The organism is Oleispirillum naphthae, assembly GCA_027864655.1.
Classification (GTDB): domain Bacteria; phylum Pseudomonadota; class Alphaproteobacteria; order Rhodospirillales; family Rhodospirillaceae; genus Oleispirillum; species Oleispirillum naphthae.
Genome location: JAQAZG010000006.1, coordinates 110,864 through 166,672, shown reverse-complemented (window position 1 = coordinate 166,672; position 55,809 = coordinate 110,864). Strand labels below are relative to the sequence as shown.

Below are 55,809 nucleotides of genomic sequence, written 5' to 3'. Positions count from 1 at the left end.
GCGGCGCGAAGAACGCCGCGCTGCCGCTGATGGCGGCGAGCCTGCTTACCGCCGAGACTCTGACTCTCGAGAACCTGCCGCACCTGGTGGACATCACCACCATGGCCAACCTGTTGACGGCGCATGGCGTCTCCCTGCACATGAACGGCGCGGGCAGGCGCTGCGGCGGCCGCTCGCTGGCGATGACCACGCCGGCGATCACCAGCACCACGGCGCATTACGACCTGGTGCGCAAGATGCGCGCCTCGATCCTGGTGCTCGGGCCGCTTCTGGCGCGCGAGGGCCGCGCCCGGGTGTCGCTGCCCGGCGGCTGCGCCATCGGCGCGCGGCCGGTGGATTTGCACTTGAAGGCGCTCGCGCAGATGGGCGCGGCGATCTCCATCGACGGCGGCTATGTGGATGCGCGGGTGGACGGCAGGCTCAAGGGGGCGCACCTGGTGTTCCCGCAGGTCACCGTCACCGGCACCGAGAACCTGCTGATGGCCGCGGCGCTCGCCGACGGCGAGACGATCATCGACAACGCGGCGCGCGAGCCGGAGGTCACCGACCTCGCCCAGTGCCTGATCGCCATGGGCGCGGAGATCGAGGGCCTGGGCACCCAGCGCCTGGTGGTGCGGGGCAGGGAGAGCCTGCACGGCGCGACGCATGCGGTGCTGCCCGACCGCATCGAGGCGGGTTCCTACGCCGTGGCCGCGGCGATCACCCGCGGCGAGGTGCTGTTGCAGTATGCGGATGCGGCGCAGATGGCGTCGCTTCTCAAGGTGCTCTCCGCCGCGGGGGCCGCGGTTTCGGTGGAAGAGGGCGGCGTGCGCGTTTCCGCGGCCGATGCGCCGCTCAAGGGCGTGGACGTGATGACCGAGCCGCACCCCGGCTTCCCCACCGACATGCAGGCGCAGGTGATGGCGCTGTTCGCCACCGCCGAGGGCGCGGCGATGGTCACCGAGACGATCTTCGAAAACCGCTTCATGCACGTGCCGGAGTTGAAACGCATGGGGGCGGACATCAACATTCACAACGGCTCGGCGATCGTGCGCGGCGTGCGCAGGCTCTCCGGCGCGCCGGTGATGGCCACCGACCTGCGCGCCTCGATGTCGCTGGTGCTGGCGGGCCTGGCGGCGGAGGGGGAGACCATGGTCAACCGCGTCTACCACCTCGACCGCGGCTACGAGCGCCTGGAACAGAAGCTCGCCGCCTGCGGCGCGGATATCGAACGGGTGCGCGGTTGAGCGCGCGGAAAGCAAAGAGGACTTCGCGATGAGCGCGAGCGAGAGGACGATTCTGGCGCTGCCCAAGGGCCGCATCCTGGACGAGGCGATGCCCCTGGTGCGCGCCGCGGGGATCGAGCCGGAGCCGGACTTCGACGACCCGAAATCGCGCAAGCTGCGCTTTTCCACCAACCTGCCGCACCTGGAGATCATCCGCGTGCGCAGCTTCGACGTCGCCACCTTCGTCGCCTTCGGCGCGGCGCACATCGGCATCTGCGGCAACGACGTCTTGATGGAGTTCGACTACCCGGATATCTATGCGCCCTTGGACCTCGACATCGGCCACTGCCACCTCGCGGTGGCGGCCCCGGTGGATACGCTGGCGGAGGATCACCCCTCGCGCTGGAGCCATATCCGCGTCGCCACCAAGTATCCGTCCCTGACCCAGAAGCACTTCGCCGCGCGCGGCGTGCAAGCCGAATGCGTCAAGCTCAACGGCGCGATGGAGCTTGCGCCCAACCTCGGCCTGTGCCGCCGCATCGTCGATCTCGTCTCCACCGGCTCCACCCTCAAGGCCAACGGCCTGGTGGAGGTGGAGCGGGTGTGCGACGTCACCTCGCGCCTGATCTTCCACCGCCCGTCGTTCAAGACGCGCTCGGCGGAGATGCAGGGCTGGCTCACCCGATTCAAGGAGGCGACCGATGCCCGTGCGTCTTGACGCCGCCGCCGCCGGTTTTCCCCAGGCGTTCGAGCGCCTGCTCGCCGCGAAGCGGGAGACCGCCGCCGACGTCGCCGATGCGGTGGCCGCGATCATCGCCGAAGTGCGGGAGACCGGCGACGCCGCGCTGATCCGCCTCACCGCGAAGTTCGACCGCCTGGAGCTGACGCCCGCGACCCTGCGCGTCACGCCCGCCGAGATCGACGCCGCGGAGGCCGCGTGCAAGCCCGAGGTGCTGGCCGCGCTCGACCTCGCCGCGGCGCGCATCCGCGCCTTCCACGTGCGCCAGGTGCCGGAAGACACCTGCTTCACCGATGCCGTCGGCGCGCGCCTCGGCCTGCGCTGGACGCCGGTGGACGCCGCCGGGCTCTACGTGCCGGGCGGCACCGCGGCCTATCCCTCCTCGGTGCTGATGAACGCCATCCCCGCCAAAGTGGCGGGGGTGAAGCGCCTGGTGATGACCGTGCCCACCCCCGACGGCGTGCTCAACCCGCTGGTGCTGGCGGCGGCGAAGCGCGCCGGGGTGGACGAGGTCTACCGCGTCGGCGGCGCGCAGGCGGTGGCGGCGCTCGCCTTCGGCACCGCAAGCATCGCCCGGGTGGACAAGGTCGTCGGCCCCGGCAACGCCTACGTGGCGGCGGCGAAGCGCCAGGTGTTCGGCGCCGTCGGCATCGACATGATCGCCGGGCCTTCGGAGATTCTCGTCGTCGCCGATGCGGACAACGACCCGGACTGGATCGCCGTGGACCTGCTTTCCCAGGCGGAGCACGACGCCGCGGCGCAGGCGGTCCTGATCACCGATTCCGCCTCCTTCGCCGATGCGGTGCAGGCGGCGGTGGAAAAGCGGCTCGAAACCCTGCCGCGCGCCAATATCGCCGCGGCGAGCTGGCGCGACCACGGCGCGGTGATCGTGGTGCCGGAACTGCTGGCCGCGGTGGGCCTGGTCAACCGCGTCGCGCCCGAGCACCTGGAACTGGCGGTGGCGGACCCGGACGGGCTCGCCGCCATGGTGCGCCACGCCGGGGCGATCTTCCTCGGCCGGATGACGCCGGAGGCGCTGGGCGACTATGTGGGCGGCCCCAACCACGTGCTGCCCACGGCGCGCAGCGCGCGCTTCTCCAGCGGCCTTGGGGTGCTCGACTTCCTCAAGCGCACCACGCTGTTCGGCGCGTCCGCCGCCACCGTGGCGGCGATCGGCCCGGCGGCGGTGACGCTGGCGGAGACCGAGGGCCTTTCCGCGCACGCGCTGTCCGTGGCGCTGCGCCTGCCGCCCGGATAAGGCATGGACAAGCCCCACAGCATCGCCGAAGTGACGCTGGACGAGCGCACCCTCCACCCCCGTCCGGAGGTGGAGCACGAGCGTGCCGTGGCGATCTTCGACCTGTTGGAGGAAAACGCCTTCCGCCCGCTGGACTGGGACGACGAGGGCCCCTACGCGCTGCACCTCGCGCTTTCGGAGAACCGCCTCGTCCTCGACGTGCGCCACGCCGGCGCGCCCGCGGATTCGCCCGAGGGGCTGCGCATGATCCTGCCGCTCAGTTCGTTCCGCTCCACCGTGCGGGACTACTTCCTGGTCTGCGAGAGCTATTACGATGCGATCAAGACCGCGACGCCCTCGCAGATCGAGGCGATCGACATGGGCCGCCGCGGCCTGCACAACGAGGGCTCGGAGATGATGCGCGAGCGCCTCGCCGACAAGGTGGAGATCGACCACCAGACGGCGCGCCGCCTGTTCACCCTGCTCTGCGTTCTCTACCTGAAGACCTGAGGCCACCCGAGATGTCCCGCGTTCCGTCCGCCGTGCTCTTCGCCTGCAACGCCAACGTGGTGCGCTCCCCCATGGCGGCGGCGCTGTTCCGTTCGGTCTACGGCAAGCGCGCCTACGTGGATTCGGTGGGGGTGACGAGCGGCGAGCCGGACCCCTTCGTCGCCGCGGTGCTGGCGGAGCGCGGCATCGCCGGCTCCGAGACGCACCAGCCCAAGACCTTCGACGACCTGCTGGACACCAACTTCGAGGTGATCGTGGCGCTGACGCGGGAGGCCTACGAGCGGGCGCTGGAGATCACCCGCACGCTGTCGTGCGACGTGCTCTACTGGCCCACCGACGATCCGGCGCTGACCGAGGGCAACCGCGAGGCGCGGCTCGACGCCTACCGCCGGGTGCGCGACGACCTGGCGGTGCGGCTGTGCCGCGAATGGCCGCTGCCCGGGGTGTGCGCGCCGGAGCCCGGCATGCCCGAGGACGCCGCCGCGCCGCTTGCGCCCAAGCGCACCGGCCGGGGGCTGGCGGCGCGCAAGCGCGGACGCGATCTGTGGAGCCGCATGCGCATGGGCCTGCGCCGTCTGCGGCGTTAGCTTTGCCCCTCCGGTGGAAAACGCTTGATTCGTTTGCATATCCGGAGCAGTAAATGGTACGCCCGAATGGGGCGGGTTCGCCCGGATGGCCGGGCGCGTGATGAGGACCTATGGCAAAAGAAGACCTGATTGAATTTTCCGGGACGGTGACCGAGTTGCTGCCCAACGCGATGTTCCGCGTGAAGCTGGACAACGAACACGAAATCCTGGCGCATACCTCCGGCAAGATGCGCAAGAACCGCATCCGGGTGCTCGCCGGCGACCGCGTGCAGGTCGAGATGACCCCCTATGACCTGACCAAGGGTCGCATCACCTTCCGCTTCAAGTAGGGGCCGGGCGACGCCATGGCCGCGGACAAGCCGTCCCTGATTCTCGCTTCCGGCTCGCCGCGCCGCCGTGACCTGCTCGCGCAGATCGGCATCGAACCGGATGCCGTGCTTCCTTCCGAAATCGACGAAACCCCCGGGCGGGACGAAGCCCCCGGGGCGCTGGCGTTGCGCCTGGCCGAGGCGAAGGCGCGCGCCGTCGCCGCGGCCAACCCCGGCGCGGTGGTGCTTGCCGCCGACACCGTGGTCGCCTGCGGGCGGCGCATCCTGCCCAAGGCGGAAGACGAGGAAACGGCGCGCCGCTGCCTCACCCTGCTGTCCGGGCGGCGGCACCGCGTCTACGGCGGCATCTGCGTGATTGCGCCCAACGCCGCCGCGCCGCGGCTGCGCCGCGTCGTCACCATGGTGCGCTTCAAGCGCCTGTCGGGCGCGGAGATGCGCCTCTACCTCGCCTCCGGCGAGTGGCATGGCAAGGCGGGCGGCTATGCCATCCAGGGCCTTGCCGGGCGCTTCGTTTCGGCGCTCAACGGCTCCTACGGCAACGTCGTGGGCCTCTCCCTGCCGGAGACGGCGCACCTTCTCGCCGCGGCGGGCATCCGGCATCCGCTGGAGGGCTGACCCATGCGCCTTTCCGTCGCGGCCACCCGCCACCCGGGCGAGACCCGCGCCATCCTCAAGGACGAGAACGATACGGTGCTGGAGGTGCGCCTGTTCCGCGGCACGCCGGAAAGCGCCGAGGGCGCGCTGCTGCGCGGCCGGGTGGTCGGCACCCTGGCGGCGGCGCGCGCGGTTCTGGTGGACGTGGGCGGCGCCGCGCCGGGGCTTCTGCCCCTTGCCGAGTGGCCGGGCGCGCCGGAGGAGCTGACCGAGGGCCGCGCCGTGGCGGTGGGCATCGAGCGCCCGGCGCGCGCCGAAAAGGGGCCGCGCCTCACCGGCCGCATCCGCCTCGCCACGCCGCGCTTGATCTTTTCCCCCTTCCGCGCCGGGGTTTCCGTTTCGCACCGCCTTGCGGCGGAGGATGTGCGGCGGCTTTCCGCCTGGGCGCAGAGCGGCGCGGCGGAAGGCGAGGGCTGGGTGGCGCGCGGCGCGGCTGCGGCCTTCCCCGCCGCGGTGCTGGACCGCGACCGCGAACGCCTGCGCCATCGCTGGGCGGAGGCACGGGCCGCTGCGGCGGCGGGCGGGCCTCCCGCCTGCCTGGTGCCCGCGCCCGACCCGTTTGCCGAATGGCTGGCGGAAATGGCGGCGGAGGTGGCCTCGGTGGCGGTCTCCGGCGGGGTGCTCAATCACGCCGCGCGCGGCGTTCTGGTGGAACGGGTGCCGCTTCTCGCCTCCCTCGGCGATCCCTTCGCCGAGGAAGGGGGCGAGGAGGCGCTGGAAGAGGCGCTCTCGCCGCTCGTCGCGCTGCCCGGTGGGGGGCGCATCAGCCTGGAGCCGACGCGCGCCTTCCTCGCCGTGGACGTGGACAGCGGCGGCGACACCGCCCCGGAGGCGGCGCGCGCGGTCAACGACGCGGCGGTGGACCGCCTGGTGCGGGAGCTGCGGCTGCGCAACGTCGGCGGCGCGGTGGTGGTGGACGCCATCCCCGAGGCGCGCAAGGGCCCCACCGAGGCGCAGCGCAAGCGCCTGCCGGAGCGGCTGCGCGCCGCCGCGGCGGGCGATCCGCGCATCCAGGTGAACGGCATGACCCAGCTCGGCCATCTGGAACTGGTGCGCGCACGGCGCGGCCTGTCGCTCCATGACGTGGTGCTCGGCGACACCCTGGGCGAGGGAGCGGCGGCGGCGGAGACCACCGCCCTCGCCATGCTGCGCGACTGGGTGGCGGATGCGCGCCTCGGCACGCCCGCGCACCCGCAGGTGAACCCCGCGGTGGCGGGCTGGCTCTCCGGGCCGGGCCGCGGCGCGGCGGCGGAAGCCGAAACCATGGCCGGGCAGAAGCTCTCCTGGCGCATCGCAGGAGACCGCGCATGACCGCAACGCCCCCCGAGGACTGGAAGCCCCGGCCCTGTCCGACCTGCGGCAAGCCCGCAGCCTATGCCGAGCGTCCCTTCTGCTCGCGGCGTTGCCGCCTTCTCGACCTCGGCCGCTGGTTCGACGGCGGCTACGCCATCCCGGCGGTGGAGGACGACGACGACGCGGACCGGGAAACCCTCCCCGACGGCGACGAGGACGCGTAGGGATTCTCTGTCTCCGCCCGGTCGAAACTTGAAAATCCATGGTGTCGATGTCACTTTACGGGAGAAGCGGGGAGCCGTTTTCCGAAACGATGGAATGAAAACAACCTGCATATAAGACCGGAAAACCCGCCCCCCCCCCCGGAGGACGACATGAAGATCGCCGTCGATGAGACATGCGAATTCTTGGAGGGGTGCAGGTTCTTCAACAGTCCCCTCGTCCGGAACCAACAGAACCTCGTGGATATCATGGACTTGTTCTGCCGCGGCACGGAGAGCATGGAGTGCTGCCGCAAGCGCTTCCTCCAGGTGACGGGCAAGACCCCGCCCGACGGCATGCTCCCCAACGGGCAGATGCTGCCGCCGCCGGATGCGGCGGAAACCGACTGATCCATCTCCCCCGGCGCGGCGCGGCGGTGTATGGTGTCGGCCGGTTTTTCCCATCGCGGAAGGCTCGATGACCAATCCCCGGGGTATCTTCGCCGCCTTGGCCGCGGCGGTTCTTTTCGGCGCGGGCACGCCGTTCGCCAAGCTGCTGCTGGGCGATGTCGGCCCGTGGCTGCTGGCCGGTCTCCTCTACCTCGGCTCCGGCATCGGGTTGAGCGCCGTGCGGCTGTTCGCGCGGGGCGATCGCGCGCGGCTGGGCAAGGGCGAGTGGCCCTGGCTTCTCGCCGCGGTGCTCGCCGGGGGCGTGGCCGGGCCGGTGCTGCTGATGTACGGCCTGGCGCAGACCACCGCCTCCACCTCGTCGCTGCTGCTCAATGCCGAGGGGGTGTTCACCGCGGTGCTCGCCTGGGTGGCGTTCAAGGAGAACGCCGGCCGCCGCATTGTGCTCGGCATGGCCGCCATCGTCTGCGGCGCGGCGGTGCTGTCGTGGCCGGGGGGAGAGGTTTCCGCCTCGTGGCCCGCGCTCGCGGTGCTGGGGGCCTGCCTGTGCTGGGCCATCGACAACAACCTGACGCGCAAGGTGTCGCTCTCCGACCCGTTGCAGGTGGCCGCGGTCAAGGGCCTCGCCGCCGGGGCGACCAACCTGGCGCTGGCCCTCGCCCTGGGGGCTTCGCTGCCGCCGCCGGGCAGCGTGGCCGCCGCCGCGGCGGTGGGGTTCTTCGGCTACGGCCTCAGCCTCGCCGCCTTCGTCGTCGCCCTGCGGGAACTGGGGGCGGCGCGCACCGGGGCCTACTTCTCCACCGCGCCGTTCGTCGGGGCAATGGTCTCGGTGCTGCTGCTGGGGGAGGCGGTGACGCCCCGCCTGCTCGCCGCGGCGGCGCTGATGGGGGCCGGGGTGTGGCTGCACCTCACCGAGCGCCACGAGCACCTGCACGCCCACGAGGCCCTGGAGCACGAACACGCGCACACCCACGACGAACATCACCGCCACCACGGCGACGACGCGCCGGAGGGCACGCACGTGCATCGGCACCGCCACGAAGCGCTGACCCACCGCCACCCCCATTACCCGGACGCGCATCACCAGCACCGCCACGACTGAACGCGGCGTCGGCTGGTCGATCGGCGGTGTTTGGAAAGGGAATGGTGCCCAGGGGCGGATTTGAACCACCGACACACGGATTTTCAGTCCGTTGCTCTACCAACTGAGCTACCTGGGCACACGCGGCGGGATGGGATGGCTCCCATCGCGGCGAGGACGAGTGTATAAAAAAGTTTCGGCCTTCTGTCCAGCGGGCAATGCGATTTTTTCCGCGCTTGGAAGATTTTTCTCCTGCCGCCGCCCGTTCGGGTGGTCTTCTCTGGAATTTTTTCATGCAGACGAAATTGCCATTACAAATTATGGGCTTATAATTCGGGCCAGCATCCATGGAAGCCTTGGCGCACCCCGGCGCCGCGTGTCCGGGCGCCTTTGGGGGAGGAGAAAAATGCCTGATTTCTGTAATCCTTTCAGTGTGTTGAAACACGACCGCAAGCTTACCCACGAGGAGCTTGTGCGGGCGATCCGGTTTATGGTCGCCGCGGAGTACGAAGCCATTCAGCTCTACGAGCAACTGGCGGACTCCACCGACAACGTCCTCGCGCAGAACGTCCTCAGGGACATCGCCGGCGAGGAGAAGGTGCATGCGGGTGAATTTCTGCGTTTGCTCAAGGAGTTGCAGCCAGACGAGGCGGACTTCTACCGCGCGGGCGCGGCCGAGGTGGAAGAAGAATTTCTGGGGCAGGGGGCGCCCGGCGCTTCCGCCGGAGCCGCCGGGGGCGGCCTGGGAATCGGCAGCCTGAAGAACATCGACGTGAGGAAAGGAGAGTGACCATGGACTTCCTGAGGAGGGAACTCGCTCCGATCAGCCGCCAGGGCTGGGAGGAGATCGACGCGATCGCGCGTCAGACCCTGAGCACCAACCTTTCCGGCCGCCGCATCGTCGATATCGACGGCCCGCACGGCATCGCGCGCGCCTGCGTGCCGCTCGGCCGCCTCACCGTGCCGAAGAAGCAGCCGGGCAAGGTGAACTTCGGCATCCACCAGACCATGCCGCTGGTGGAGACCCGCGTCGATTTCACCCTGCAGACCTGGGAGCTGGACAACCTGGAGCGCGGCGCCAAGGACATCGACCTCGCCCCGGTGGCCGAGGCCTGCCGCGAGAGCGCGGCGTTCGAGGAGGCGGCGATCTTCGACGGCTTCGAGGCGGGCGGCATGGCCGGTCTGCACCAGGCGGTGAAGGGCAAGGAGCTGCGCCTGCCGCTGGAGGTCAACGCGGTGGTGGACGCCGTGGCCGAGGCGCGCGGCCGCCTGCTCGCCGAGGGCGTGGAAGGCCCGGCCAGCCTGGTGGTCTCGCCGGAGTTGTGCAAGTTCCTCTCCCACGGCACCCAGGGCGGCACCCTGCGCGGCATCATCGAGCGCCACATGGGCGTGCCGGTGATCTATTCCGCCGCGGTGAAGGACGCCCTGATGGTGGCCGGGCGCGGCGGCGACCTGGAGCTTACCGTCGGCCAGGACTTCGCCGTCGGCTATCACAGCCACACCGCGAGCGAGATCCGCCTGTTCGTGGTCGAATCCTTCGCCTTCCGGGTGATCGCGCCGGAAGCCCTGGTGGGCTTCAAGCTGGTCTGATCCGGCGCGCCGCGCGAGTCCGCCGAGGAGTCGCGCGGCGCTGCCGTCTCACCGGTTCGGAGCCGCCCATTCGGGTTGGCCCGATGAAAACATTTCAGCCCCTCTGCACAGTAAATAAGCATGAATCCCCTACGCAATACTGCGCATGGGGTCATTAACCATAATTATGCCATGAATTGCCACAATCTAGACACGATTTAAATCGCGCAATTTCTTTATGGAAAATATAGAGAATCTCGTGTCAGGCTATCGTCATCCTTTGAACGTTTCCTATGTTTTAGGTCTGCCTTTTCAAACTCAAAGGGAGGACACCAGAAATGGCAAGGAGCCTTCGGCTTAGTGCGTTGCGTACCCTGACCCTTGGCCTCGCCGCCGTGGCGGGCCTTTCCCTCGGGCCGAGGCCGGCCGCGGCAGAACAGTTCATCAACGTCGTGACCGGCGGCACCAGCGGCGTCTACTACCCGTTGGGCGTGGCTCTGACCAAGCTTTACGTCGATGCGATCCCCGGCGTGCGCACCAGCGTGCAGGCGACCAAGGCGTCGGCCGAAAACCTCAACCTGCTGCAGAAGGGCCGTGCCGAACTGGCGTTCACCCTGGGCGACGCGCTGACCGACGCCTGGACGGGCAACGCCGAGGCGGGGTTCCCCGCGCCGCTCGGCAATCTGCGTGGATTGGCGGCGATCTATTCCAATTACGTGCACTTCGTGGCGCGCGCCGATTCCGGCATCAAGACGCTGGCCGACCTCAAGGGCAAGCGGGTTTCCGTCGGCGCGCCGAAGTCCGGCACCGAGCTCAACGCCCGCGCGCTGCTCTCCGCCAACGGCATCAAGTATGCCGACTTCTCCAAGACCGAATACCTGCCCTATGCGGAATCCGCCCAGCTGATCCAGAACAACCAGCTGGACGCGACCCTGCTTTCCTCCGGTCTCGGCGTCGCCACCATCCGCGAGCTTGCGGCGAGCACCCCGGTGGTGATCGTGCCGATCACCCCCGAGCAGATCGCCAAGATCGGCATTCCGGTCTATCAGCCGGGGATGATTCCGGCCAACACCTACCACGGCCAGACCACCGACGTGCAGACCATGACCATCGGCAACTTCCTGGTCACCCAGAAGAACGTGCCCGACGACGTCGTCTACAGGATGACCAAGGCGATGTACACGCACCTCGACGCCCTGGTCGCGGCGCACTCCGCCGCCAAGGCGATCGACCCGCAGAAGGCCCTGCGCGGCATGCCGCTGCCGGTGCATCCGGGCGCCGAGAAGTACTACAAGGAAGTCGGCCTGATGAAGTAACGGCGGGCTCCGCTTCCCGACACGCCTGATTTGCCCGTCCGGGGCGGTTTTTCCCGGGCGGGCGCGTGAACTCCGCTCAAGAGGTGCACATGTCCACCCCCGCCGAAGCCGTCGCCCCGAACCTCTCCGACATCGCCCAGGATAGCAGCCACCACAACCCCATGCCGGACCGCAAGACCGGGATCGGCAAGGCGATGTTCGCCATCGCGTTGACCTTCTCCTGCTGGCAGGTCTACATCGCCGCCTATGCGCCGCTCTCCTCCGTGGTGCTGCGCGCCATCCACGTCGGCTTCCTGCTGCTGATGGTCTTCGGTTTCTCTTCGGCCAAATCGGGGCGCCGGTGGTGGCGGCGCACCGCCGACTGGGCTTTCGGCGTCGCCGCCTTCGCCACCGGGCTCTACCAGTGGGTGTTCGAGGGCGACCTCATCCTGCGCGCCGGCGATCCCTCCCTCGCCGACATCGTCATCGGTTCGATCGCGCTGTTTCTGGTGTTCGAGGGGTCGCGCCGCATCATGGGCCTCGCGTTGCCCTCGATCTGCATGGCCTTCTTCCTCTATTGCCTGCTCGGCCAGCACCTGCCCGGCGCATTGGGCCACCGCGGCTTCGGCTTCGACCAGGTGGTCGATCAGTTCGCCATGGGCATGGAGGGCATCTACGGCACGCCCACCTATGTGTCGGCCACCTACATCTTCCTGTTCATCGTGTTTTCGAGCTTCCTCGAGCGCGCCGGCATCATCAAGCTGTTCGCCGACGTGGCGATCGGCATGTTCGGCCATACCCGCGGCGGCCCGGCCAAGGTGGCGGTGGTCTCCTCGGCGCTGATGGGCACGGTCAACGGCTCCGGCGTCGCCAACGTGGTGACCACCGGCCCGGTGACCATCCCGATCATGAAGAAGATCGGCTTCACCCCGGCGTTTTCCGGCGGCGTCGTCGCCACCGCCAGCATGGGCGGCCAGATCATGCCGCCGGTGATGGGCGCGGTCGCCTTCATCATGGCGGAGACGCTGGGCGTTTCCTATGCCGAGATCGTCAAGGCGGCGGCGATTCCCGCCTTTCTCTATTTCGCCGCGGCCTTCTGGATGGTGCATCTCGAGGCCTGGCGGCTCGGCCTCAAGGGCCTGCCCTACGAAGACCTGCCCGACTGGCGGCGCGCCCTGCGCAAGGGCTGGTACCTGGTGCTGCCGCTCGCCATCCTGATCTACCTGCTGTTCCGGGGCTATACGCCGCTCTTCTCCGGCACCATGGCGCTGACCATGACCGGCGCGCTGCTGATGGGCCTGCCCCTGGCCGCGCGGATCGGGCCGTTCGCCTTCCGCGTCGCCTTCTGGCTGCTGCTGGGCGCCGCCGGAGGGTCGTTCTTCCGCTACGGCGTGGACATCATCTTCGCCATCCTCGCCGTGCTCGCCGTCGCCCTGATGATCCTGCGCGACGGCAAGAAGACCCTGTGGGTGATCATCGACGCCCTGGTGGAAGGCGCGCGCAACGCGGTGCCGGTGGGCATGGCCTGCGCCCTCGTCGGCATCATCGTCGGCACCATGACGCTGACCGGCGTAGCCACCAACTTCGCCCGCGCCATCGTCACGGTGGGCGAGCACAGCCTCTTCCTCAGCCTGCTGCTCACCATGATCACCTGCCTGATCCTCGGCATGGGCGTGCCCACCATCCCCAACTACATCATCACCAGTTCGCTGGTCGGCCCGGCGCTTCTCGGCCTCGGCGTGCCGCTGATCGTCAGCCACATGTTCGTCTTCTACTTCGGCATCATGGCGGACCTGACGCCGCCGGTGGCGCTCGCCGCCTTCGCCGCCGCGCCGATCGCGCGCGCTTCGGGGCTGGCCATCGGCGGCCAATGCATGCGCATCGCCATCGCCGGGTTCATCACCCCCTATATGGCGGTCTATGCCCCGGCCCTGATGCTGCAGGACGGCGGGCCGCTGGCCCAGGCGATCGGTTACGTTCCCGCAGTGGGCTACGTGTTCGTCAAGGCCCTGGTGGCGATCGGCCTGTGGGGCGTCGCCAGCGTCGGCTTCTGGGATGCGCGCCTCGCCTGGTGGGAGCGCCTGTGGGCGACCGCCGCGGCGTTCTGCCTGGTCGCGGCGCTGCCGCTGACCGACCAGCTCGGTTTCGGCCTCAGCATCGCCTTCGGCGTGCACCTGTGGCTGCGCCGCAAGCGGCTGGGGCCGGTGGCGGAGTAGGGGGGTGGTTCCGGCATTGCTGTGCGTGGCGGCGGGGAGCTTCTCCGTCGCCATCTACGCGCCGCGCTTCACGCTTTCCTGGGAACATTCCATCGAGCATGTGGAGTGGCGCGAGACCTGGCGCGTCCACACCAAGACGATGCGCATCGTCGAGGCGCGGATCAAGGGCACCGGCGCGGGCATGGAGCCGCCGAAGGACGCGGTGCTGAAGGACGGCTGGTTCGTCTATGTGCCGAAGGTGCGGCCGCAGACCCGCCTGGTGATGCCGGACAGCGCCTATGCCAAACCGATGCGGCTGTGCCTGCCGGGCGACAAATGCCGCCCGATCCGCGCCTTCCTGCCGCGCGAGGCGCCGAGGGACGCCCCGGTGATTCTCACCCTCGAAGACGAAAAAGGGTGCCGTCCGCAGCCGGACGGCACCCCGCGTTAGGTCAGGCCGCCCGCCCTATTCGGAGAGCGCCAGCCGCACGTCGGCGACGATCGCCTTTTCGGCGTTGACCAGAACCGGGTTGAAGTCCGCCTCGACGATTTCCGGGAAGTCCATCGCCATCTGCGACATCGCGACCAGGATATCCTCGAGCGCCTGAAGGTTCACCGGCTTCTCGCCGCGCGCCCCGGCGAGCAGCTTGTAGGACTTGATCTCGCCGATCATCGCCCGCGCCTCCGCGCGCGTCACCGGCGCGAGGCGGAAGGAGATGTCCTTGAGGATCTCCACGTAGATGCCGCCTAGGCCGAACATCAGCAGCGGCCCGAACCGCGGGTCGCGCTTGAAGCCGATGATCAGCTCCTTGCAGCCCTTGGGGGCCATCTCCTGCACCAGGCAGCCGGCGATCTTGGCGTCGGGGCGCATCCGCGCCGCCTGCGCGGTGATCGCGGTGAAGGCGGCCGCCACTTCGTCCGCGCTGGCGAGGCCGACCTTGACGCCGCCGACGTCGGACTTGTGCGAGATCTGCGGCGAGGCGATCTTCAGCACCACCGGGAAGCCGATCTTGGTGGCCGCCGCCGCCGCCTCCTTGGCGGTGGTGGTGAGCGCGGTCTGCGGCGTCGGCAGGCCGTAGGCGGAGAGCACCGACTGCGCCTGGAACTCGACGATCTCGGTGGCGCCGGTGGAGCGGGCCTCGGCGATCACCTTGCGCGCCGCCGCCTGGTTGCGCGCCACGTCCGGATAGGCCGCGGGCGCGGCGGTGGTCCACAGGTAGTGGCCGTACATCGCCTCGGCGCAGGCGATCAGCGGTTCGAGGTAGACCGAGAAGGGAATCCCCGCCTCGCGCAGCAGGACCTGGCCGGTCTTGATGCGCAGGCCGCCCATGAAGTTGACGAAGAACGGCTTGTCGCTCGTCCTCGCGACGTCGATCACCGCCTTGGCGGTCTCGTCGATCTCCGCCGAGGCGGTGGGCGACAGCAGCACCAGGACGATGTGCACGTTGGGGTCGGCGGCGACGATCTCCAGGGTCTTGCGGTAGCGTTCCGCCGGGGCGTCGCCGATGATGTCGATCGGGTTGGCCACCGAGGCGAAGGCGGGCAGCACCGCCTTCAGCTTCGCCGCGGTCTCCGGCATTACCTGCGCCACTTCGAGGCTGGACTTCTCGGTGGCGTCGGCGGCCATGGCGCCCGGCCCGCCGGAGTTGGTGATGATCGCGAGCCCCGGCCCCTTGGGCAGCGGCTGGGTGGAGAACGCCTGGGCGTAGTCGAAGAGTTCCGCCATGTTCTCGGCGCGGACCACCCCGGTCTTGCGGAAGGCGGCGGTGTAGGCGGCGTCGTCGCCCGCGATCGCCCCGGTGTGGGAGGAGGCGGCCTTGGCGCCCGCGGCGGTGGTGCCGGACTTGATGATGATCACCGGCTTCTTGCGCGTCACCTCGGGGGCCTTCTTCATGAAGTGCGGGCCGTCCTCGACGTTCTCCAGGTAGCCGACGATCACCGAGGTCTCCGGATCGTCGGAGAGGGAATCGAGCATGTCGGCTTCGTTGATCACCGCCTTGTTGCCGAGCGAGACGAACTTCGAGAAGCCGACGTTTTCGCCCTGCGCCCAGTCGAGGATCGCGGTGCACAGAGCGCCCGACTGCGAGAAGCAGGCGATGGTGCCGGTGAGCGCATTGCCCGCGGCGAACGAGGCGTTGACCTTGCCGCCGGTGCTGATCAGGCCGAGGCAGTTGGGGCCGACCATGGCGATGTCGTTGGCCTCGCAGATTTCGATCAGGCGGCGCTCCAGCGCCGCGCCGTCGCCGCCGACCTCCTTGAAGCCCGCGGTGATGACGATGGCGGCGCGTGCCTTGCGGCGCGCCAGCGCCTCCATGGCGGGCACCACGCCCGCCACCGGCAGTACGATCACCGCGAGGTCCAGGCCCTCGGGCAAAGCTTCGATGGTTTTGACGGTGGGCAGGCCGAGGATTTCGTCCCGCGTCGGGTTGACCGGGATCAGGGTGCCTTGGAAGCCGGCATCCAGCATGTTGGCGACCACCGAGTATCCCACTTTGCCGGGAGAGGCGGAGGCGCCGATCACGGCGACTGTCTGGGGGTTGAACAGCGCGGGGATATTGCTTTCGAGACTCATGGGAGAATGACCTCTGCTACAGGGTGCCGCGGGAAACCGGGGGAGCGGCGCGCGGCGATAGTTTCTTTCGGACAGGCCGAAGCAGGCGGAAACGGCCGTCTGCGGGGGCCGGGGGAGCGCCGAAACGGAGCGCCGATTATAATCGTGCGGAAATTTCCGTAGGCGTGAAACGAAAATCTCCAAAAGCCGGGAGACGGCCTTTGGGGTAAAATACCCGGGCCGTCCCGTCGTGGAGACTGAGTTCCGGCGTGGCGGCGAGGGGGGATACCAGACTAGAGGCCGAGAGTATGCCTCCGACGGCCGGGCAGGTTCAACCCGTTCGGGTGGGAAATCGACTCGCCGGGTGGAGAGCCGCGCTGCGCTTTGCTTCCGGCCGCCGGGTGGGGTGGGGGCGCGGGCTTCTCCGGCGGCGCGGCGCGGCGCGCACCGGCGAATCGGCGAAGCCGGGGCGAGGAAAATCACATCGGCGAAATGTTTTTCCGCCTGTTTCTACAAGCGGACTTCGACCGGCGCGCGGCGGCGGCGGTTTTTTGTGGAAATTCTTGCAGAGCCCGCCAAAAGCGTTGATTCGTGCGGCGTGGCGGCGCTTTCGCGCCGTATTGCGGCGTCCGAGGGAAGCCTGCAATGGCTTGAAACGCAACGGGAAATCCAGAGGAATGGAAAAGCCGCGGCGGCCGGTTTATAACATTTTAAAAATGTATATAAAAATTCTTTGACACGAAGAGCGAGTGGTTTTATGACTTCCAGTCGCGCCGATTTGAGCGATCAGCTTGCGGGCGCGGTATAAATGCAGCTAAAGCGTCGGGACAGTATCCGCCCGGCCTCAGGCTGCGGCGGTTTTTTCGTGTCCAAGGCGTTGAAATGATCCGTTTGGAAGGTTTGGAGAAGGTCTACCCGGCGGCGCACGGCAAGCCCGCGCACCATGCCTTGAGGGGCGTCGATCTGGAAATCGGCAAGGGCGAGATCTTCGGCATCATCGGACGGTCGGGGGCGGGCAAGAGCACGCTGATCCGCACCGTCAACCGGCTGGAAGAGGCGACCGGCGGCCGCGTCGTCGTCGATGGCGTGGACATCGCGCAGCTTTCCAGCGCCGATCTCACCGCTTTCCGGCGGCGCACCGGCATGGTGTTCCAGCACTTCAACCTGCTGTCCTCGCGCACCGTCTACGGCAACGTGGCGCTGCCGCTGGAGCTGGCCGGGATTCCGAAGGCGGAGATCGCCGCCCGCGTCGCGCCGCTCCTCGACATCGTCGGCCTTTCCGACAAGTCGGACCGCTACCCGGCGGAGCTTTCCGGCGGGCAGAAGCAGCGCGTCGGCATCGCCCGCGCCCTGGTGGCGGAGCCCAAGGTGCTGCTCTGCGACGAGGTGACCTCGGCGCTCGACCCGGAGACGACGCAGCAGATTCTCGACCTTCTGCGCGACATCAACCGCCGCCTCAAGCTCACCATGATGGTGATCACCCACGAGATGAGCGTGGTGCGCGAACTCTGCGACCGCGTCGCGGTGATCGACGACGGCATGATCGTCGAGCAGGGCAACGTCTTCGACGTGTTCGTCAAGCCGCAGCATCCGACCACCCAGGCGCTGATCGCGGGCGAGATCGAGGCGGCGCTGCCGAAATCGCTGCGCCGCATCATCAACGAAGGCCCGGCGGGCGCGGGCGAGAACCCGGTGGTGAAGATCGTGTTCACCGGCCCCAACGCCTACGACCCGATCATCAGCCAGTTGTCCCGCATCGCGGGGATCGATTTCAACATTCTCGCCGGGCAGGTGGACTACATCCAGAACCGCCCGTTCGGCATCCTGTTCGTCGAGGCGAAGGGCGGTCTGGCGGAGGCCGAGAAGGCCATCGCCTTCGTCCGGTCCCGCAACCTGAACGCGGAGGTGATCGGCCATGTCGATCCAAATGCTGTCCCTGCTGGCTGACGCGGGGTTCGAGACCGCCTACATGGTGCTGGCCGCCCTGTCCATCGGCACCCTGCTCGGCGCGCCGCTCGGCGTGCTGCTCGCCACCTCCGGGCGCGGCGAGCTGTTCCCCCTGCCGGCGTTCAACCGCGTCGTCGGCGCGCTGGTCAACGCCACCCGCTCCATCCCCTTCATCATCCTCGCGGTGGCGATCATCCCGTTCACCCGCCTGGTGGCGGGCACCTCGATCGGCACCAGCGCGGCGATCGTGCCCTTGACCGTGGCGGCCACGCCCTTCATCGCGCGGATCATCGAGGGCGCGGTGCGCGGCGTCGATGCCGGGCTCATCGAGGCGGCGCAGGCGATGGGGGCGAAGCCCCTGCAGATCGTCTTCAAGGTGCTGCTGCCCGAGGCGCTGCCCGCCATCGTGCTCGGCCTGACGCTGACCACGGTGCTGCTCATCGGCTATTCGGCGATGGTCGGCGCGGTCGGCGGCGGCGGCCTGGGCGACCTCGGCATCCGCTACGGCTACCAGCGCTTCCGCCCCGACGTGATGGCCTCGGTGGTGGTGGTGCTGATCGCCGTGGTGCAACTCATCCAAACCGCGGGCGACCGTCTCGCCCGCCGCCTCAACAAGCGCGTGCGGTGACCCCGCGCCCTTCCGCCCCCGAGAGGAGCCCGTTCCATGACCCTGTCGAGTTTCCTGCGCAGCGCGCTCGCCGCCGCCTTCGGCATCGCCGTTGCCGCAGCCCCCGCCGCCGCCAAGGCCTATAAGGTCGGCGTCACCCAAGGACCGCACGAGCAGGTCGCCGAGTTCGTCAAGGGCGAGCTGGCGAAGAAGGGAATCGATATCGAGGTGGTGGGCTTCTCCGACTACGTGCTGCCCAACCAGGCGCTCAACGACGGCGACCTCGACCTCAATTCCTTCCAGCACCAGCCCTACCTCGACAACCAGATCAAGGACCGCGGCTACAAGCTGGCGACCATCGGCAAGTCGATCATCCTGCCCATGGGCATCTACTCCGACAAGGTGAAGTCGTTCGCCGGTCTCAAGGCCGGGGACCGCATCGGCCTGCCCAACGACCCCACCAACGGCGGCCGCGCGCTCTTGCTGATGCAGCGTGCGGGCCTGATCAAGCTCAACCCCAAGGCGGGGCTGCGCGCCGGGGTGCCCGATATCATCGGCAACCCCAAGGGCCTGAAGTTCGTGGAGCTCGATGCGGCGCAACTGCCGCGCGCCATCCCGGACCTCGCCGCCGCCGCGGTCAACACCAACTATGCGATCCAGGCGGGCCTGGTGCCGACCCGGGATGCGCTGATCGTCGAGAACGCGGAAAGCCCGTACGCCTGCGTCATCGCGGTGCGCGCCGACAACAAGGATGCCCCCTGGGCGAAGGCGTTCGTCGCGGCCTATAATTCCGAGCCGGTGCGCCAGTTCATTCTGACCACCTTCAAGGGCAGCATCGTGCCCGCGTTCTAACCGACGGCAGCAAAGAAGGCGAAGATGATGAAAACGATGGTGAAGGTGCTGTGTGCGGCCCTTGCGGCGGCGGGCCTGTCCGCCGCGGCGGACGCCGCTGAGGTGAAGACCATCCGGGTCGGCGTCACCCCGGGCATCCACGAGCAGGTGGCGGAGTTCGTCAAGCCCCTGGTGGAGAAGAAGGGCTATGCGGTGAAGATCACCACCTTCTCCGACTACGTGCTGCCCAACCAGGCGCTCGCCGACGGCGACATCGACATCAACATCTTCCAGCACAAGCCGTACCTGGACACGCAGGTGAAGGACCGCGGCCTCAAGCTGATCTCGGCGGGCACCAACTTCATCGCGCCGATGGGCTTCTATTCGCAGAAGATCAAGACGATGGCGGAGCTGAAGGACGGCGACAAGATCGCCATCCCCAACGACCCGAGCAACGGCGGGCGCGCCCTGCTGCTGTTGCAGAAGTTCGGGATACTTAAGGTCAAGACCGCCCCGGGCGCGATCCCCAGCGTCATCGACGTCCGGGAAAACCCCAAGCACATCAAGCTCGTCGAGCTGGATGCGGCGCAGTTGCCGCGCTCCCTGCCCGACGTCACGGTGGCGGCGATCAACACCAACTACGCGGTCTCCGCGGGGATGAACCCGGCGAAGGATTCCATCGCCCGCGAGGGCGCGGACAGCCCGTACGCCAACATCTTCGCCATCCGCGCCGCGGATAAGGACGCCGCGTGGGTCAAGGCCTACGTCTCGGCCTACCAGTCCGAGCCGGTGCGCCAGTTCATTCTCGAAACCGGCAAGGGCGCGATCCTGCCCGCGTTCTGACCGGGGCATGAGAAAACGCAAGCACGGAGGACAAACCCGATGAACCGTTTCGCCATCGCCCTGGCCGGGGCGCTTCTGGCGCTGCCCGCGCTTGCGCCCGCGGACGCCGCGGCGCGCACCTACACCGTCGGCGTCACCCCGGGCACGCACGAGCGCACCATGGAGTTCGTCAAGCCGCTGCTGGCCAAGAAGGGCATCGACATCAAGATCGTGTCCTTCTCCGACTACGTGCTGCCGAACCAGGCGGTGGACAGCGGCGATCTCGACATGAATGCCTTCCAGCACCAGCCCTATCTCGACAACCAGGTGAAGGACCGCGGCTACAAGCTGGTTTCGGTCGGCACCAACTTCGTCGAGCCGATGGGAGTCTACTCGACGAAGATCAAGTCGCTTGCCGAACTGAAGGCGGGCGACCGGGTGGCCATCCCCAACGATCCGACCAACGGCGGGCGGGCGCTGCTGCTGTTGCAGAAGCGCGGGCTGATCAAGCTCGCGCCCGGCGCCGCGCTCACCGCCGGAGTGGTGGACATCGCCGGGAACCCGAAGAAGCTCCGCTTCGTCGAGCTGGACGCGGCGCAACTGCCGCGCTCGCTGCCCGACGTCACCATCGCGGCGATCAACACCAACTACGCGCTGGAGGCGAACCTGGTGCCGACCAGGGACGCCCTGGCGATCGAGGCGGCGGACAGCCCGTACGCCAACATCTTCGTGGTGCACGCCAGGAACAAGGACGCCGCCTGGGTGAAGGCGATCGTCTCCACCTATCAGACCGCACCGGTGCGCGACTTCATCCTCAAGACCTTCAAGGGCGCGGTGGCGCCGGCCTTCTAGGCGTTTCGTCCGGACGCGACGGCAAGAAAACGGCGGGCTTCGGCCCGCCGTTTTCGTTTTGCGGCGATTCTCGCGGGCCTCCGTTGTTTCCATGTCCGGCATGCCCATGTTAACCTTACGTTGCATATCCATTCGCGGGAAGAACGTGAGGGACGTTCCCGGTGTGCGGCATGCGGCGTCATCGCCTGGGCCGGTCCGCCCTTCTCCGGACCGGAAGAGGGAAAAGCAAGTCTCATGCGAAGCCTGCCGCGTCTGTGGATTTTCGCCTTGGTGCTGGTCCTGATTCTCATCGGGTTCGGCGGCTGGCGGTATTTACAGGAGCAGGAAACCCGCGCACGCCGCGAGGCGGAGGACAACCTGCGCGCCATCGCCGTGCTCAAGGTGGTGGAAATCCACGAATGGTTGCGCAACCGCCTGTCCGACGCCCAGGTTCTGGCCTCCAACCCGACGATCAACCGGGTGATGCGGGTGTGGGCGATGACCGAGCCGCAAGCTCATGCGACCTGGAGCGACGGCCCCCTGGCCGCGGTGCAGGAACGCCTGCTCCTGGTGCAGGAAGCCTATCAGTACAACGACATCCGCCTGGTCGATGGCGGAAACCGGTTGATCGTCGGCATCAAGCCGCAGTCCTCCGGCGCCGAGGACGCGGGCACCGTGAAAACGCTTTCCCGCGCGCGTGCGACCGGCGCGCCCGCCTTCGGCGATTTCAATCTCTCGGCCGCGGGCCGTCCGGTGATCGACGTGGCGGTGCCGCTCTTCGCCTACGATGCGGAGGAGGGGCTGCGCGCCGCCGGTCTGGCGCTGGTGCTGGAGATCGACCCCGACAATTACCTTTATCCGCTGCTGCGGCGCTGGCCGATGGCCAGCCGCACCGCCGAGACGCTGCTGGCGCGGAAAGACGGCGGCGACGTGGTGTTTCTCACCCCGCTGCGCCACCGCGACGATGCGCCGCTCACCTTCCGGCATCCCGCGGACGACCCTCACCTGCCGGCGGCGCGCGCCCTGAGGGGGGAGGCCGACGTGCTGAGCGGCCCGGACTATCGCGGCGAGCCGGTGCTCGCGGTGGGCATGCCGGTGCCGGGCACCGCCTGGGTGCTGATCTCCAAGGTCGATTCCATGGAGGCGCTGGCGGCGCAGCGCCGCGAGGCGCTGCTGGGGGTGTGGGCGCTGCTCGCCGCGGGCGTGGCGGTGGTGGCGGTGACCCTGGTGGCATGGAACGAGGCGGTGAGCGGCCAGCGCGACAAGGTGCTGCGGGCGCGCGCCGCGGCGCTGGCGCACGAGGCACGGCTCGCCTCGATCTTCCGCGCCGCGCCGATCGGCATCGGCATCGTCGAGAAGCGCCGCTTCGTCGAGATCAACGAGAGCCTGTGCACGCTCACCGGCTATCTCCACGACGAACTGATCGGCCAGACCACGCAGATGCTCTATGCCACTGCGGCGGAATTCGAGCACGCCGGGCGGGAATCCACGGCGCAGCTTGCGGAGGTCGGCTTCTCCTCGCTGGAGACGCGTTGGCGCCACAAGGACGGCCACATCATCAACGTGCTGATCAACGGCGCGCCCCTGGCGCAGGAGGGCGCGTCCGAGCGCGTCAGCTTCACCATCACCGACATCACCCAGCGCAAGCGCCAGGAGCGGCAGCTGCGCCGCCGCCGCGACGAACTGGAACGCAGCAACAAGGAACTCGCCACCTTCGCCTATGTCGCCTCCCACGACCTGCGCTCGCCCTTGCGCGGCATCAGCCAGCTTGCGCAATGGATCGTCGAGGACATGCCGGACGGCCTGCCGGACGAGGTCGCCGAGCATCTGCGGATGATGCAAAGCCGCATCTCCCGCATGGAGGGGCTGCTCGACGACCTGCTCGCCTATTCGCGGGTCGGGCGCATCGAGGGCGACATCGTTGCGGTGGACGTGACGGAGCTCTGCCGCGACCTCTTCGACCTGCTGGCGCCGCCCGTCGGCTTCCGCCTCGAACTCGGCGAGGACCTGCCGGTGTTCTCCACCCTGGTCACGCCGCTTACCCTGGTGCTGCGCAACCTCATCGGCAACGCCATCAAGCACCGCGTCCGCGACGAAGGCACGATCGCGGTTTCGGCGCGGCACGAGAGCGGCGTCTACGTCTTCACCGTGGCCGACGACGGGCCGGGCATTCCGCCGGAATACCACGAGCGCGTCTTCGGCCTGTTCCAGACCCTGCGCCCGCGCGACGAGGTGGAGGGCAGCGGCATGGGCCTCGCCCTGGTGCGCAAGATCGTCGAACTCTACGGCGGCACGGTGCGCCTGGACTCCGATGGCGAAAGCGGCAGCCGCTTCATCTTCACCTGGCCCGATGAATCTAAATTGAGGGAGACTCTCGATGCCCGAAACGCCGCCTGATGCCAAAGTGGTCACCCTGCTGCTGGTCGAGGACGACGACGTGGACGCCATGGGCGTGGAGCGCGCCCTGAAGAAGCGGCGCATCGCCAACCCGTTGATCCGCGCCCGCGACGGCATCGAGGCGCTGGAATTTCTGCGCGGCGACAAGGTGGAGCGGCCCTTCCTCATCCTCCTCGACCTCAACATGCCGCGCATGGGCGGGCTGGAGTTCATCCGGACCCTGCGCGCCGACCCGGACCTCTCCGACGCCGTGGTGTTCGTGCTCACCACTTCGAAGTCCGACGAGGACATGGCCGCGGCCTATCGCGCGCACGTTGCGGGCTACATCGTGAAAAGCGAGATCGGCAACTGCTTCAACGATCTCGTCGAACTGCTCGACGCCTACTGGCAGGTGGTCGAACTGCCCGCGCGGCTGGCCGGAGTGCAACGCCGTGTCTGAATCCGGAGCGAACCTGCAGTCCGATGCGCCCGATGCGATGCGGCTGCTTCTGGTGGACGACGACGAGATCGACCGCAAGGCGATCCTGCGCGCCCTGCGGCAGTGGAGCTGCCCGCACGTCGTCACCGAGGCGGCGACCGCCGACGAGGCGCTACAGACCTTCGCCCACGGCAGCTTCGACGCGGTGCTTCTGGACTATCGCCTGCCGGACATGGACGGCCTCGAGGTGCTGCGGCGGATGAACTCGCGCCGCCTCGGCTCCACCGCGATCCTGATGCTCACCGGCATGGACAACGACGACCTCGCCACCCAGTGCATCGAGGCGGGGGCTCAGGACTTCCTGTTGAAGCAGGAGGTTTCCCCCCGGCACCTGCAGCGCGCGGTCACCCACGCGCGGATGCGCCACCGCATCGAACTCGCCCTGGTGGAAAGCCACGAGCGCCTGCGCGAACTCGCCGAGCAGGACCCGCTCACCGGGCTGGCCAACCGTTATTTCTTCGACCAGAGCCTGCGCGCGGCGATTCCGCGGACGCGGCGCTACGGCCTCAATCTCGCCCTCCTGCTGCTCGACATCGACAACTTCAAGCTGATCAACGACAGCCACGGCCACGACGTCGGCGACCAGTTGCTGCGCGCCGTCGCCCAGCGGCTGGCCGAGGTCACCCGCGAGGGCGACATCCTCTGCCGCCTCGGCGGCGACGAGTTCGCCATCCTCGCCTTCCAGGTCGGCCACGACGACAGCATCCATCTGTTGTCGCAGCGCCTTCTTGCGGCGATGTCGGCGCCGGTGGAGATCAACGGCGCGGCGCTGCCCGCCACCGTCAGCATCGGCATCGCGATTTCCCCCGACAATACCTCCGACGCCGACGAGCTGTTCAAATGCGCCGACCTCGCGATGTACCGGGCGAAGCGCGACGGACGCAACCAGGCGCACTACTTCTCCGAGGATCTGCACCGCCAGGTGATGCGGCGCGTGCAGACCGAGCGGGACCTGCGCAGCGCGCTCGCCCGCAGCGAGTTCGAGGTGTTCTATCAGCCGCAGATAGACGTCCTGGACGGCAGCATCTGCGGCGCCGAGGCGCTGGTGCGCTGGCGCCATCCGGAGCGCGGTCTGCTCTGCCCCGGCGAGTTTCTCGACGTGGCGGAGGACACCGGCCTGATCGAGCAGCTCGGCCTCTGGGTGCTGGAGGCCGCCTGCGCCGACGCCGCCGGGGGCGGCCTGGACTGCGGCACGCCGTTGTTCCGCGTCGCGGTCAACCTGTCGGCGCGGCAATTGCGGGCGAGCGGCCTGGTGGATGCGGTGCGCGGCGCGCTCGACCGTTCCGGCCTGCCGCCCGAACGCCTGGAGCTGGAAATCACCGAGAGCACCCTGATCGCCGATATCGACAGCAGCATGCAAACCCTCGAGGAGATCGCGGCGCTCGGCGTCGATATCGTGCTCGACGATTTCGGCACCGGATATTCCTCGCTCAGCTACCTCAAGCGTCTGCCGATCTCGACGCTCAAGGTGGACAAGTCGTTCCTCTCCCAGGTGCCGGAAGGGGAAAAGGACAAGCGTTTGCTCGAAGCGCTGATCCACATGGCGCGCGCCATGGGCTTCCGCGTCATCGTCGAGGGCGTGGAGCGCCCGGAGCAGGCGGGGATTTGCCGCACCTACGGCGCGGACGCGATGCAGGGCTTCCTCTTCGCGCGCCCGATGCCGCGGCAGGAACTGGCGGCGCGCTTGCGCGGTTAGGAAAAATACGCCCACAGAAACGCCCCGGCCGCCGATCCGGTCGGGGTGCGTACAGTCGTGTTCATTCTGTGCTTCCCGCTTGCCGTGTAGGAGGCTATTCTACTTCGGGGCGATGCTCAAAATCTGGGGAAGTCGTTTTGGGCGTTACACCGAAGCCTGCAGGTTGTTTTCATGAAAACAATGAAAGAACCTGGAGGGGGGACGATTATTTAAAACGGCTCCAGGGTTTTCTTCGCCGCAGGAGTTCGCGTTACGTCACTCAGGAAATCAGGGGAGACATCATGAAAAATATCATTCGGGGAGTTTTCGTCGCGCTGGCCATGGTTCTCGGCGTCGGCCTGACCGCTCCGGCCCAGGCGGCCGATTTCGCCAGCCCGGCGGAAGCCCAGGCGATGCTCGACAAGGCGGTCGCCTACGTGAAGGCGAACGGCGTGGAAAAGGCCGCGGCGGCCTTCATGGACCCGAAGGGCGGGTTCCGCGACCGCGACCTTTACGTCAGCATGTCGCGGATGTCCGACGGCGTGCGTCTGGCGCATGTGAACCCGAAGGCGGTGGGCAAGTCCCTTTACGGTTCCACCGACGTGGACGGCAAGCCCTACGGCGACGAGATGATGGAACTCGCCTCCACCAAGGGCAAGGGCGTGGTCAACTATCGCTTCCCGAACCCGGTGACCAAGCAGCCGATGGACAAGGTGAGCTATGTCGAGAAGGTCGGCGACGTGGTTCTCCTGGTCGGCGCCTACAAATAGCAGCCCGCAGGACATCGTTTCCGGACTGCCGGCCCCAGGGACGGCAGTCCGGACCAAGCCAAGCGAAAAACCGGTAGGGGGAACGCCATGTCCAAGCGTCCGAAGGCCGCGGGTTTGCCGATTTCCGGCATCGGGGGGCGGATTTATCTCGGTTTTGCACCGATTCTGGTGCTCTTGATGGTGGTCGCGGGGGCCGGCCTCACTTCGCTGTCCTCGGTCACCGGCAACATGATGCAGATTTCGCAGGCAAGCCGGCGCATGGAGAGCATCTCGACCCTGGAGCGCGATATCCTGAGCTTTCAGGCGGTGATGACGGTCTACCTGCAGCACGGCAGCCTGTTCGTTCTCGACGAGGTGAACAAGAGCTTGAATGCGGCGAAAGACGGCGCCTCGGGACTGCAATCCAGCAAGGATGCGGGCCTCGCCGCGGCGGGCGGCGAGGTGGGCAAGCACATCGAGGTGCTGGGCGGCAAGGTGGCGCGCGCCGAGGAACTGTTCGGCAAATACAACGTCGCGATGAGTTCCGGCATCAAGCGCGCGGTGCGCGGCCTGCACCTGATTCTCAATCAGGTCGGCCAGAACGCCACCGACCTCAACGATGCGGTCGGCGAGGCGGTGGCGACGACCGCCCTGAGCGACCTGATGACCGCGGAAATCCGCATCGGCGAGTTCCTCGCCACCCCGGCGCAGTGGGCGCGCACCAGCGCCGACAAGGCGCTCGTCACCCTCGGCAGTTCGATCAATCTGTTCAAGGCGCAGACCAGGGGCCGCTACCCCGAGCAGGAAAAGAAGCTCGAATCCTTCTATGACGTCTATCGCCAGAGCTTCGCCACCGCGGCCGACATCGCCACCGAGATCAACGAGATCTCCACCAAGCAGGTGCCGACGGAAATCCGCGAGGCGCAGAAGGTGATGTCCGCGGCGGTCGCCGCGCAGAAGGCGGATCTCGACCGCATCGATGCGGCCTCGCAGGATGCGGCGGGCAAGAGCATGCACGTGATGAGCTGGTCCACCGGCGTCGCCCTGCTGATGGGGCTGGCGATCGCGTGGGTCGTCGGGCGCGGCATCGTCGGCCCGGTGAAGCGCGTCACCGAGACCACCACCCGGCTGGCGGAAGGCGACCTCGAACTCGAAGTCACGGAGACCGAGCGCAAGGACGAGGTGGGCGCCATGGCGCGGGCGCTCAAGGTGTTCCAGACCAACCTGCTCGCGGTGCACGAGCGCGACGCCAAGGTGAAGGCGGAGCTGGAGCGGGAGCGCCGCCGCGTGCTGCACGAGTTGGCCGACAGCCTGGAGCAGGAAATCGTCGCGGTGGTGCAGGCGGTCGGCGAGGCTGCGGAGGGGATGAAGGCCAGCTCCAGCACCATGTCCGGGGCGGCCAGCCAGACCTCGGAGCAGGCGTCGTTGGTGGCGGGCGCGGCCAGTCAGGCCTCGCAGAACGTGCAGAACGTCGCCGCCGCCTCGGAGGAACTCTACAACTCCATCGCCGAGATCGCGCGTCAGGTGACGCACTCCTCCGACGTGGCGCGCCAGGCGAGCCTGCGCGCCGGCGACATCCAGGCCAAGGTGACGGCGCTCAACGCCACGGCGGAAGAGATCGGCACCGTGGTCGAACTGATCAACGGCATCGCGGCGCAGACCAACCTCTTGGCGCTCAACGCCACGATCGAGGCGGCGCGCGCCGGAGATGCGGGCAAGGGCTTCGCCGTGGTCGCGGGCGAGGTCAAGGACCTGGCCACCCAGACCTCCAAGGCGACGGAGGAAATCGGCGAGCGCATCCGCGCCATCCAGGCGGAAACCCTGGAGGCGGTGGACGCCATTGCGGGCATCGCCCAGATCATCGAGGAACTGGACAGCATCGCCTCGACCATCGCCGCCTCGGTGGAGGAGCAGGGCGCCGCGACGCAGGAGATCGCCCGCAACGTGCAGGAGGCCTCCAACGGCACCTCCGAGGTCACCAGCGGCATCGAGACCTTCAGCGTCGTCGCCGAGCAGACCGGCCGCGTCTCCAAGGACGTGCTGGTCGCGGCGGATGAGGTCTCGGCCCGCGCCGAACAGCTCAACGGCATCGTCGAGCAGTTTCTCGGCCGCATCCGCAGCGCCTGACGGGGGAAGGGCAGCTGCAAAGGCCGCGGCGTACGCCGCGGCCTTTTTCGTTGCCGTTGCGGAATGGAAAACTGCGTTCGCAGTTTTGATCTCAGGCGGCGATGCCCTGCCGCACCTCGGTGAGCAGGCGGAGCACCCGATCCGAGGCTTTTTCCAGGTCGGCGAGCGCGGCGAGCGCGGCCTCGCGGTCGTGCGCTGAGATCGCCGCGAGCATGCGGCGCCCCGCCGCGTGCACCGCGCGGTGCGGTTCCTCCAGGGCGGCAAAGGCGGGGAGCGCACGAATCTGCCCGGCGTTGCAGGCGTCGTACCACTTGCCGAGGCGGCAGGCGTGATGGTCGGCGAGCGTGCCGGGGACGATGGTCTCGCGCCCGACCAGGGCGGCGACGAGGCGCTTCTTGAAGACGACGTGGTCGAGCCGGGCGCGTTCCACCAGGTCGCGGGCGTTGCCTTCGCGCACCAGGGAGGCGATGCTGGTTTCCAGCCCTGCGCCGATGCGCTGCACCGCGTCGAGCACCTGGAGGATTTCGCCGCGGTTGCGTTCCGAGAGTCCGGCCAGGCGGCTGGAGTTGCGCGAAACCTCCTCGGCCACGGCGTTCTGGTGGTCGAGCACGCGGGCGATCTCGCCCATCTGCCGGTTCACCGCGCGCGCCTGTTCGAGAATGTCGGCCAGCGCCGTCTCCAGGCCGTCGGCGGCCTCGCGGCCCTGGCGCACGGCATCCGCGCCGTTGCTCATCGCGGAGGAGATATCCCCCATTTCGCTGCGCAGGCGAGTGATCCGCGCGGCGATATCCTCCGCCGCCTTGGCCGACTGCTGCGCCAGGTTCTTCACCTCGCCCGCGACCACGGCGAAGCCCTTGCCCGCCTCTCCGGCGCGCGCCGCCTCGATCGTGGCGTTGAGGGCGAGCAGGTTGGTCTGCGCGGCGATCGCCTCGATCTCGCGGGTGATGCCGCCGATCTCCTCCGAGGCCTGGTCGAGGCGCTGCGTCGTCGCCGCGGCGGTGGAGACCGACCGCTCGATCAGCGACATCGCCCGCGCCGTGCCCCCCGCCGCGTCGGCGCCGGTTTCGGCGGCGTGCTGGGTGCGCTCCGCCTGTGCCGAGGCGCTGGCGCTGCTCTCGGTGATGACGCCGATCGAAGCCGTGAGCTGCTCGGCGGAGGCCGCCATATCCTGCCCCGCGCCGCGCGCCTCCTCCACCGAGAGCAGCAGCATCGCCACCGCGGTCAGCGCTTCTTGCGATTCGATCGCCGCGTGCACTGCCTTGGCCAGGCGCTCTTCGGTCTCCGCGCCGTCGTCCGGAGGCGGTGCGGCCTCCGCCGCGAGGGGGGGCGTCTCCACCACCGGAGGCGGCGGCGGAATCGCCGCCGCGGCGCGGACGCGGGCATCGGCGCCCGCCCCGGCGAGGAAGCCGAGCACGCCGGAGGCGGCGGCTCCGGCGAGAATCAGCGCCGGAGAGGCGGCGGAAGCGGCAAATCCTGCGGCGGCGGCAATGGCGGCGCAGAGAAGGCAAAACCACCAGCGGAAGGCGGTGCCGGGTTTGTCCATGGAGAGTTCCTTTGCGTCGGGGAAAACGGCGGGAACATTGGAACAAATATAAAAACGGCTTCCACATTAGGATAAAGAGGGAAGCCGCGGCAATAGACGTTTTTTCGATATGGGTATTCGCCGTGCGGTTCAGGCCGCCGCCTGGCGCGGCATCCACAGGAAGCGGGTCTTCGCCGCCTCGGGCAGCCGCCGCACGAGGCGCACCAGCACGGCGGTGAACAGCAGGCACGCCGCCAGGCGGATCCACAGCACGCCGTTGATCTCCGCGCCGATCAGCAGCATCAGCACGGTATCCTCGATCAGCGAGTGGCAGATGCCCATGAAGGAGAGGGAAAAGAACACGTCCTCGGGGGCGAGTTCGCCGCTGCGCGCGTCCTTGAGGATGATGCCGGAACCGTAGGACAGCCCGAGCGTCATGCCGATCATGGTGATCGTCGAGGCCTTGGCGCCGATGCCGATGAGGCGCATCACCGGCTCCATGGCGCGGCTGATCGCGTTGAGCGCGCCGACCGCCCGCAGGCAGCGCATCGCCACCAGCAGCGTGAAGATCACCACGGAAATCGACAACAGCTTCTTCGCCTCGCCGAGCGCCCAGGCGGCGATGGAAGGATCGGCGGCTGCGCCGGGCAGGGGGATCGCCGCGACGTCCTGGTACATGCCGGTGGCGGAGGTGAACGCGGAATAGGCGATGCCGAAGGCGAGCGCCACGCCGACGCGGATCACCGCCTGGCCGAGGAAGCGCGCGCCGCAGCGGTGGGCGATGCCCGCCTCCACCGGCAGGCCGTGGGCGATCAGCATCATCGCCCCCAGGGTGGTGACCTGCGCCACGCTGAGCGGCTCGGCGCTGCCCTGCGCCAGTTGCAGAAAGATGATGATCCCGGCATAGACGCCGTTGAGCAGCGCCGCGGCCCAGGCCAGGCCCATTTCGGCGGGCAGGCCGACGAGGTTCATCAGGGGCTGCAGCGGCAGTGCGAGATAGCGGATGAGGTCGAACTCCTGCAGCACCTTCACCGCGACGATCGCCGGGATCATCACCAGGTAGAGGTCGCGGGAGACCCGCAGGGTGTCGCGTGCGATGTCGAAAAAGGCGGAACGGACGGAGCGCACAAGGCTCATGGAGGAGAATCCCGGAGTCTGGGGGCGGGGAGGGCATATGTGTGCGCCGGATTGGGCGGCGGCGCAAGGCCGATCAATCGTCGTCGCGGCCCTGTGGCGCGGCGAAGCGGGTCGGCGGGCGGCGCAGCGGGCGCGGCGGCGAGAACTCGGCGATGTCGGTGGAATGCGGCGCGACCAGGGGCGCATCGCTGCGCCCGTCGGGCGTGGCCGCGGCAAGGCCCATTTCGCGCAGCAGCACGTCCATCGGCACGAAGCCCTCGGGGCGCGCGCTCGGCAGCCTGGGCGGCGTGGCCTCGGCGGAGGCGCGCAGCACCGGGCGGGGATGGGTGGCGGCATGGTCGAAGGTCTTTTTGGGCGGGAATCCGATCATCACACACCTTCCGGACACGGTTGCCGTGCTGACGCCGGAGTCAGCACATCATGCCTGCCGGGCGGGGGCAAGCCCCGAACGCGGCGGAGGGGAATCCTCCTTTGCGGTCAAGGGTGCGCATTCCACGCGACGATGCTGTCCAGCATCCCGGCCCAGGTGGCGCACAAGGCGACTCGCATGGCGTCCTCCCCCGGCGGCGTGCCGGGGGCCGTATCGGCGGCGGCGAAGGGGGCTTGCGCCTCCTGCCGGGTGGAGAGCAGGGGGCGTCCGTCCGCCTCGGAGACGAGGTAAGTGGCGGCGACATCGGCGGAACCCTGCCCCGCCTTGGTCTGGCGGATCTGCGTGGCGAGGGCTTCGAGGCGGATGGTGATGGGTTTGCCGCCGGCGCTCCACACCGTGGCGAGCGGCGCGCCGTCGCTGTTCCATTCGCGCAGGCGGGCGAGCGCCGGGGAGGGAGCGCCGTCGATGGCGTTCAGCCGAAAGGGCAGCTTGTGGTTTTGCGCCGTGGAGTGCAGTGCCGTGGCCTCGGCGGCGGCGGCGCGCAGGGCGGGCACGACGCGCGCCATCGCCGCCTGCGCCGCCGCGGCGATGGCGGCGTCCACCGGCGAGATGCCGGCGAGCAGAGCGGTGTGGCGGTTGGCCTCGCCCCGGCCTTTCACCGTGTCGTTCCAGACGCCGGCGCCGCCCGGCAGAACCAGGGTCAGCGACATCTCGACTTCGGCCTGGGCGGCCTCGCTCCATGCGGGCGAGGTCTCGCGGAAGGAAAGGGCGGCGACGCGCAAGGAGAGGACCGGCTGCTTCGCCTGCGCCGGGCCGGGCAGCAGTATGTCGAGGGTGGTCTTCAGCCGCGCGGCGAAGTCCGCGGTGCGTGCCGGCGTTTCGAGGGGGCTGTCGAGCGCCACATCGGCGACCAGGGGGCGGTCCGCGGCGGCGTGGTCCGCCTTCACCTCGGCCCACAACAGGTGTGCGAAGGCGTCGAGGTTGGTGGAAAAGGCGCGGTAGCGCGCGGCGCGCTGCGTGGACTGGCGCAGCGGCAGGGAATCGCGCACCGTCACCCGTGCGGAGGTGGCGATGCGGTCGTTGAAGAGGACCCGCCCGGCCGGGTCGGTGACGCGGTAGAGGATGGCGGCGCGTCCGATGCCGACGCCGTCGGGATCGACCGTGGAGGCGCTTTCCACCTCGCGCAGATCCACCGTCACTCCGGCGGTGGCCTTGTCGCGGAACACGCCGCTGTCGCGCAACTGGCGCAGCACCATGTCGCGCACCGCGGCGTTCACCGCCTCGCGCCGGTCGGTGCGGGAGAACGTGACGTCGGCGAGGCGGAAAGGCACCGGCGGGCCGGGAAAGCGCCAGGTCTCGAACGCCGCTTCGGCGGCGTGCGGCAGGGACGTAAGCGCCAGGCAAAGCGCGAGAACGGAGCGGCGGACCGGAAGCATCGCTAGATCCCGAAAAGTTCGTTCAACGTCAGAATGCGGTGGACGGCGCGGATGCTGGCCATCGGCAAGGCGATCTCGGCGCGCGGGTTGAGCTGTTCTAGAAATAGGGTCTCTTCGGAGCGCCGCAACAGGCGCTTGCAATAGGCGGAGACTGCGCCGTCCCGTCCGTCCGTCACCTGCACCACCACGTAGTCGCCGACCCGGGTCGGGCGGCGCTCGCTGACGTAGATCAGCTCCCCCTCCTCGAAGCGGGGGGACATGCTGTCGCCGACCACGTAAAGGGCATAGATGTCGCGCGCGCCGCCGAGGCCGGGTGGGCGGCGCACGAAGTCGATCGGGCAGGCGTCCACCTGGAAGGCGCCCTGAAGGCTGCCCGCTGCGGTGCCGAGCACCGGCACGTCGCGCGGCATGTCGGCGCGCGGCGGCGGGTCCGCGCTCTCCCACAGGCCGACCGGCGCGGCGGCGGGCGGCGCGTCGATCAGCCAGTCCATGGAACAGTCGAGGGCGCGGGCGAGCTTCATCAGGCTGTCGGCGCGCGGCTGCTTGGAGCGCTCGCGCAGCACGTTGCGGATGGTGTCGGGGTGCAAGCCGGCATCCAGGGAGGCGGCGCGCGGCGTTTTTCCCATGGTTTGCAGGCGGTCGCGAACGCGGCTCTTGAGACGTTCGTTCATCGTGCGGGTATTTAACCCTAAATTGCCCGCGCTGTCACCGGATTTTGCCGCATTATTTTCTATAACTTCAGAAAATAAAGGGTTTTTTCGCCTCATGTAAGGGCAATATGCGGGCAATTGCAACCTTGCATCTTGACTTCGGGCAATTGCCCGTATAATATCGGGCATTCGAAGGCGCCGGGGCAAGGGCGCGGAAGCGGTGGGGTGAGCATGGACAAGGCGGCGTGCGGACTCGCGGAGGCGGAACGGCTGGCGTCCGCACTGGTGGCGGGACAGACGGGCAGGCTGCCGTCCGACATCGCCATCTACCGCCGCGTCGTGGCGCGCGATCTGGCGCAGGTCCCGGCGGAGCGGGCGCGCGCCGCGGTGGCCCGCCTCGCCGCGCTCGGCGCACTGCCGTCGCGCGCCGAAATCGCGCTCGCCTGCGCGCCTGCGGACGACACCCAACCTTCCCGACCGTAAGGACTCCCATGCAGCAAGACGACCCCTCCGTGCCGCGCCGGGAAACCGCGCGGCGCAAGTTCCTCTCCGCATTGGCGGAAACCGGCAGCGTGCGCGCCGCGGCGGCGGCCTCCGGGCGGGCGCGCAGTGCCTGGCTCGGCCTGCGCGGCCGCGACCCGGTCTTCGCCGCGGCGTGGGACCAGGCGTTGGAAGCCTATGTCGAGCTGCTGGAGGCGGAGGCCGACCGCCGCGCGGTGCTGGGCGAGGAGGAGCCGGTGTTCTACGGCGGCAAGCAGGTGGGCGCACGCGCCAGGCCGTCCGACAGCCTGCTGATGTTCCGCCTCAAGGCGCTGCGGCCGGGGCGCTACCGCAACGGCGCGGACGAGGCGGCGGAGGCGCTGACGGTGACGGTGCGGGATTTTTCAGGCGGAGACGGCGATGCCTGAGATTCTCCTTCCCCACGCCTGGGAGCCCAGGGCCTACCAGCTTCCCTTCCTGCGCCACATGGAGCGCTTCGCCACTGGCGGCGGCGGGCGCGCCGTGCTGGTCTGGCACCGCCGCTCCGGCAAGGACGCGACGGTGCTCAACTTCACCGCCTGCGCGGCGCACCGCCGCATCGGCGTCTACTGGCACATGCTGCCCACCGCCACCCAGGCGCGCAAGGCGGTGTGGGACGGTATCGACGCGTCCGGCAAAAAAGTGCTGGAACAGGCGTTCCCGCGCGCCCTGCGCGCCGCCACCAATACCACGGAGATGAAGATCGAGCTGAAGTGCGGCTCGATCTGGCAACTCGTCGGCTCCGACAACTACAACGCCCTGGTGGGGGCCAACCCGGTGGGCGTGGCGTTCTCGGAATACAGCCTCGCCGATCCGGCGGCGTGGGACTACGTGCGTCCCATCCTCGCGGAGAACGGCGGCTGGGCGGCGTTCATCTTCACCCCGCGCGGCCGCAACCACGGCCATGCGCTGCTGGAGATGGCGCGGCGGAACCCCGACTGGTTCGCCCAGGTGCTGACGGTGGACGACACCCGCCGCGCCGACGGCTCCCCGGTGATCGGCCCCGCCGCCATCGCCGAGGACCGCGCCGCGGGCATGGCGGAGGAAATGCTGCGCCAGGAATACTGGTGCAGCTTCGACGCGGCGCTCACCGGCAGCTACTACGGCCGCGTGCTGGAGGCGGCGCGGCGCGAGGGCCGCATCTGCGCCGTGGCGTGGGAACCGGCGCTGCCGGTGGAAACCTGGTGGGACCTCGGCATCGGCGATTCCACCGCGATCTGGTTCGCCCAGCGCACGGGGGAGGAGGTGCGCCTGATCGACTACCTGGAGGCCTCGGGCGAGGGGCTGCCCTACTACGCCGATGCGCTCAAGGCCAGGCCCTACGCCTATGGCCGCCACCTCGCCCCCCACGACATCGAGGTGCGCGAACTCGGCACCGGCAAGAGCCGCCGCGAGACCGCGCTCAGGCTCGGCATCCGCTTCGAGGTCGCGCCCGCGCAATCCCTCGCCGACGGCATCGAGGCGGCGCGGGCGATGCTGCCCGCCTGCTGGTTCGACGAGGAAAAATGCGCCCGCGGCCTCGCCGCGCTCACCCAGTACCGCCGCGCCTGGAACGACAAGACGCAGGACTTCAGCGCCACGCCGCTGCATAACTGGTGCTCGCACGGCGCGGACGCTTTCCGCTACGGCGCGGTGGCGCGCGGCGCGGGCAAACTGGGCCGCGCGCAACTTGCCGCGCCGCACGCATTCCCGGTGCTGGGGGGGAGGTAAAAAACCAGGCCGGGCGTTGCCCGGACCCGCAAGGGGCCGGGAGGCCCCTTGACCCCATAACCGGCTTTTCGCCGCGCAGCAGCTATCGACCATCATGCGGCGTGACGGTTTTATCGCGCTACGCGCAAAAACCGGTCATGGGGTCCGGGGGCAGCGCCCCTGGCCTGGTTTTTCCCGCTCAATACCCGCCCTGCGGCTTGCGCATCGGCGGCAGGGGAATGCCGAGCGGCAGCTTGGGCCGGTTGCGCGCCTCGGTGTCCGGGTCCTCGGCGCCGCGGTAGTAGGTGGCGGCGATTTGCTCCGCGGTGAGGTTGCGCGCGCCGGTGAAGTCGGCGCCGGTGATGTCCGCGCCGTCGAGCACCGCGCCGATCATCTCCGCGCCGGTGAGCACCGCCCCGGCCAGCGAGGCCCCGGCGAGATGGGCATAGGAGAAGTCCGCGCCCTCGGCGTGCACCCAGGTGAGGTTGGCCTGTTCCAGGTCGGCGTTGGAGAGGTTGGCCTCCAGCATTTCGACCTTGCGCAGGTCGGCCTTCTGCAAGGTCGCGGAGTCGAGATGCGCGCCGTTGAGCAGGGCGCGCTGCATGCAGGTGCCGTCGAGCGCCGCATAGCCCAGCGCGGCGCGGTTGAGGTTGCAGCCGGTGAGGGTCGCGCCGGTGAACTCCGCATGTTCCAGCACCGCGTCTTCGAGGATCGCGCCGTTGAGGTCGCAGTCCCAGAACTTCGCCTCGTTGGCGAGGATGCGCGGCGCGTGCAGTTCGGAAAGATCGGCGTCGGGCAGGCTGGCGCGCACCAGGTTGGCGTCCGCCATTTCGGCGGCGCGCAGGTTGGCGTTGGCGAGGTTGGCTTCGTTGAGGTTGGCGCCGGGAAGCGCCGCGCCGCGCAGCATGGCGCGGGCCATGCGGGCGCGCTTCAGCGAACTGCGGGCGAAGGAGGCCCCCTCCAGGTGGGCGTTCTCCACCTCCACGCCGTCGAGCACGAGGTCGGAGAAGTCCTCCCGCGCCAGGTCCACGGCGTTGCGGTGCAGCCAGGAAAGCGCCGCAGCCTGCCCCACATCGCGCGGGGTGCCGCGCGCCACGGCGAGGGTGCGGCGTTTCGCCCCGGCGAGTCCGACGCGTTGGCCGTCGCGGAAGGCCCGCCACTTGCCCGGCCCGCCGAGGACGACGAAGGCGGCGGTGAGCACCGCGGCGACGGCGACGATGCCGGCCAGCACGCCGCCCATCTCGTCGCCGGTCAGCACCGCGGCTTCGAGCGGCGTGACGTGCGCGAATTTGGGCGGAAGGCTGCCGGAAGGCGGCAGGGACGGCATCGCAGACTCCAGCGGGATCCATGACTTCATTGACGAAATGCCTTTCTTCTCAGGAGGTTGGGGCTTCGCCACGCGAATGCGGGTCTGGACAGGTTTTCCCGGTCCCTTCATTCTGAAACCATGCGGCTGATTTGAAAAGACAAAATCGGTTTGCGCCGCGGCGGGCGGCAGCCCGGTGACGGCTGCGTTAACGCATTGACTTCCGGTGCCTTCCGATGCTGCACTGGGGGGGCCGAGAAGACCGTGCCGAAACCGGGGGATCTGTCATGACGCCGACGCCGAACGCAGCCGAAACGCCGATCGCGGAAGAACCGGTGGAAGCCGCCGCGCCGCCCGCGCAGGAGGCCCCGCAGACCGCGCCCGCGGAGCCGCAGGCGGAAGCCGCGCCCGCGCCGCGCCGCGCCGAGGCGCGGCTCGCGGTGGAGATTCCGCCCGCGCCGCTTGCCGAGGAACCGCCGCCGCCGCCGAGGGCGGAACCGGGCTGGGCGTGGAAGCTCGGCCTGGCCGCGTCGCTGGCGTGGGGCGGAGTCGTCGGCTATTCGTTGTTCCAGTCCGGATTCCCCACGCTTTCCGGTTCTTCCAGCCTGATCCCGTGGGAACTGGCGGCGTTTTCCGCCGGGGTGGCGCTGCCGGTGGCGCTGATCTGGCTGGTCGTCGCCTATCTCGACCGCGGCCAGCGCTTCGAGCGCGAAGTGGCGGAGCTGCGCGGCCTGATGCGCCAGATGGCCTATCCCTCCGGCGCTTACGAGGCGCGGGTGAAGGCGATCTCCGAGGCGTTGCGCGCCCAGGCGCAGGAACTCAACGACGCCTCGCACCGCGCGGTGCAGCAGGTGGACGGCGCGCGCAGCGCGCTTCTGCGCCACACCGAGGACCTCAACGCGGTGACCACCCGCATCGAGACCGACGCGACGCAGGCGGTGGAAGTGTTCGGCCGCCATGTCGCCGACCTGCGCGTCACCGCCGACGGCGCCACCGAGCGCACCCGCGCCACCGCCGCCGAACTGGCCAAGGAAACCCGTACGCTGAAGACCGTCGCCGACGAGACCCGTTCCGTCGGCTCCACCCTGGAGGCGGTGCTGACCGGCCAGGTGGAGGCGATGACCGATATCCTGCAGGGGCTGCGCGGCGTCACCGAGACGATCAGCCGCGAGTCCCGCAAGCAGGAGGACTCGATCACCCGCTCGGGCGAACTGGTGCAGGGCTACAGCGAGCGCATGACCCAGTCCCTGGCGACCCAGACGCAGATTCTCACCGACACCTCGGAGCGCGCCGCGGAACGCGTCGATGTCATCGCCTCGGCGCTCAGCGACCGGCTGAACGCGCTCGAGGCGCTGTTCCGCCGCCAGGAGGCCGACCTCACCCAGGCTTCCGAGACCCTCTCGGAACAGACCGGGCGGATCACCAGCACGCTCGCCAAGCAGGCGGCGCAGCTCAACCAGATCACCGAGACGGTGCTCGACCGCGTCAAGATCGTCGAGGATGGCCTCGAGATGCAGTCGCGCGAGCTTTCCACCGCTTCGGATTCGGCGATGGCGCGGCTGCGCGCGGTGGGCGACGCGTTCTCGCGCAAGGCGCAGGAACTGGTGGAAACCAGCGATCAGATCGACCAGAGCATCGCCGCGGTGGTCACCCGCTTCGAAGATCACGGCGCGCTGTTGCAGAATCAGGCGCGCGCCATCGGCCAGGAAAGCGCCGCCGCCGCGACGACGCTGGAGACCCGCTGCAAGGCGATGGCGCAGGCGATCGACGTGATTCTCGGCAAGGGGCAGGAGACCGGCACCCTGCTCAAGGACTACATCGCGGCGATGAACCGCGACGCGGAGCGCGCCGGCGAGATCGCCGACACCATCCGCGATTCCCTGCGCAAGCAGGCGGACGAACTGGCCGACGTGGTGCAGCTGGTGACGACGCAATCGCGTCTCGGCGAGGCGTCGATGAACCAGCAGAGCCGCCACCTCACCGAGACCTCGGGCGAGGTGCTGGAGCGCATCCGCGGCATCAACGACGTGATGCGCCAGTCCACCAACGAGCTGATCTCCGCCTCCTCCAAGGTCGGCTTCGAACTGGAAGCGGTGGGAGAACAGTTCCGCAAGCGCGGCCACGATGTCGGCGAGGCGGCGGAAGAGGCGGTGAGCCGCACTCTCGCCGCGGGCGAAAAGCTGCTCTCCCGCGTCGGCGAACTGCGCGGCGCGGCGGAGGAGACCCTTACCGGCCTGGATGCCGCGACGCGCGAGCTCGGCCAGAACGCCGGCGGCGTGAAGCAGATCTCGGAGGTCGCGAAAACCCGCATCGAGGAGATCGGCGAGGCGCTCGACAAGCAGGCGGAGCAGGTCGCCCGCGTCGCCGAGGAGGCGCAGAAGGCGCTCACCGCGTTCGGCGGCGCGCTGCGCGAACGCTCCATGGACTTCCTCAAGAATACCGACGAGGCCTCCAGCCGGGTGCGCTCCCTGGGCGACTCCCTGCACCAGATCGGCCGCGACTTCGACGACACCGCAGGGCGCAGCTCCGCCCAGGTGACGGTGGCGGGCGCGCGGCTGAAGGAGACCATCGAGCAGGTGGCGGCCACCTCGGCGCGCATCACCCAGCAGGTCGGCGACTCGCGCAAGGCCTTCAAGGTGCAGGCGGGCGAGCTTGCCTCCTCCGCCGAGGCGACGATCGACAAGGTCGCCACGCTGATGGACACGGTGCGGCAGAAGACCACGGAAATGGCCGCCACCGGCGAACTGCTGGAAGGCCGCGCGCACAAGATCGGCGCGCTCTTCGACCAGAAGACCAAGGCCATCCTCGCCTCCGCGGAAGAGGCGGAGGCGCGGGCGACGCGCCTGGAAAGCCAGAAGGCGGATGTGGAGAGCGACCTCTTCCTCAAGGATGCGGCGCAGGTGATCGAGCGCCTGCACGCGATCTCGGTGGACATCACCCGCGCCTTCCAGCCGAACATCGAGGAAGACCTGTGGAAACGCTACCACCGCGGCGACCAGGGGGCGTTCCTGCGGCATCTGTCGCGGTCGCTCACCAAGTCGCAGATGCTGGAGGTCAAGGATCTGTTCGAGGCGGACGCGGACTTCCGCGGCTTCGTCACCCGCTACCTCTCGGAGTTCGAGGCGCTGGCCGCGCGGGCGCGGCGCTCCGACCGTTCCGACGTGTTGCAGGCGGTGCTCACCGGCTCCGACATCGGCCGGGTCTACATGATTCTCGCCAAGGCGCTGGGCCGCGTGGATTGATCCCGCCGTTTCCGGCAAAAAGAAAGCAATAGGCGAATATCATCTCATAAAATGAAACCGGACGGAAATCGCGGGATTTTCGTCCGGTTTTATTTTTTCAGAAAGAATGACTCCAAGTTGTGGGCTTGGTCGTTCTTCTCGAACATTTGTGTTGACTGCCCCGGTGGAAAACAGACCAATGTGCGTTTGCAGGTGTGGGGAAGACCTGTGGGGAAATCCTTCTGGACAGGAATGAGGACCATGATGTTCGAGTTCGATGTGGACCGGGATACGCGATTGAAATTCATGCGTATCGACAGCCGGACGGTGGCGGCGTTGCGCGAAGCCTGGCCGCTGGTGCGTCCGCACCTGCGTGCGATTCTGGACGAATTCTACGATCATCTGCAGCGCTTCCCCGCTCTGGCGCGGTTGCTGGCCGGAGACGGCAAGACCGAGATGCTCAAATCGGCGCAGACCGCCCACTGGGAGCGTCTGTTCAAGGGGGACTTCGACGACGCCTATATGAAGCAGGTGATGGCGGTGGGTCAGGCGCATGCCCGCATCGGCCTGGAACCGCGCTGGTACATCGGCGGCTACACCCTGGTTCTCGGCCGCCTGATCGGCGAGATCGACCGCGCCTTCAAACGCCGCGCGGAAAAGCGCGGCGATCTGCGCGACGCGGTGACCAAGGCGGTGTTCCTCGACATGGATCTGTCGATCTCGGTCTACCACGAACTGGTGAAGGCGGCGGCGCAGGAACGCGAACACAAGCTCGAAGAGATGATCGTCGCCTTCGACGGCCATGTGGTGCGCTCGCTCGGCGAGGTCAGCGCCGCCCTGGTGCAGGTGGAAGCGGGGGCCAATGAGGTGGCGGGCGTGGCGCGGGAAACCAACATGCGCGCCAGCACCGTGGCGGCGGCGGCGGAGCAGGCGACCGCCAACTCCAACGCGGTGGCGGCGGCGACCGAGCAGCTTTCCGCCTCGATCGACGAGATTTCCGCCCGCGTCACCGACGCCAACCGCGTCGCCCAGGACGCGGTGGCGCAGTCCCGCAGCGTCGAGGCGGCGATGGAGGCGCTGGGCCATGCGGGCTCCCGCATCGGCGAGGTGGCCAAGCTGATCCAGGACATCGCCAGCCAGACCAACCTTCTCGCCCTCAACGCCACCATCGAGGCGGCGCGCGCGGGCGAGGCGGGCAAGGGTTTCGCCGTGGTCGCGGGCGAGGTGAAGCACCTCGCCAACCAGACGGCGCGCGCCACCGAGGACATCTCGGTGCAGATCGGCGGCATCTACGACGCCACCCAGGCCACCGGCACGGCGATCAAGAGCATCGTCGATACGATCAACCAGCTCGGCACGGACACCACGGCGATCTCCGCGGCGATCGAAGAGCAATCGGCGGCGACCCGCGAGATCGCCCGCAACGTCGGCGAGGCGGTGCAGGGCACGCAGGAGGTTTCCAGCAACATCGTGATGGTGAGCGGCAACGCCGAACGCACCGGCAGCCTTTCGGAAGAGGCGCGGATCGCGGTGACCCGGCTTTCCGGCACGGCGGACGCCCTGCGCGGCGAGATCGAGACCTTCCTGAAGAGCGTGCGGCAAGTCTGAGCCTTCGCCTCCGGGGCGGGCCGCGCCCGCCCCGAGGCCTCGTCTACGGGGCGGTCACGGTCTGGCGCTGGGTGCCGAGACCGGCGACGGAAAGCTCCACCACGTCGCCCGGCTTGAGGAAGAGCTTGCGCCCCAGCCCGACGCCCGCGGGGGTGCCGGTGGCGATCACGTCGCCCGGCAGCAGGCGCAAGAAGCGGCTGAGATACGACACCAGGAAGCGCACCGGGAAGATCATCTGCTCGGTGGAGCTGTTCTGCATCGCCTCGCCGTTGAGCGACAGCCGGATCGCCAGCGCCTGCGGGTCCGGCACCTCGTCGGCGGTCACCAGATAAGGCCCGATCGGGCAGAAGCCGGGAAACGACTTGCCCTTGCCCCATTGCCCCTGGCGCTTGAACTGGTAGTCCCGTTCCGAAACGTCGTGCAGCACCATGTAGCCCGCAACGTGGGAGAGCGCCTCCGCCTCGCTCACCTGGTGCGCCGCGGCGCCGATCACCACGCCGAGTTCCGCCTCCCAGTCCAGGCGTTCCGCGCCGGGCGGAAAGGGAATGGGGTCGAACGGCCCGGTGAGGCTGCCGGTGTGCTTGAAAAACAGAATCGGCTCCGGCGGCGGCTCGCCCTTGGTCTCGCGGGCGTGGTCGGCATAGTTCAACCCGATGCCGAGAATGTTGCCGATGCCGGTGAGCGGCGCGCCGAGGCGCTGCTCGCCCACCACTTTCGGCAGGCTCTGCGGGTCGAGCCCGCGGAGGTGGCCGAGCTGCGCCGGCGCGAGCGTGGCGGGGGTGATGTCGCCGACCACGGCGGAAAGGTCGCGCAGGCCGCCCTCGTCGTCGAGAAGTCCGGGTTTTTCCTGTCCTATCGGGCCGTAACGCAGCAGTCGCATGATCCAACCTCCTCGCAGCTCAATACAGGGTGACGGTGCGGATTTCCTCTTCGCTCAGGCTGCCGGGGATGATCGCCATCGGCACGTGGACGCGCCGCAGGTCCTTGCCCATCAGCGAGCTGATCAGCGGGCCGGGGCCGCCCTTTCCGGTGTTCGCGCCGAGCACCAGAACGTGCACCTGCTCCTGTTCCAGCAGCTTCAGCAGTTCCTCGCGGCGGTCGCCCTCGCGCAGGTAGATGATCGGCATCCGCCCCGAGACCTGGAAAGCGTGGTCGGCATAGGCATGCACCAGCGCTTCGGCCTCCTTGCGGCGGTCCTCGCGCATCGCGTCGCCGACGAAGGCGAAATGGTCCAGCTCCGCCGGTTGCATCACGTAGAGCATGGCGACGTGCCCGTTCGAGCGCTTCGCCCGCAGGCAGGCGTATTCGAGGGCGGGTTTCAGTTCCTCGGTGTCGTCGATCACCACCAGGAAGATACGGCCGTCGGTGGTCTTGGGTTCGGCTTCCGGGGTCTCGGTCGGCATGGTGTGGCTCCGTCCGTTGCCCCCAAAGGATGCGTCAAGGCGGGGGGCGTTTCAATCGTCGTCGTTCCGGCGGATTGCCGAGTGCGCCGCAAACGACGATATTGGTAGACCGAACCAACAGGATCGAAGGGGCGTTCCACGATGAAACCGTTTTCCTATGCCAACCCGACGCGCATTCTCTTCGGCGAGGGGCAGATCGCCGCGATCGCCAAACAGATTCCCGAATCGGCGCGGGTGCTCGTCACCTACGGCGGCGGCAGCATCAAGGCGAACGGCGTCTACGACCAGGTGATGAAGGCTCTGGCCGGGCGCGCCGTCGCCGAGTTCGGCGGCATCGAGCCCAACCCGCGCTACGAGACGATGCTGCGCGCGGCGGAGACCGCGCGGGCGGAGAAATCCGGCTTCATCCTCGCCGTCGGCGGCGGCTCGGTGATCGACGGCAGCAAGTTCCTCGCCGCGGCGCTGAAGTACGAAGGCCCGGAGCCGTGGGACCTGGTCACCGGCAAGGCGAAGATCAAAGGCGCGCTGCCGCTCGGCGTGGTGCTGACCCTGCCCGCCACCGGCTCGGAGAGCAACTGCGGCGCGGTGATCACCAACCAGGGGCAGGGGGCGAAGCTCGCCTTCGGCCACCCCGCGCTCTACCCGGCGTTCGCGGTGCTCGACCCGGAGACGACGCGCTCCCTGCCGCCGCGCCAGGTGGCCAACGGCGTCGCCGACGCCTTCGTCCACGTGATGGAGCAGTACCTCACCGTGCCCGCGGGCGGCATGGTGCAGGACGCCTATGCCGAGGCGCTGCTGCGCACCCTGATCGCGGTGGGGCCGAAGACCCTGGCCGACCCGGCGGACAAGGAGGCGCGCGCCAACCTGATGTGGGCGGCCAACCAGGCGCTCAACGGGCTGATCGCGGTGGGCGTGCCGCAGGACTGGGCGACCCACATGATCGGCCACGAACTCACCGCGCTCTACGGCGTGGACCACGCGCGCAGCCTCACCATCGTGCTGCCCGCGATGATGCGGGTGCGCGCCGCGGCGAAGCGCGCCAAGCTGCTGCAATATGCCGAACGGGTGTGGGACCTGCGCGACGGGCCGGAGGACGCGCGCATCGGCATCGCCATCGAGCGCACCGAGGCGTTCTTCCGCTCCCTCGGCCTGCCGGTGCGGCTGGCCGACGCGCAGCTTGCCCCCGAGGCGGTGCCCGCGGTGGTGGCCAACCTCAAGGCGCACGGCATGACCGCGCTCGGCGAGGACCGCGCGGTGACGCCGGAGGTGGCGGAAAAAGTCCTCGCCGCCGCGATGTAGGCGCGGGCGATGCGCATCGCCCAGATCAGCGATCCGCACGTTTCCGCCGACGGCCTGCCGGTGCACGGCCTGGTGGACACCGACGCGGCGCTGGCGCGGGTGGTCGCGGCGGTCAACGCGCTCGATCCGCAGCCCGATCTGGTGGTGGTGACCGGCGATCTGGCGCACGACGGGGATGCGGGCGCCACCGCCCGCGCCCACGACGCTCTTGCCGCCCTGCGCGCGCCGGTTCTGGTTTGCGCAGGCAATCACGACTGCGGCGATGCGGTGCGCGCCGCCTTCGGCCCCTTCCCCGGCGACGCGGGGGAGGGCGGCGTGGTCTATGCGGTGGAGGGGCACCCCCTGCGCCTGATCGCGCTCGACGCCTCCACCGGCGACCCGCTGCACGCCGCCCTGCCCGCGGCGCAGGTGGCGTGGCTTGCCGCGCGCCTCGCCGAGGAGCCGGAGCGCCCGGTCCTGATCTTCCTGCACCATCCGCCCTTCGACACCGGCATCGGCTGGCTGGACTCCATGGGCATCGCCCAGGGCCGCCACGAGATGGGGACGATCATCGCCGCGCACAAAGGCGTCGCGGCGATCCTCTGCGGCCACCTGCACCGCCCGATGCGCGGCGCGTGGTACGGCGTGCCGGTGCTCGCCGCGCCCTCGGTGATGGACCGCGTCACCTTCACCGGCCTCCGCCCCGACGGCTCGCCGGTGGCGGCGGTGACCGCGCCGCCCGGCTTCGTGCTGCACCGGTGGTCGGCGGAGGGCGGCCTCGTCTCCGAGCTGCGCTTCCTCGACGGTTACGCCGAGACCTGGCTCGCCGCCCGTCCGGACCCCGCCGCCGCGCCGAAGGATTAGGCGGCCTGCCCGCCAATCGGGCAACCGCTTCCCCGCCACCGCAACCGCTTTCATGCCGATGTCGCGTTTCCGCGGCGTTGCGCCGTTTGGCCCGGACCTTGCTGTGTCTGCCCAAGTGCCGAAGCATGTCCCGCCGGGGCGGGATGTCGAACTTCACGAGGGAGACGACTATGAAAGCGAGTCACTGGGTCATCGGGTTCGGTGTGCTGTCCGCCGTGGCGATGGCCGCCGCTCCGGCTTCCGCCGGAACCCTGGAAACCGTCAAGAGCCGGGGCCAGCTGGTCTGCGGCGTCAACACCAGCCTGCCGGGGTTCTCCGCGCCCGACGAGAAGGGCAAGTGGTCGGGCCTCGACGTCGATTACTGCAAGGCGCTCGCCGCCGTGGTGCTCGGCGACCCCGCCAAGGTGAAGTACGTGCCGCTCACCGCCAAGGAGCGCCTCACCGCGGTGCAGACCGGCGAGATCGACGTGCTCGCCCGCAACACCACCTGGACGATGAGCCGCGACACCTCGCTCGGCCTCAACTTCGTCGGCGTGGACTACTACGACGGCCAGGGCTTCCTGGTGAAGAAGGCGCTGGGCGTGAAGAGCGCCAAGGAGCTGAACGGCGCTTCGGTGTGCGTGCTCGCCGGCACCACCACCGAGCTCAACCTCGCCGACTACTTCCGCGCCAACGGCATGAAGTACCAATCCGTGGTGTTCGACACCGGCGACCAGACCCTGCAAGGCTTCAATTCCGACCGCTGCGACGTGCTCACCTCCGACCAGTCGCAGCTCTACGGCCTGCGCTCCAAGCTGCCGGACCCCGGCAAGGCGGTGGTGCTGCCGGAAGTGATCTCCAAGGAGCCGCTCGGTCCGGTGGTGCGCCAGGGCGACGACGCCTGGTTCAACGTCACCCGCTGGACCCTGTTCGCCTGGTTCAACCTCGAGGAAGCGGGCGTCACCGGCAAGAACGTCGGCGAGATGCTGAAGTCCACCAATCCGGACGTCAAGCGCCTGCTCGGCGTGGACTCCGACCTCGGCGCCAAGATGGGGGTCGGCAACGATTTCGCGGTGGCCATCGTCAAGGCGGTGGGCAACTACGGCGAATCCTTCGAACGCAACGTCGGCAAGGGCAGCCCGTTGCAGATTGCCCGCGGCCAGAACGCTCTGTGGACCAAGGGCGGCCTGATCTACGGCCCGCCGGTCCGCTGACCGGACGTTCGTAAGCCGGGAACCGGCCCCGGCGGCGCGCCGCCGGGGCCGGTTCCACCGCACAAGGATGCCCATGCAACCCACCCGCACGATCAAACCGTGGAACGACCCGAAAATCCGTGCCCTGGTTTTCCAGGCCGCGGTCATCGCCGCGGTCCTCTGGCTGGCCGTCACCCTGTTCCGCAACACCCTGCTGAACATGGAGCACCGCAACATCCAGACCGGGTTCGGCTTCCTCGGCCAGACCGCCGGTTTCGGCATCCTGTTTTCGCTGATCCCCTACGACGAGAGCTATTCCTACGGCCGCACCTTCTTCGTCGGCCTGCTCAACACCGTTCTGGTGTCCGGCCTCGGCATCGTCACCGCCACCCTTCTCGGCTTCCTCGCGGGGATTTCGCGGCTGTCGCGCAACTGGCTGGTCGCCCGCCTCGCCGAGGTCTATGTCGAGATCTTCCGCAACGTGCCGCTGCTGCTACAGATCTTCTTCTGGTATTTCGCGGTGCTGCAAACCCTGCCCGCGCCGCGCCGGAGCCTCAACTTCCACGACCTCGTCTTCCTCAGCAAGCGCGGCCTCTACGTTCCCGCCCCGGTGTTCGGCCCGGGCATGGAGTGGGTGGGCCTGGCGCTTCTCGCCGCGCTGATCGCGGTGTGGCGGCTCTCCCGCTGGGAGACCAGGCGCCGCGAGGCGACGGGACAGATCTTCCCGTTCTGGCGGGTGGCTGCGGCGCTGGCGATCGGCGCGCCGGGGCTGGTTTTTCTGCTCGCCGGGGCGCCGATGACCTGGAGCGTGCCGGCGCTGCGCGGCTTCAATTTCGCGGGCGGCGGCGTGCTGCTGCCGGAACTCGTCGCCCTGTGGTTCGCGCTCACCGTCTACACCGGCACCTTCATCGCCGAGATCGTGCGCTCCGGCATCCAGGCGGTGAGCCACGGCCAGACCGAGGCCGCCGCGGCGCTGGGGCTGAAGCGCGGCCAGATCATCCGCCTGGTGGTGCTGCCGCAGGCGCTGCGGGTGATCATTCCGCCGCTCACCAGCCAGTACCTCAATCTCGCCAAGAACTCCTCGCTCGCCACCGCCATCGGCTATCCCGACCTGGTCAACGTGTTCATGGGCACGACGCTCAACCAGACCGGCCAGGCGGTGGAGGTGGTGGCGATGACGATGAGCGTCTACCTCACCATCAGTCTCGTCATTTCGCTGGCGATGAACGGCTACAACAAGCGCGTCGCGCTGAAGGAGCGGTGAGCCATGGCCGAGAGCGACGTCTTCGTGCCGAAACCCAGCCTGCCGCCGCCCTCGGGCTCGGTCGGCGTCGCCGGGTGGATGCGCGCCAACCTCTTCGCCGGGCCGTTCAACACCGCGCTGACGCTGGTCGCGCTGTGGCTCCTCGTCTCCGGCCTGGTGCCGCTTTTCGACTGGGCGGTGCTGCGCGGCCACTTCTCCGGCGGCGATGCGCAGGCCTGCCGCAGCGGCGGCGCCTGCTGGCTGTTCGTCGGCGAGCGCTTCCGCTTCTTCATCTACGGGTTCTATCCGGCGGGGCAGGTCTGGCGGGTCAACATCGTGCTCGCCGTCACCGCGGCGGCGATCGGCGCGCTCGCCTGGCCGCGCACGCCGGGCAAGCGCTTCCTCGTGCCCGCCGCGATCGTCGGGGTGCCGGCGCTGACCCTGGCGCTGATGCACGGCGGGGTGTTCGGCCTGCCGGTGGTGGCCACCGACCAGTGGAGCGGCCTGACGCTGACCCTGGTGCTTTCCGTCGTCGGCATCGTCATGGCGCTGCCCTTCGGCATCGTCCTCGCCCTCGGACGGCGCTCCAAGATGATGGCGGTCCGCACCCTGTGCATCCTCTTCATCGAGGTGTGGCGCGGCGTGCCCTTGATCTCGGTGCTGTTCATGGCCTCGGTGATGCTGCCGCTGTTCCTGCCCGAAGGGGTGCAGTTCAGCAAGGTTCTGCGCGCGATGATCGGCATCGTGATGTTCGAGAGCGCCTACATGGCCGAGGTGGTGCGCGGCGGCCTCCAGGCGATTCCGCGCGGCCAGTTCGAGGCGGCCGCGGCGCTCGGCCTCGGCTACTGGCGGACGATGGGCCTGGTGGTGCTGCCGCAGGCGTTGAAGCTGGTCATTCCCGGCATCGTCAACACCTTCATCGCCCTGTTCAAGGACACCACGCTGGTCCTCATCATCGGCCTGTTCGACGTGCTGGCGACGGTGCACGCCACCATCGTGGACCCCGCCTGGCCCGCCATCGCGATCGAGGGCTACCTGTTCGCCGCGCTGGTGTTCTGGGTGTTCTGCTTCGGCATGAGCCGCTATTCCCAGGCCCTGGAGCGCAAGCTGCACACCGGCCACAAACGCAATTGACGCCGCCTACCGGAGTAAACGCGATGAGCGAATCCGCACAGCCGAAGCCCGACGTCGTGATCGAGATCGCGGCGATGAACAAGTGGTACGGCCCCTTCCACGTGCTCAAGGACATCAGCCTGCGGGTGCGCCGCGGCGAGCGCATCGTCGTCTGCGGGCCGTCGGGCTCCGGCAAGTCCACGATGATCCGCTGCATCAACCGCCTGGAGGAACACCAGAGCGGCGACATCGTGGTGGACGGGGTGACGCTCAACGAGGACTTGAAGAACATCGAGCACGTGCGCCGCGAGGTCGGCATGGTGTTCCAGCACTTCAACCTGTTTCCGCATCTCACGGTGCTGGAGAACTGCTGCCTCGCGCCGATGTGGGTGCGCAAGACGCCGCGCGCCGAGGCGGAGGCCGCGGCGATGACCTACCTGGAGCGGGTGAAGATTCCCGACCAGGCGCTGAAGTATCCTGGCCAGCTTTCCGGCGGCCAGCAGCAGCGCGTCGCCATCGCCCGCAGCCTGTGCATGAACCCGCGGGTGATGCTGTTCGACGAGCCGACCTCGGCCCTCGACCCGGAGATGATCAAGGAGGTGCTCGACGTGATGGTGGAGCTGGCGGAGGAGGGCATGACCATGCTCTGCGTCACCCACGAGATGGGTTTCGCGCGCAAGGTGGCCGACCGCGTGATCTTCATGGACGCCGGGCAGATCGTCGAGGAGAACGAGCCGGAGGAATTCTTCTCCCATCCCAAGAGCGACCGCACCAGGCTGTTCCTCAGCCAGATCCTCGAGCACTGAGGCGTCCGCTCCGCCGCCGCGCATTCCCTCGCAGGTGGAAGGGCTTGGCCGGTTGGGAACGGAAAACGCAATCCACCCTCAAAAACTGCGCAAGAGGTGGGCACGCCTCTTGTCGTTGACTGAAAATCAGTCCACATTCCGCCAAGAGAGAGGGGTCGTCTCCGCAAGGGGGGGCGGCTCCGCGCGTCCGGGACCGGGCGCGGACAGGGCAACGGGTTCTTTTTCTTCAGGGAGACCTCAACCGATGCGTACCGCCACTTGCGCCGCCTTCGCGGCAGCCATGACGTGCAGCTTGGCCGTTGCCCCCGCCCGGGCCGCGGACAAGGTCGTGCACCTCTACAACTGGAGCGACTATATCGCCGAGGACACGCTGGAAACCTTCACCAAGGAAACCGGCATCAAGGCGGTCTACGACGTCTACGACAGCAACGAGGTGCTGGAGGCCAAGCTCTTGGCCGGCAAGTCGGGCTACGACGTGGTGTTCCCCACCGCGCGCCCGTTCGCCATGCGGCAGATCAAGTCCGGCCTCTACCGCAAGCTCGACAAGTCGAAGCTGCCGAACCTCAAGAACATGGACCCCGGCCTGATGAAGGCGCTCGCCTCGATCGATCCGGGCAACGCCCATGGCGTGCCCTACATGTGGGGCACCACCGGCATCGGCATCAACGTCGATAAGGTCAAGGCGGCACTCGGCGAGTCCGCCGACATCGGCTCGCTGGCGATGATCTTCAAGCCGGAGAACGCGAAGAAGCTCGCCGCCTGCGGCATCTCCTTCCTCGACGACCAGGAAGAGACCTTCGCCATGGCGCTGCGCTACCTCGGCCGCGACGTGGCGACCAAGAACAAGACCGACATCGACGCCGCCGCCGAGGCGTTCAAGGCCATCCGCCCCTACATCAAGTACTTCCACGGCTCGCAGTACATCAACGACCTCGCCAACGGCGACATCTGCGTCGCCCACGGCTATTCGGGCGATATCCTGCAAGCCCGCACCCGCGCCGCGGAGGCGAAGAACGGCGTCAACATCCGCTACATCATCCCCAAGGAAGGGGCGGTGCTGTGGACCGACATGATGCTGATCCCCAAGGACGCCCCCAACCCGGCGGAGGCGCACGCCTACATCAACTTCATCATGAAGCCCGAGGTGGTGGCGAAGATCTCCAACTTCGTCTCCTACGCCAACGCCAACAAGGCGGCCAACGACCTGGTGGATCCGGAAATCCGCAACGACCCCGGCATCTATCCGCCGGACGAGGTGATGGCCAAGCTCTATATGCTGCCGGACAACGACCAGGCCCTGATCCGCTACCGGGTGCGCGCCTGGACCCGCGTCAAGACCGGCCAGTAAGCCCGTCAACAGGGGGGGAGAGGCCGATGCCGGTCGCCCAGGGCGTGCGCGCCTCGCAAAGCTTGGAAGCCTGGCAGGACCCGAAGGCCCGGCCGATCGTTCAGATCGAGAACGTGACCAAGGCCTTCGGTCCCCACTATGCGGTGGACGACGTCAGCCTCGAGGTGTTCCAGGGCGAGTTCTTCTCGCTTCTGGGCGCCTCCGGCTGCGGCAAGACGACGCTTCTGCGCATGCTGGCCGGCCTCGAAACCCCGGATAGCGGGCGCATCGTCATCGACGGGGTGGACATGACCCATGTCCCCCCGTACCGCCGCCCGGTCAACATGATGTTCCAGTCCTACGCCCTGTTCCCCCACATGACGGTGGAGCAGAACATCGCCTTCGGCCTGCGCCAGGAGGGCGCGACCAAGCCGCAGATCCGCGAGCGCGTCGCCGAGATGCTGCGCCTGGTGCGCCTGGAACCCTATGCGAAGCGCCGCCCGCACCAGCTCTCCGGCGGCCAGCGGCAGCGCGTCGCGCTGGCCCGCTCGCTCGCCAAGCATCCGCGCCTGCTGCTGCTGGACGAGCCCTTGGGCGCGCTCGACAAGAAGCTGCGCGAGCACACCCAGTTCGAGCTGGTGAACATCCAGGAGCAGCTGGGCACCACCTTCATCATGGTCACCCACGACCAGGAGGAGGCGATGACGATGTCCACCCGCATTGCGGTGATGGACGAAGGCCGCATCCTGCAGATCGGTTCGCCCTCCACCATCTACGAATACCCGGCCACCCGCTACGTGGCGGACTTCATCGGCTCGGTCAACCTGTTCGACGGCCGCGTCACCGGCGAGGCCGACGGCGTGCTGGTGATCCATTGCGACGAGGTGGGCGCGACCATGGCGATCGCCCACGGCGAGCCCCTGCCCGCGGGCGCGCCGGTCTCCGTCGCGCTGCGCCCGGAGAAGATGACGGTGACCGACGTCAAGCCGGAGTCCGAATTCAACGTGCTGCGCGGCGTGGTCTCGGAAATCGCCTACCTCGGCGACGTCTCGATCTACCACGTCGCCCTGCCCAACAAGACCCTGGTGCGGGTGCAGCTCACCAACCTCGCGCGGCACACCAGCTCGCCGCTCACCTGGGAGCAGGAAGTCTGGCTCACCTGGGAGCCGGAAAACGGCGTGGTGCTGCAGTCATGATGCCGCCCCCCGTGCCGCCTTCGGCGCCCGCGAACCCGGCGTCGTTCACCGTTATCGGCATGCTGTGGCGCTGGCTTCTCGGCTTCACCTTCGTGGCGCGGGTGCGCGGGCTGGCCATGGGCACCGTCTCGTGGGGCCGCGCGCTGGTCACCGCGGTGCCGTTCCTCTGGCTGATCCTGTTCTTCGGCCTGCCCTTCCTCGTGGTGCTGAAGATCAGCTTCTCCCAGGCGGTGATCGCGCAGCCGCCCTATACGCCGCTGCTCACCTGGGCCGAAGACGGCATCATGGTGCTGCGGATCAACTTCCAGAACTACCTGCTGCTGGTGCAGGACAGCCTCTACTGGATGGCCTACCTCAACTCGGTGCGCATCGCCGCCATCGCCACCGTGGCCTGCCTGCTGCTCGGCTACCCCATGGCGTACGCGATTTCCAAAGCGAAGGCGGAGCTGCGCGTGCCGCTTCTGATGCTGATCATCCTGCCGTTCTGGACCTCGTTCCTCATCCGCGTCTACGCCTGGATCGGCATTCTCAAGACCAACGGCCTGCTCAACAACGTGCTGATCTGGCTCGGCCTGATCGATCAGCCGCTGCCGCTGCTGCACACCGAGTTCTCGGTGCTGGTGGGCATCGTCTATTCCTACCTGCCGTTCATGGTGCTGCCGCTCTACGCGACGCTGTCGCGCATGGACGAAAGCCTGCTGGAAGCCGCGGCCGACCTCGGCTGCCGCCCGGGCAAGGCGTTCCTCACCATCACCCTGCCGCTGTCCATGCCCGGCGTCATCGCGGGCTCGATGCTGGTGTTCATTCCCGCGGTCGGCGAGTTCGTCATTCCCGACCTGCTCGGCGGCCCCAACACCCTGATGATCGGCAAGGTGCTGTGGACCGAGTTCTTCTCCAACAAGGACTGGCCGGTCGCCTCGGCGGTGGCGGTGGCCACCCTGCTGCTGCTCGTCGTGCCGATCGTGCGCTTCCAGAAGGCGCAGGAGGAATCCAACAAGAAGGCGGAGGAGCTTGCCCGATGAGACGCTGGCGCTCCTTCTCGCTGTTCTCGGTGCTGGCCTTCGGCTACGCCTTCCTCTACGTGCCGATCCTGTCGCTGATCGTCTACTCCTTCAACGAGTCGCGCCTGGTCACGGTGTGGGCCGGGTTCTCCACCAAGTGGTACGGCGAACTGCTGCAAAACGACCAGATCCTCTCCGCCGCCTGGCTCAGCCTCAAGATCGCGGTGCTCAACGCCTCCGGCTCGGTGGTGCTGGGTTCGCTCGCCGGGCTGGTGCTGGCGCGCTTCGGGCGTTTCCGCGGGCGCACCGCCTTCACCACCCTGATCACCGCGCCCCTGGTGATGCCGGAGGTGATCATCGGCCTTTCCCTGCTTCTGATGTTCGTCACTCTGCAAAACTTCATCGGCTGGCCGGGGGAGCGCGGCATGACCACCATCACCATCGCGCACCTCACCTTCTCCACCGCCTACGTCACCGTGGTCATCCAGTCGCGGCTGTCGCAGATGGACGTCTCGATCGAGGAGGCGGCGCTCGACCTCGGCGCGAAGCCCGCCAAGGTGTTCTTCGTCATCACCGTGCCGGTGATCGCCCCCGCCCTGGTGGCGGGCTGGCTGTTGGCCTTCACCCTGTCGCTCGACGACCTGGTGATCGCCAGCTTCGTCTCCGGACCGGGCGCATCGACGCTGCCGATGGTGGTCTATTCCTCGGTGCGCCTCGGCGTCTCGCCGCAAATCAATGCGCTCGCCACGATCATCGTCTGCATCGTCACGGTTGCAATCCTCATTGCCGGGTTCATCATGCACCGGCAGGAAAAACAACGGCGCAACGCCTGAGCCATGCGAAAAGAGCGGGTCTGTCGGGTCTGGTGGTTGGCCGCGGCGCTGGCGCTGTGGCCCGCGGCGGCGCGCGCCCTGGACCTCAGCGCCGAGGAGCGTGCCTTCGTGCGCGCCCAGCCGCCGGTGACGGTGTGCGTCGATCCGGACTGGGCGCCCTTCGAATGGATCGATGAAAAGGGCATCCACCGCGGCATCGCCGCCGATCTGGCGCGCCTTGCCGCGTCGCGCGTCGGGTTGAGCCTGGAATTGGCGCCGACGAAGGATTGGGACGAAAGCCTGGCGGCATCGCAGGCCGGGCGCTGCCGCATCCTCAGCTTCCTCAACCGTACGGAAAAGCGCGAGACGTGGCTGCTGTTCACCGCGCCGATCTTCTCCGACCCCAACGTCTTCATCACGCGGGAGGAACACCCCTTCATCGCCGATCCGGCGCAGCTGAGCGGCGAGCGCATCGTCTTTCCCTCGGGCACCGCGATGGAAGAGAACATCCGCCGCGACTATCCCAACCTGCGGGTGCTCACCGTGCCTTCCGAGGCCGAGGCGATCGCCATGGTTTCCGACCGCCGCGCCGAAATGACCATGCGCTCGCTGATCGTCGCCGCCTACACCATCAAGGGCGAGGGGCTGTTCAACCTCAAGATCGCGGGCAAGCTGCCGGACTACGCCAACCGCCTGCGCATCGGCGTGCGCCGCAGCGAACCGCTGCTGCGCGACGTGCTGAACAAGGGGGTGGCGTCGATCTCGCGCGCCGACACCGAGGAGATCGTCAACCGCCACGTCTCCCTCACCGTGCAGGCCGACACCGACTACGGCCCGATCCTCCGCGTCGTCGGCATTTTTGCCGCGATCGCGGCGTTCGGCGCGTTCCATCACCTGCGCCTGCGCCGCCTCAACCGCAAGCTCGAACGCATATCGCAGACCGATGCCCTGACCGGCCTGCCCAACCGCGGCATGATCGACGCGCACCTGGCGCGGGAGGTGGACCGCGCGCAGCGCCACCGCCGCGACCTCGCCCTGGTGATGCTCGACATCGACCACTTCAAGGCGGTCAACGACGACCTCGGCCACTTGATCGGCGACCGTCTGCTCGTCGAGGTGGCGCACCGCATCCGCGATACGGTGCGCGGCGGCGACATCGCAGGGCGATGGGGCGGCGAGGAGTTCCTGGTGGTCTGCCCGGAGACCGCGTTGCACGAGGCCATGGCGGTTGCCGAACGCATCCGCGCCGCGGTGGCGGGCGGCAACTTCGCCGCCGGGCGCGCCGCCACCGTCAGCGCCGGAGTCGCCGCGTTCTCGCCCGGCGACAGCGTGGACGCCCTGCTGCAACGCGCCGACGCCGCGCTCTATCGCGCCAAGGCGGAAGGCCGGAATTGCGTGCGCACCGCATAGGACCGGCCGCCGCCGAGGTTGCAATCCGCGCGGCGGGGTGCATCATGCTGCGGCAGAAAAACAGCGGAACCGCAAGCGGACAAGGCTCATGACATCACCGCACATCCCCTCCGTCGCCGTGATCGGGCTGGGCAGCATCGGCGGCATCGTCGCCGGTTCGCTGGCCGCCGCGGGGCGGTGCAACCTCACCCTCTGCGTGCGCCGGGCGATCGCGCGCCTCGACGTGGAACGCCCGGAAGACCGCATCGACGTGCCGGTGCGCGCGCTCACCGACCCCGCCGAGGCCGAACCCGCGGACTGGGTGCTGATCGCCACCAAGGCGCAGCAGACCGCCTCCGCCGCGCCGTGGCTCGCCCGCCTGTGCGGGCCGGGCACCCGCGTCGCCACGCTGCAGAACGGCATCGGCCAC

The 55,809-nt window shown here is 68.6% G+C and carries 52 protein-coding genes, 1 tRNA gene and 1 riboswitch (2 of these 54 only partly in view); of the genes, 43 read left to right on the top strand and 10 right to left on the bottom strand.

Features of this window, described 5'->3' with window-relative positions; translation table 11 throughout:
- From murA to O7R11_RS08590, 11 genes are all read left to right on the top strand, one after another.
- Window positions 1-1,226, top strand: the 3' portion of a protein-coding gene (murA, locus tag O7R11_RS08640; protein ID WP_337997102.1) for a UDP-N-acetylglucosamine 1-carboxyvinyltransferase. Its footprint begins 55 nt before the window's first position; the window shows 1,226 of its 1,281 coding nt (coding positions 56-1,281); its start codon lies beyond the left edge, outside the window; it ends in the stop codon at window positions 1,224-1,226.
- A gap of 28 nt (window positions 1,227-1,254) precedes the next feature.
- Window positions 1,255-1,923: an ATP phosphoribosyltransferase gene (hisG, locus tag O7R11_RS08635; RefSeq protein ID WP_337997101.1), complete on the top strand. Its 669-nt coding sequence runs from the start codon at window positions 1,255-1,257 to the stop codon at window positions 1,921-1,923.
- Complete coding sequence (hisD, locus tag O7R11_RS08630; RefSeq protein WP_337997100.1) at window positions 1,907-3,202, top strand: histidinol dehydrogenase; 1,296 nt, start codon at window positions 1,907-1,909, stop codon at window positions 3,200-3,202. Before hisG ends, hisD begins: the two co-directional genes overlap by 17 nt.
- Before the next feature lie 3 nt (window positions 3,203-3,205).
- Window positions 3,206-3,691 carry a UPF0262 family protein gene (locus tag O7R11_RS08625; RefSeq protein ID WP_337997099.1) on the top strand — a complete coding sequence of 162 codons (486 nt, stop codon included), beginning with the start codon at window positions 3,206-3,208 and terminating at the stop codon, window positions 3,689-3,691.
- Between the two features lie 11 nt (window positions 3,692-3,702).
- A complete protein-coding gene (locus O7R11_RS08620; protein ID WP_337997098.1) occupies window positions 3,703-4,278 on the top strand; it encodes an arsenate-mycothiol transferase ArsC in 576 nt (191 codons plus the stop codon).
- 110 nt (window positions 4,279-4,388) lie between these two features.
- A complete protein-coding gene (infA, locus tag O7R11_RS08615) occupies window positions 4,389-4,607 on the top strand; it encodes a translation initiation factor IF-1 (protein WP_337997097.1) in 219 nt (72 codons plus the stop codon).
- Window positions 4,608-4,622: 15 nt separating this feature from the next.
- Window positions 4,623-5,222, top strand: a complete 600-nt coding sequence (locus O7R11_RS08610) for a Maf family protein (RefSeq protein ID WP_337997096.1) — start codon at window positions 4,623-4,625, stop codon at window positions 5,220-5,222.
- A 3-nt stretch (window positions 5,223-5,225) separates the two neighbouring features.
- Window positions 5,226-6,572: a ribonuclease E/G gene (locus tag O7R11_RS08605; RefSeq protein ID WP_337997095.1), complete on the top strand. Its 1,347-nt coding sequence runs from the start codon at window positions 5,226-5,228 to the stop codon at window positions 6,570-6,572.
- Complete coding sequence (locus tag O7R11_RS08600; RefSeq protein ID WP_337997094.1) at window positions 6,569-6,778, top strand: DNA gyrase inhibitor YacG; 210 nt, start codon at window positions 6,569-6,571, stop codon at window positions 6,776-6,778. The genes O7R11_RS08605 and O7R11_RS08600 overlap by 4 nt, the downstream gene beginning before the upstream one ends.
- A gap of 246 nt (window positions 6,779-7,024) precedes the next feature.
- The gene (locus O7R11_RS08595; RefSeq protein ID WP_337997093.1) at window positions 7,025-7,165 is read left to right on the top strand and encodes a hypothetical protein; all 141 of its coding nucleotides are present in this window, start codon (window positions 7,025-7,027) and stop codon (window positions 7,163-7,165) included.
- A 67-nt stretch (window positions 7,166-7,232) separates the two neighbouring features.
- Window positions 7,233-8,264: a DMT family transporter gene (locus O7R11_RS08590; protein WP_337997092.1), complete on the top strand. Its 1,032-nt coding sequence runs from the start codon at window positions 7,233-7,235 to the stop codon at window positions 8,262-8,264.
- Between the two features lie 42 nt (window positions 8,265-8,306).
- Here O7R11_RS08590 and O7R11_RS08585 read toward each other — a convergent pair.
- Window positions 8,307-8,382, bottom strand: a tRNA-Phe gene (locus O7R11_RS08585).
- A 267-nt stretch (window positions 8,383-8,649) separates the two neighbouring features.
- Here O7R11_RS08585 and O7R11_RS08580 point away from each other — a divergent pair.
- The 5 genes from O7R11_RS08580 (at window position 8,650) to O7R11_RS08560 (ending at window position 13,753) form a co-directional block, all read left to right on the top strand.
- Complete coding sequence (locus tag O7R11_RS08580) at window positions 8,650-9,033, top strand: ferritin family protein (RefSeq protein ID WP_337997091.1); 384 nt, start codon at window positions 8,650-8,652, stop codon at window positions 9,031-9,033.
- A gap of 2 nt (window positions 9,034-9,035) precedes the next feature.
- Entirely contained in the window at window positions 9,036-9,833 is a 798-nt protein-coding gene (locus O7R11_RS08575; protein ID WP_337997090.1) for a family 1 encapsulin nanocompartment shell protein, read from the top strand.
- Between the two features lie 317 nt (window positions 9,834-10,150).
- Window positions 10,151-11,128, top strand: a complete 978-nt coding sequence (locus O7R11_RS08570; protein WP_337997089.1) for a TAXI family TRAP transporter solute-binding subunit — start codon at window positions 10,151-10,153, stop codon at window positions 11,126-11,128.
- Between the two features lie 89 nt (window positions 11,129-11,217).
- Complete coding sequence (locus O7R11_RS08565) at window positions 11,218-13,323, top strand: TRAP transporter permease (RefSeq protein ID WP_337997088.1); 2,106 nt, start codon at window positions 11,218-11,220, stop codon at window positions 13,321-13,323.
- Between the two features lie 4 nt (window positions 13,324-13,327).
- On the top strand, window positions 13,328-13,753 hold the full coding sequence (locus tag O7R11_RS08560; RefSeq protein ID WP_337997087.1) for a DUF1850 domain-containing protein: 426 nt from the start codon (window positions 13,328-13,330) through the stop codon (window positions 13,751-13,753).
- A 15-nt stretch (window positions 13,754-13,768) separates the two neighbouring features.
- On the opposite strand, the gene O7R11_RS08555 is transcribed toward O7R11_RS08560, so the two are convergent.
- Complete coding sequence (locus O7R11_RS08555) at window positions 13,769-15,874, bottom strand: acetate--CoA ligase family protein (protein ID WP_337997086.1); 2,106 nt, start codon at window positions 15,872-15,874, stop codon at window positions 13,769-13,771.
- A gap of 739 nt (window positions 15,875-16,613) precedes the next feature.
- Window positions 16,614-16,691: riboswitch (SAM riboswitch) on the top strand.
- A 44-nt stretch (window positions 16,692-16,735) separates the two neighbouring features.
- Here O7R11_RS08555 and O7R11_RS08550 point away from each other — a divergent pair.
- The 10 genes from O7R11_RS08550 to O7R11_RS08505 all read left to right on the top strand — a co-directional run bounded on the left by O7R11_RS08550 (window position 16,736) and on the right by O7R11_RS08505 (window position 28,317).
- Entirely contained in the window at window positions 16,736-17,800 is a 1,065-nt protein-coding gene (locus O7R11_RS08550; RefSeq protein WP_337997085.1) for a methionine ABC transporter ATP-binding protein, read from the top strand.
- The gene (locus O7R11_RS08545; protein WP_337997084.1) at window positions 17,769-18,428 is read left to right on the top strand and encodes a methionine ABC transporter permease; all 660 of its coding nucleotides are present in this window, start codon (window positions 17,769-17,771) and stop codon (window positions 18,426-18,428) included. The genes O7R11_RS08550 and O7R11_RS08545 overlap by 32 nt, the downstream gene beginning before the upstream one ends.
- Window positions 18,429-18,464: 36 nt before the next feature.
- Window positions 18,465-19,259, top strand: a complete 795-nt coding sequence (locus O7R11_RS08540) for a MetQ/NlpA family ABC transporter substrate-binding protein (protein WP_337997083.1) — start codon at window positions 18,465-18,467, stop codon at window positions 19,257-19,259.
- A gap of 24 nt (window positions 19,260-19,283) precedes the next feature.
- Window positions 19,284-20,081 (top strand): MetQ/NlpA family ABC transporter substrate-binding protein, encoded by a 798-nt coding sequence (locus tag O7R11_RS08535; protein ID WP_337997082.1) that lies wholly within the window; start codon window positions 19,284-19,286, stop codon window positions 20,079-20,081.
- 39 nt (window positions 20,082-20,120) lie between these two features.
- Window positions 20,121-20,912: a MetQ/NlpA family ABC transporter substrate-binding protein gene (locus O7R11_RS08530; RefSeq protein WP_337997081.1), complete on the top strand. Its 792-nt coding sequence runs from the start codon at window positions 20,121-20,123 to the stop codon at window positions 20,910-20,912.
- A gap of 234 nt (window positions 20,913-21,146) precedes the next feature.
- Window positions 21,147-23,288 carry a sensor histidine kinase gene (locus tag O7R11_RS08525; RefSeq protein ID WP_337997080.1) on the top strand — a complete coding sequence of 714 codons (2,142 nt, stop codon included), beginning with the start codon at window positions 21,147-21,149 and terminating at the stop codon, window positions 23,286-23,288.
- On the top strand, window positions 23,269-23,727 hold the full coding sequence (locus O7R11_RS08520) for a response regulator (protein WP_337997079.1): 459 nt from the start codon (window positions 23,269-23,271) through the stop codon (window positions 23,725-23,727). The genes O7R11_RS08525 and O7R11_RS08520 overlap by 20 nt, the downstream gene beginning before the upstream one ends.
- Entirely contained in the window at window positions 23,720-25,462 is a 1,743-nt protein-coding gene (locus O7R11_RS08515) for a putative bifunctional diguanylate cyclase/phosphodiesterase (protein ID WP_337997078.1), read from the top strand. Before O7R11_RS08520 ends, O7R11_RS08515 begins: the two co-directional genes overlap by 8 nt.
- Window positions 25,463-25,743: 281 nt before the next feature.
- Window positions 25,744-26,211 carry a cache domain-containing protein gene (locus O7R11_RS08510; protein ID WP_337997077.1) on the top strand — a complete coding sequence of 156 codons (468 nt, stop codon included), beginning with the start codon at window positions 25,744-25,746 and terminating at the stop codon, window positions 26,209-26,211.
- A gap of 87 nt (window positions 26,212-26,298) precedes the next feature.
- Window positions 26,299-28,317, top strand: coding sequence for a methyl-accepting chemotaxis protein (locus tag O7R11_RS08505; protein WP_337997076.1), 2,019 nt, complete (start codon window positions 26,299-26,301; stop codon window positions 28,315-28,317).
- Between the two features lie 91 nt (window positions 28,318-28,408).
- Here the strand turns inward: O7R11_RS08505 and O7R11_RS08500 are convergent, their stop codons facing one another.
- The 5 genes from O7R11_RS08500 to O7R11_RS08480 all read right to left on the bottom strand — a co-directional run bounded on the left by O7R11_RS08500 (window position 28,409) and on the right by O7R11_RS08480 (window position 33,453).
- Window positions 28,409-29,860, bottom strand: a complete 1,452-nt coding sequence (locus O7R11_RS08500) for a methyl-accepting chemotaxis protein (protein ID WP_337997075.1) — start codon at window positions 29,858-29,860, stop codon at window positions 28,409-28,411.
- A gap of 129 nt (window positions 29,861-29,989) precedes the next feature.
- Window positions 29,990-30,976, bottom strand: a complete 987-nt coding sequence (locus O7R11_RS08495) for a nucleoside recognition domain-containing protein (RefSeq protein WP_337997074.1) — start codon at window positions 30,974-30,976, stop codon at window positions 29,990-29,992.
- A gap of 73 nt (window positions 30,977-31,049) precedes the next feature.
- Window positions 31,050-31,346: a hypothetical protein gene (locus O7R11_RS08490; RefSeq protein ID WP_337997073.1), complete on the bottom strand. Its 297-nt coding sequence runs from the start codon at window positions 31,344-31,346 to the stop codon at window positions 31,050-31,052.
- Window positions 31,347-31,453: 107 nt separating this feature from the next.
- Window positions 31,454-32,782 carry a hypothetical protein gene (locus O7R11_RS08485; protein ID WP_337997072.1) on the bottom strand — a complete coding sequence of 443 codons (1,329 nt, stop codon included), beginning with the start codon at window positions 32,780-32,782 and terminating at the stop codon, window positions 31,454-31,456.
- A gap of 2 nt (window positions 32,783-32,784) precedes the next feature.
- Window positions 32,785-33,453, bottom strand: a complete 669-nt coding sequence (locus tag O7R11_RS08480; protein ID WP_337997071.1) for an XRE family transcriptional regulator — start codon at window positions 33,451-33,453, stop codon at window positions 32,785-32,787.
- 204 nt (window positions 33,454-33,657) lie between these two features.
- Between O7R11_RS08480 and O7R11_RS08475 the strand changes: the two genes are divergently transcribed.
- Genes O7R11_RS08475 through O7R11_RS08465 form a run of 3 tightly spaced genes read left to right on the top strand, consistent with a single transcriptional unit; the run spans window position 33,658 to window position 35,661 of the window.
- Window positions 33,658-33,915 carry a hypothetical protein gene (locus O7R11_RS08475; protein WP_337997070.1) on the top strand — a complete coding sequence of 86 codons (258 nt, stop codon included), beginning with the start codon at window positions 33,658-33,660 and terminating at the stop codon, window positions 33,913-33,915.
- A gap of 8 nt (window positions 33,916-33,923) precedes the next feature.
- Entirely contained in the window at window positions 33,924-34,340 is a 417-nt protein-coding gene (locus O7R11_RS08470; RefSeq protein ID WP_337997069.1) for a hypothetical protein, read from the top strand.
- On the top strand, window positions 34,333-35,661 hold the full coding sequence (locus tag O7R11_RS08465) for a hypothetical protein (protein ID WP_337997068.1): 1,329 nt from the start codon (window positions 34,333-34,335) through the stop codon (window positions 35,659-35,661). Before O7R11_RS08470 ends, O7R11_RS08465 begins: the two co-directional genes overlap by 8 nt.
- Before the next feature lie 178 nt (window positions 35,662-35,839).
- On the opposite strand, the gene O7R11_RS08460 is transcribed toward O7R11_RS08465, so the two are convergent.
- Window positions 35,840-36,997, bottom strand: a complete 1,158-nt coding sequence (locus O7R11_RS08460; RefSeq protein ID WP_337997067.1) for a pentapeptide repeat-containing protein — start codon at window positions 36,995-36,997, stop codon at window positions 35,840-35,842.
- A 236-nt stretch (window positions 36,998-37,233) separates the two neighbouring features.
- On the opposite strand from O7R11_RS08460, the gene O7R11_RS08455 reads away from it, so the two are divergent.
- Window positions 37,234-40,188, top strand: a complete 2,955-nt coding sequence (locus tag O7R11_RS08455) for a coiled-coil domain-containing protein (RefSeq protein WP_337997066.1) — start codon at window positions 37,234-37,236, stop codon at window positions 40,186-40,188.
- 240 nt (window positions 40,189-40,428) lie between these two features.
- Window positions 40,429-41,775, top strand: a complete 1,347-nt coding sequence (locus O7R11_RS08450; protein ID WP_337997065.1) for a globin-coupled sensor protein — start codon at window positions 40,429-40,431, stop codon at window positions 41,773-41,775.
- Window positions 41,776-41,818: 43 nt separating this feature from the next.
- Here O7R11_RS08450 and O7R11_RS08445 read toward each other — a convergent pair whose 3' ends face one another.
- Window positions 41,819-42,655 (bottom strand): fumarylacetoacetate hydrolase family protein, encoded by an 837-nt coding sequence (locus O7R11_RS08445; protein ID WP_337997064.1) that lies wholly within the window; start codon window positions 42,653-42,655, stop codon window positions 41,819-41,821.
- 19 nt (window positions 42,656-42,674) lie between these two features.
- Window positions 42,675-43,178 (bottom strand): universal stress protein, encoded by a 504-nt coding sequence (locus tag O7R11_RS08440; protein ID WP_337997063.1) that lies wholly within the window; start codon window positions 43,176-43,178, stop codon window positions 42,675-42,677.
- A gap of 141 nt (window positions 43,179-43,319) precedes the next feature.
- Between O7R11_RS08440 and O7R11_RS08435 the strand changes: the two genes are divergently transcribed.
- From O7R11_RS08435 to O7R11_RS08380, 12 genes are all read left to right on the top strand, one after another.
- A complete protein-coding gene (locus tag O7R11_RS08435) occupies window positions 43,320-44,477 on the top strand; it encodes an iron-containing alcohol dehydrogenase (RefSeq protein WP_337997062.1) in 1,158 nt (385 codons plus the stop codon).
- Window positions 44,478-44,486: 9 nt separating this feature from the next.
- Window positions 44,487-45,320, top strand: a complete 834-nt coding sequence (locus O7R11_RS08430) for a phosphodiesterase (protein WP_337997061.1) — start codon at window positions 44,487-44,489, stop codon at window positions 45,318-45,320.
- 170 nt (window positions 45,321-45,490) lie between these two features.
- Window positions 45,491-46,513 carry an amino acid ABC transporter substrate-binding protein gene (locus O7R11_RS08425; RefSeq protein ID WP_337997060.1) on the top strand — a complete coding sequence of 341 codons (1,023 nt, stop codon included), beginning with the start codon at window positions 45,491-45,493 and terminating at the stop codon, window positions 46,511-46,513.
- A gap of 73 nt (window positions 46,514-46,586) precedes the next feature.
- Window positions 46,587-47,756 carry an amino acid ABC transporter permease gene (locus O7R11_RS08420; RefSeq protein WP_337997059.1) on the top strand — a complete coding sequence of 390 codons (1,170 nt, stop codon included), beginning with the start codon at window positions 46,587-46,589 and terminating at the stop codon, window positions 47,754-47,756.
- Between the two features lie 3 nt (window positions 47,757-47,759).
- Window positions 47,760-48,869, top strand: a complete 1,110-nt coding sequence (locus tag O7R11_RS08415; protein WP_337997058.1) for an amino acid ABC transporter permease — start codon at window positions 47,760-47,762, stop codon at window positions 48,867-48,869.
- 23 nt (window positions 48,870-48,892) lie between these two features.
- Window positions 48,893-49,654, top strand: coding sequence for an amino acid ABC transporter ATP-binding protein (locus O7R11_RS08410; protein ID WP_337997057.1), 762 nt, complete (start codon window positions 48,893-48,895; stop codon window positions 49,652-49,654).
- A 244-nt stretch (window positions 49,655-49,898) separates the two neighbouring features.
- Complete coding sequence (locus tag O7R11_RS08405; RefSeq protein WP_337997056.1) at window positions 49,899-51,002, top strand: polyamine ABC transporter substrate-binding protein; 1,104 nt, start codon at window positions 49,899-49,901, stop codon at window positions 51,000-51,002.
- A 26-nt stretch (window positions 51,003-51,028) separates the two neighbouring features.
- Window positions 51,029-52,177, top strand: a complete 1,149-nt coding sequence (locus O7R11_RS08400; RefSeq protein ID WP_337997055.1) for an ABC transporter ATP-binding protein — start codon at window positions 51,029-51,031, stop codon at window positions 52,175-52,177.
- Window positions 52,178-52,293: 116 nt separating this feature from the next.
- Window positions 52,294-53,199, top strand: a complete 906-nt coding sequence (locus O7R11_RS08395; RefSeq protein ID WP_337997140.1) for an ABC transporter permease subunit — start codon at window positions 52,294-52,296, stop codon at window positions 53,197-53,199.
- Window positions 53,196-54,011, top strand: coding sequence for an ABC transporter permease subunit (locus O7R11_RS08390; RefSeq protein WP_337997054.1), 816 nt, complete (start codon window positions 53,196-53,198; stop codon window positions 54,009-54,011). Before O7R11_RS08395 ends, O7R11_RS08390 begins: the two co-directional genes overlap by 4 nt.
- A gap of 3 nt (window positions 54,012-54,014) precedes the next feature.
- Window positions 54,015-55,400, top strand: coding sequence for a diguanylate cyclase (locus O7R11_RS08385; protein WP_337997053.1), 1,386 nt, complete (start codon window positions 54,015-54,017; stop codon window positions 55,398-55,400).
- 88 nt (window positions 55,401-55,488) lie between these two features.
- Window positions 55,489-55,809, top strand: partial view of a 2-dehydropantoate 2-reductase gene (locus O7R11_RS08380; protein WP_337997052.1) — the 5' portion only. Its footprint extends 588 nt past the window's final position; only the first 321 of its 909 coding nucleotides appear in the window; it begins with the start codon at window positions 55,489-55,491; its stop codon lies off the right edge, out of view.

Excerpts from the sequence above, each read along its gene's own strand:
- O7R11_RS08385 (WP_337997053.1), top strand. The coding sequence starts at position 54,015 with ATGCGAAAAGAGCGGGTCTGTCGGGTCTGGTGGTTGGCCGCGGCGCTG.
- O7R11_RS08415 (WP_337997058.1), top strand. The coding sequence starts at position 47,760 with ATGGCCGAGAGCGACGTCTTCGTGCCGAAACCCAGCCTGCCGCCGCCC.
- O7R11_RS08450 (WP_337997065.1), top strand. The coding sequence starts at position 40,429 with ATGATGTTCGAGTTCGATGTGGACCGGGATACGCGATTGAAATTCATG.
- O7R11_RS08595 (WP_337997093.1), top strand. The coding sequence starts at position 7,025 with ATGGACTTGTTCTGCCGCGGCACGGAGAGCATGGAGTGCTGCCGCAAG.
- O7R11_RS08455 (WP_337997066.1), top strand. The coding sequence starts at position 37,234 with ATGACGCCGACGCCGAACGCAGCCGAAACGCCGATCGCGGAAGAACCG.
- O7R11_RS08420 (WP_337997059.1), top strand. The coding sequence starts at position 46,587 with ATGCAACCCACCCGCACGATCAAACCGTGGAACGACCCGAAAATCCGT.
- O7R11_RS08490 (WP_337997073.1), bottom strand. The coding sequence starts at position 31,346 with ATGATCGGATTCCCGCCCAAAAAGACCTTCGACCATGCCGCCACCCAT.
- O7R11_RS08495 (WP_337997074.1), bottom strand. The coding sequence starts at position 30,976 with ATGAGCCTTGTGCGCTCCGTCCGTTCCGCCTTTTTCGACATCGCACGC.
- O7R11_RS08440 (WP_337997063.1), bottom strand. The coding sequence starts at position 43,178 with ATGCCGACCGAGACCCCGGAAGCCGAACCCAAGACCACCGACGGCCGT.
- O7R11_RS08545 (WP_337997084.1), top strand. The coding sequence starts at position 17,769 with ATGTCGATCCAAATGCTGTCCCTGCTGGCTGACGCGGGGTTCGAGACC.
- O7R11_RS08405 (WP_337997056.1), top strand. The coding sequence starts at position 49,899 with ATGCGTACCGCCACTTGCGCCGCCTTCGCGGCAGCCATGACGTGCAGC.
- O7R11_RS08395 (WP_337997140.1), top strand. The coding sequence starts at position 52,294 with ATGGGCACCGTCTCGTGGGGCCGCGCGCTGGTCACCGCGGTGCCGTTC.
- O7R11_RS08460 (WP_337997067.1), bottom strand. The coding sequence starts at position 36,997 with ATGAAGTCATGGATCCCGCTGGAGTCTGCGATGCCGTCCCTGCCGCCT.
- O7R11_RS08520 (WP_337997079.1), top strand. The coding sequence starts at position 23,269 with ATGCCCGAAACGCCGCCTGATGCCAAAGTGGTCACCCTGCTGCTGGTC.
- O7R11_RS08480 (WP_337997071.1), bottom strand. The coding sequence starts at position 33,453 with ATGAACGAACGTCTCAAGAGCCGCGTTCGCGACCGCCTGCAAACCATG.
- O7R11_RS08390 (WP_337997054.1), top strand. The coding sequence starts at position 53,196 with ATGAGACGCTGGCGCTCCTTCTCGCTGTTCTCGGTGCTGGCCTTCGGC.
- O7R11_RS08500 (WP_337997075.1), bottom strand. The coding sequence starts at position 29,860 with ATGGACAAACCCGGCACCGCCTTCCGCTGGTGGTTTTGCCTTCTCTGC.
- O7R11_RS08435 (WP_337997062.1), top strand. The coding sequence starts at position 43,320 with ATGAAACCGTTTTCCTATGCCAACCCGACGCGCATTCTCTTCGGCGAG.
- O7R11_RS08470 (WP_337997069.1), top strand. The coding sequence starts at position 33,924 with ATGCAGCAAGACGACCCCTCCGTGCCGCGCCGGGAAACCGCGCGGCGC.
- infA (WP_337997097.1), top strand. The coding sequence starts at position 4,389 with ATGGCAAAAGAAGACCTGATTGAATTTTCCGGGACGGTGACCGAGTTG.
- O7R11_RS08465 (WP_337997068.1), top strand. The coding sequence starts at position 34,333 with ATGCCTGAGATTCTCCTTCCCCACGCCTGGGAGCCCAGGGCCTACCAG.
- O7R11_RS08610 (WP_337997096.1), top strand. The coding sequence starts at position 4,623 with ATGGCCGCGGACAAGCCGTCCCTGATTCTCGCTTCCGGCTCGCCGCGC.
- O7R11_RS08620 (WP_337997098.1), top strand. The coding sequence starts at position 3,703 with ATGTCCCGCGTTCCGTCCGCCGTGCTCTTCGCCTGCAACGCCAACGTG.
- O7R11_RS08600 (WP_337997094.1), top strand. The coding sequence starts at position 6,569 with ATGACCGCAACGCCCCCCGAGGACTGGAAGCCCCGGCCCTGTCCGACC.
- O7R11_RS08540 (WP_337997083.1), top strand. The coding sequence starts at position 18,465 with ATGACCCTGTCGAGTTTCCTGCGCAGCGCGCTCGCCGCCGCCTTCGGC.
- O7R11_RS08425 (WP_337997060.1), top strand. The coding sequence starts at position 45,491 with ATGAAAGCGAGTCACTGGGTCATCGGGTTCGGTGTGCTGTCCGCCGTG.
- O7R11_RS08410 (WP_337997057.1), top strand. The coding sequence starts at position 48,893 with ATGAGCGAATCCGCACAGCCGAAGCCCGACGTCGTGATCGAGATCGCG.
- O7R11_RS08505 (WP_337997076.1), top strand. The coding sequence starts at position 26,299 with ATGTCCAAGCGTCCGAAGGCCGCGGGTTTGCCGATTTCCGGCATCGGG.
- O7R11_RS08525 (WP_337997080.1), top strand. The coding sequence starts at position 21,147 with ATGCGAAGCCTGCCGCGTCTGTGGATTTTCGCCTTGGTGCTGGTCCTG.
- O7R11_RS08565 (WP_337997088.1), top strand. The coding sequence starts at position 11,218 with ATGTCCACCCCCGCCGAAGCCGTCGCCCCGAACCTCTCCGACATCGCC.
- O7R11_RS08575 (WP_337997090.1), top strand. The coding sequence starts at position 9,036 with ATGGACTTCCTGAGGAGGGAACTCGCTCCGATCAGCCGCCAGGGCTGG.
- O7R11_RS08625 (WP_337997099.1), top strand. The coding sequence starts at position 3,206 with ATGGACAAGCCCCACAGCATCGCCGAAGTGACGCTGGACGAGCGCACC.
- O7R11_RS08605 (WP_337997095.1), top strand. The coding sequence starts at position 5,226 with ATGCGCCTTTCCGTCGCGGCCACCCGCCACCCGGGCGAGACCCGCGCC.
- hisG (WP_337997101.1), top strand. The coding sequence starts at position 1,255 with ATGAGCGCGAGCGAGAGGACGATTCTGGCGCTGCCCAAGGGCCGCATC.
- O7R11_RS08535 (WP_337997082.1), top strand. The coding sequence starts at position 19,284 with ATGATGAAAACGATGGTGAAGGTGCTGTGTGCGGCCCTTGCGGCGGCG.
- O7R11_RS08555 (WP_337997086.1), bottom strand. The coding sequence starts at position 15,874 with ATGAGTCTCGAAAGCAATATCCCCGCGCTGTTCAACCCCCAGACAGTC.
- O7R11_RS08530 (WP_337997081.1), top strand. The coding sequence starts at position 20,121 with ATGAACCGTTTCGCCATCGCCCTGGCCGGGGCGCTTCTGGCGCTGCCC.
- O7R11_RS08485 (WP_337997072.1), bottom strand. The coding sequence starts at position 32,782 with ATGCTTCCGGTCCGCCGCTCCGTTCTCGCGCTTTGCCTGGCGCTTACG.
- O7R11_RS08445 (WP_337997064.1), bottom strand. The coding sequence starts at position 42,655 with ATGCGACTGCTGCGTTACGGCCCGATAGGACAGGAAAAACCCGGACTT.
- O7R11_RS08570 (WP_337997089.1), top strand. The coding sequence starts at position 10,151 with ATGGCAAGGAGCCTTCGGCTTAGTGCGTTGCGTACCCTGACCCTTGGC.
- O7R11_RS08510 (WP_337997077.1), top strand. The coding sequence starts at position 25,744 with ATGAAAAATATCATTCGGGGAGTTTTCGTCGCGCTGGCCATGGTTCTC.
- O7R11_RS08580 (WP_337997091.1), top strand. The coding sequence starts at position 8,650 with ATGCCTGATTTCTGTAATCCTTTCAGTGTGTTGAAACACGACCGCAAG.
- O7R11_RS08430 (WP_337997061.1), top strand. The coding sequence starts at position 44,487 with ATGCGCATCGCCCAGATCAGCGATCCGCACGTTTCCGCCGACGGCCTG.
- O7R11_RS08400 (WP_337997055.1), top strand. The coding sequence starts at position 51,029 with ATGCCGGTCGCCCAGGGCGTGCGCGCCTCGCAAAGCTTGGAAGCCTGG.
- O7R11_RS08550 (WP_337997085.1), top strand. The coding sequence starts at position 16,736 with ATGATCCGTTTGGAAGGTTTGGAGAAGGTCTACCCGGCGGCGCACGGC.
- hisD (WP_337997100.1), top strand. The coding sequence starts at position 1,907 with ATGCCCGTGCGTCTTGACGCCGCCGCCGCCGGTTTTCCCCAGGCGTTC.
- O7R11_RS08590 (WP_337997092.1), top strand. The coding sequence starts at position 7,233 with ATGACCAATCCCCGGGGTATCTTCGCCGCCTTGGCCGCGGCGGTTCTT.